At 36.9% G+C, this 57,671-nt stretch carries 49 protein-coding genes and 1 riboswitch (1 of these 50 only partly in view); of the genes, 44 read left to right on the plus strand and 5 right to left on the minus strand.

Going from position 1 to position 57,671, the window contains the following annotated elements; translation table 11 throughout:
• Positions 1-87: 87 nt before the first annotated feature.
• Positions 88-1,863 (minus strand): IS1634 family transposase, encoded by a 1,776-nt coding sequence (locus EHW90_RS05320; protein ID WP_124951406.1) that lies wholly within the window; start codon positions 1,861-1,863, stop codon positions 88-90.
• A 346-nt stretch (positions 1,864-2,209) separates the two neighbouring features.
• Positions 2,210-2,309: riboswitch (TPP riboswitch) on the plus strand.
• A gap of 30 nt (positions 2,310-2,339) precedes the next feature.
• Here EHW90_RS05320 and EHW90_RS05325 point away from each other — a divergent pair.
• The 13 genes from EHW90_RS05325 (at position 2,340) to EHW90_RS05385 (ending at position 15,980) form a co-directional block, all read left to right on the plus strand.
• Positions 2,340-2,645, plus strand: a complete 306-nt coding sequence (locus EHW90_RS05325; protein ID WP_060931226.1) for a thiamine-binding protein — start codon at positions 2,340-2,342, stop codon at positions 2,643-2,645.
• On the plus strand, positions 2,635-3,384 hold the full coding sequence (locus EHW90_RS05330; RefSeq protein ID WP_124951806.1) for an ABC transporter permease: 750 nt from the start codon (positions 2,635-2,637) through the stop codon (positions 3,382-3,384). The genes EHW90_RS05325 and EHW90_RS05330 overlap by 11 nt, the downstream gene beginning before the upstream one ends.
• On the plus strand, positions 3,381-4,385 hold the full coding sequence (locus EHW90_RS05335; RefSeq protein WP_124951808.1) for an ABC transporter substrate-binding protein: 1,005 nt from the start codon (positions 3,381-3,383) through the stop codon (positions 4,383-4,385). The genes EHW90_RS05330 and EHW90_RS05335 overlap by 4 nt, the downstream gene beginning before the upstream one ends.
• A complete protein-coding gene (locus EHW90_RS05340; RefSeq protein WP_124951810.1) occupies positions 4,366-5,121 on the plus strand; it encodes an ABC transporter ATP-binding protein in 756 nt (251 codons plus the stop codon). The genes EHW90_RS05335 and EHW90_RS05340 overlap by 20 nt, the downstream gene beginning before the upstream one ends.
• A gap of 137 nt (positions 5,122-5,258) precedes the next feature.
• Positions 5,259-5,936, plus strand: coding sequence for a uracil-DNA glycosylase (ung, locus tag EHW90_RS05345; RefSeq protein ID WP_124951812.1), 678 nt, complete (start codon positions 5,259-5,261; stop codon positions 5,934-5,936).
• A 17-nt stretch (positions 5,937-5,953) separates the two neighbouring features.
• Complete coding sequence (locus EHW90_RS05350) at positions 5,954-6,787, plus strand: undecaprenyl-diphosphate phosphatase (RefSeq protein WP_124951814.1); 834 nt, start codon at positions 5,954-5,956, stop codon at positions 6,785-6,787.
• A 116-nt stretch (positions 6,788-6,903) separates the two neighbouring features.
• Entirely contained in the window at positions 6,904-8,619 is a 1,716-nt protein-coding gene (locus EHW90_RS05355; protein WP_124951816.1) for an ABC transporter ATP-binding protein, read from the plus strand.
• 11 nt (positions 8,620-8,630) lie between these two features.
• Positions 8,631-10,361: an ABC transporter ATP-binding protein gene (locus EHW90_RS05360; protein ID WP_124951818.1), complete on the plus strand. Its 1,731-nt coding sequence runs from the start codon at positions 8,631-8,633 to the stop codon at positions 10,359-10,361.
• Positions 10,362-10,375: 14 nt separating this feature from the next.
• Positions 10,376-12,241 (plus strand): TIGR03960 family B12-binding radical SAM protein, encoded by a 1,866-nt coding sequence (locus EHW90_RS05365; protein WP_124951820.1) that lies wholly within the window; start codon positions 10,376-10,378, stop codon positions 12,239-12,241.
• On the plus strand, positions 12,231-12,950 hold the full coding sequence (locus EHW90_RS05370) for a TIGR03936 family radical SAM-associated protein (RefSeq protein ID WP_243113972.1): 720 nt from the start codon (positions 12,231-12,233) through the stop codon (positions 12,948-12,950). The genes EHW90_RS05365 and EHW90_RS05370 overlap by 11 nt, the downstream gene beginning before the upstream one ends.
• Positions 12,925-13,953, plus strand: coding sequence for a ribonuclease E/G (locus EHW90_RS05375; protein ID WP_124951822.1), 1,029 nt, complete (start codon positions 12,925-12,927; stop codon positions 13,951-13,953). The genes EHW90_RS05370 and EHW90_RS05375 overlap by 26 nt, the downstream gene beginning before the upstream one ends.
• Positions 13,954-14,040: 87 nt before the next feature.
• Positions 14,041-15,102: an FAD:protein FMN transferase gene (locus EHW90_RS05380; protein WP_124951824.1), complete on the plus strand. Its 1,062-nt coding sequence runs from the start codon at positions 14,041-14,043 to the stop codon at positions 15,100-15,102.
• An 83-nt stretch (positions 15,103-15,185) separates the two neighbouring features.
• Entirely contained in the window at positions 15,186-15,980 is a 795-nt protein-coding gene (locus tag EHW90_RS05385; RefSeq protein WP_009445221.1) for an SseB family protein, read from the plus strand.
• 67 nt (positions 15,981-16,047) lie between these two features.
• Here the strand turns inward: EHW90_RS05385 and EHW90_RS05390 are convergent, their stop codons facing one another.
• Positions 16,048-17,409, minus strand: a complete 1,362-nt coding sequence (locus tag EHW90_RS05390; protein WP_124951826.1) for a citrate/2-methylcitrate synthase — start codon at positions 17,407-17,409, stop codon at positions 16,048-16,050.
• A 224-nt stretch (positions 17,410-17,633) separates the two neighbouring features.
• On the opposite strand from EHW90_RS05390, the gene EHW90_RS05395 reads away from it, so the two are divergent.
• From EHW90_RS05395 to EHW90_RS05405, 3 genes are all read left to right on the plus strand, one after another.
• Complete coding sequence (locus EHW90_RS05395) at positions 17,634-18,743, plus strand: substrate-binding domain-containing protein (RefSeq protein ID WP_124951828.1); 1,110 nt, start codon at positions 17,634-17,636, stop codon at positions 18,741-18,743.
• Positions 18,744-18,810: 67 nt separating this feature from the next.
• Positions 18,811-20,319, plus strand: coding sequence for a sugar ABC transporter ATP-binding protein (locus EHW90_RS05400; protein ID WP_124951830.1), 1,509 nt, complete (start codon positions 18,811-18,813; stop codon positions 20,317-20,319).
• An 11-nt stretch (positions 20,320-20,330) separates the two neighbouring features.
• Positions 20,331-21,317 (plus strand): galactose/methyl galactoside ABC transporter permease MglC, encoded by a 987-nt coding sequence (locus EHW90_RS05405; RefSeq protein ID WP_124951832.1) that lies wholly within the window; start codon positions 20,331-20,333, stop codon positions 21,315-21,317.
• Between the two features lie 84 nt (positions 21,318-21,401).
• Here the strand turns inward: EHW90_RS05405 and EHW90_RS05410 are convergent, their stop codons facing one another.
• The gene (locus EHW90_RS05410; protein ID WP_124951834.1) at positions 21,402-22,349 is read right to left on the minus strand and encodes an AraC family transcriptional regulator; all 948 of its coding nucleotides are present in this window, start codon (positions 22,347-22,349) and stop codon (positions 21,402-21,404) included.
• A 247-nt stretch (positions 22,350-22,596) separates the two neighbouring features.
• Between EHW90_RS05410 and xylA the strand changes: the two genes are divergently transcribed.
• The 15 genes from xylA (at position 22,597) to EHW90_RS05485 (ending at position 39,839) form a co-directional block, all read left to right on the plus strand.
• Positions 22,597-23,916 (plus strand): xylose isomerase, encoded by a 1,320-nt coding sequence (gene xylA / locus EHW90_RS05415; protein ID WP_124951836.1) that lies wholly within the window; start codon positions 22,597-22,599, stop codon positions 23,914-23,916.
• Between the two features lie 45 nt (positions 23,917-23,961).
• Positions 23,962-25,161, plus strand: a complete 1,200-nt coding sequence (locus tag EHW90_RS05420; protein ID WP_124951838.1) for a substrate-binding domain-containing protein — start codon at positions 23,962-23,964, stop codon at positions 25,159-25,161.
• Between the two features lie 120 nt (positions 25,162-25,281).
• Positions 25,282-26,814 carry a sugar ABC transporter ATP-binding protein gene (locus EHW90_RS05425; RefSeq protein WP_330507742.1) on the plus strand — a complete coding sequence of 511 codons (1,533 nt, stop codon included), beginning with the start codon at positions 25,282-25,284 and terminating at the stop codon, positions 26,812-26,814.
• A gap of 10 nt (positions 26,815-26,824) precedes the next feature.
• Positions 26,825-27,982, plus strand: a complete 1,158-nt coding sequence (locus EHW90_RS05430; protein ID WP_124951842.1) for a sugar ABC transporter permease — start codon at positions 26,825-26,827, stop codon at positions 27,980-27,982.
• A gap of 28 nt (positions 27,983-28,010) precedes the next feature.
• Positions 28,011-29,180 carry a MalY/PatB family protein gene (locus EHW90_RS05435; RefSeq protein ID WP_124951844.1) on the plus strand — a complete coding sequence of 390 codons (1,170 nt, stop codon included), beginning with the start codon at positions 28,011-28,013 and terminating at the stop codon, positions 29,178-29,180.
• The gene (nhaC, locus tag EHW90_RS05440; protein WP_124951846.1) at positions 29,173-30,579 is read left to right on the plus strand and encodes a Na+/H+ antiporter NhaC; all 1,407 of its coding nucleotides are present in this window, start codon (positions 29,173-29,175) and stop codon (positions 30,577-30,579) included. Before EHW90_RS05435 ends, nhaC begins: the two co-directional genes overlap by 8 nt.
• Before the next feature lie 144 nt (positions 30,580-30,723).
• Positions 30,724-31,560 carry a Card1-like endonuclease domain-containing protein gene (locus tag EHW90_RS05445; RefSeq protein ID WP_124951848.1) on the plus strand — a complete coding sequence of 279 codons (837 nt, stop codon included), beginning with the start codon at positions 30,724-30,726 and terminating at the stop codon, positions 31,558-31,560.
• A 16-nt stretch (positions 31,561-31,576) separates the two neighbouring features.
• On the plus strand, positions 31,577-32,566 hold the full coding sequence (locus EHW90_RS05450) for a hypothetical protein (RefSeq protein ID WP_124951850.1): 990 nt from the start codon (positions 31,577-31,579) through the stop codon (positions 32,564-32,566).
• 96 nt (positions 32,567-32,662) lie between these two features.
• Positions 32,663-33,058 (plus strand): Asp23/Gls24 family envelope stress response protein, encoded by a 396-nt coding sequence (locus EHW90_RS05455; protein ID WP_009445207.1) that lies wholly within the window; start codon positions 32,663-32,665, stop codon positions 33,056-33,058.
• Positions 33,058-33,567 carry a Gx transporter family protein gene (locus EHW90_RS05460; RefSeq protein WP_060931245.1) on the plus strand — a complete coding sequence of 170 codons (510 nt, stop codon included), beginning with the start codon at positions 33,058-33,060 and terminating at the stop codon, positions 33,565-33,567. Before EHW90_RS05455 ends, EHW90_RS05460 begins: the two co-directional genes overlap by 1 nt.
• Before the next feature lie 80 nt (positions 33,568-33,647).
• Entirely contained in the window at positions 33,648-34,754 is a 1,107-nt protein-coding gene (locus EHW90_RS05465; RefSeq protein ID WP_124951852.1) for a GTP-binding protein, read from the plus strand.
• Between the two features lie 21 nt (positions 34,755-34,775).
• Positions 34,776-35,717, plus strand: a complete 942-nt coding sequence (locus tag EHW90_RS05470; RefSeq protein ID WP_124951854.1) for a TIGR03943 family putative permease subunit — start codon at positions 34,776-34,778, stop codon at positions 35,715-35,717.
• Between the two features lie 7 nt (positions 35,718-35,724).
• Complete coding sequence (cdd, locus tag EHW90_RS05475) at positions 35,725-36,138, plus strand: cytidine deaminase (RefSeq protein WP_060931248.1); 414 nt, start codon at positions 35,725-35,727, stop codon at positions 36,136-36,138.
• A 20-nt stretch (positions 36,139-36,158) separates the two neighbouring features.
• A complete protein-coding gene (locus tag EHW90_RS05480) occupies positions 36,159-37,928 on the plus strand; it encodes an SH3 domain-containing protein (RefSeq protein WP_243113919.1) in 1,770 nt (589 codons plus the stop codon).
• A gap of 48 nt (positions 37,929-37,976) precedes the next feature.
• Positions 37,977-39,839 carry a cadherin-like beta sandwich domain-containing protein gene (locus EHW90_RS05485; protein ID WP_243113920.1) on the plus strand — a complete coding sequence of 621 codons (1,863 nt, stop codon included), beginning with the start codon at positions 37,977-37,979 and terminating at the stop codon, positions 39,837-39,839.
• Positions 39,840-39,882: 43 nt separating this feature from the next.
• Here EHW90_RS05485 and EHW90_RS05490 read toward each other — a convergent pair whose 3' ends face one another.
• Positions 39,883-41,352 carry a DUF1846 domain-containing protein gene (locus EHW90_RS05490; protein ID WP_124951858.1) on the minus strand — a complete coding sequence of 490 codons (1,470 nt, stop codon included), beginning with the start codon at positions 41,350-41,352 and terminating at the stop codon, positions 39,883-39,885.
• Between the two features lie 211 nt (positions 41,353-41,563).
• Between EHW90_RS05490 and EHW90_RS05495 the strand changes: the two genes are divergently transcribed.
• Together EHW90_RS05495 and EHW90_RS05500 are read left to right on the plus strand one after the other, a co-directional pair.
• On the plus strand, positions 41,564-42,520 hold the full coding sequence (locus EHW90_RS05495; RefSeq protein ID WP_124951860.1) for a DUF4300 family protein: 957 nt from the start codon (positions 41,564-41,566) through the stop codon (positions 42,518-42,520).
• A 131-nt stretch (positions 42,521-42,651) separates the two neighbouring features.
• Positions 42,652-43,371 carry a DUF6882 domain-containing protein gene (locus tag EHW90_RS05500; protein WP_124951862.1) on the plus strand — a complete coding sequence of 240 codons (720 nt, stop codon included), beginning with the start codon at positions 42,652-42,654 and terminating at the stop codon, positions 43,369-43,371.
• 31 nt (positions 43,372-43,402) lie between these two features.
• On the opposite strand, the gene EHW90_RS05505 is transcribed toward EHW90_RS05500, so the two are convergent.
• Positions 43,403-44,422 carry a LacI family DNA-binding transcriptional regulator gene (locus EHW90_RS05505; RefSeq protein WP_124951864.1) on the minus strand — a complete coding sequence of 340 codons (1,020 nt, stop codon included), beginning with the start codon at positions 44,420-44,422 and terminating at the stop codon, positions 43,403-43,405.
• 208 nt (positions 44,423-44,630) lie between these two features.
• Here EHW90_RS05505 and EHW90_RS05510 point away from each other — a divergent pair, with 208 nt between their 5' ends.
• From EHW90_RS05510 to uvrC, 11 genes are all read left to right on the plus strand, one after another.
• The gene (locus tag EHW90_RS05510) at positions 44,631-46,097 is read left to right on the plus strand and encodes a glycoside hydrolase family 32 protein (protein WP_124951866.1); all 1,467 of its coding nucleotides are present in this window, start codon (positions 44,631-44,633) and stop codon (positions 46,095-46,097) included.
• A complete protein-coding gene (locus tag EHW90_RS05515; RefSeq protein ID WP_124951868.1) occupies positions 46,090-47,391 on the plus strand; it encodes an ABC transporter substrate-binding protein in 1,302 nt (433 codons plus the stop codon). Before EHW90_RS05510 ends, EHW90_RS05515 begins: the two co-directional genes overlap by 8 nt.
• A gap of 58 nt (positions 47,392-47,449) precedes the next feature.
• Positions 47,450-48,319, plus strand: coding sequence for a carbohydrate ABC transporter permease (locus EHW90_RS05520; protein WP_124951870.1), 870 nt, complete (start codon positions 47,450-47,452; stop codon positions 48,317-48,319).
• An 8-nt stretch (positions 48,320-48,327) separates the two neighbouring features.
• Positions 48,328-49,155: a carbohydrate ABC transporter permease gene (locus tag EHW90_RS05525; protein ID WP_124951872.1), complete on the plus strand. Its 828-nt coding sequence runs from the start codon at positions 48,328-48,330 to the stop codon at positions 49,153-49,155.
• Positions 49,152-50,564, plus strand: a complete 1,413-nt coding sequence (locus EHW90_RS05530; protein WP_124951874.1) for a glycoside hydrolase family 32 protein — start codon at positions 49,152-49,154, stop codon at positions 50,562-50,564. The genes EHW90_RS05525 and EHW90_RS05530 overlap by 4 nt, the downstream gene beginning before the upstream one ends.
• Before the next feature lie 467 nt (positions 50,565-51,031).
• Positions 51,032-52,654 carry a sigma-70 family RNA polymerase sigma factor gene (locus EHW90_RS05535; protein WP_124951876.1) on the plus strand — a complete coding sequence of 541 codons (1,623 nt, stop codon included), beginning with the start codon at positions 51,032-51,034 and terminating at the stop codon, positions 52,652-52,654.
• Between the two features lie 62 nt (positions 52,655-52,716).
• Entirely contained in the window at positions 52,717-53,421 is a 705-nt protein-coding gene (locus EHW90_RS05540) for an NPCBM/NEW2 domain-containing protein (RefSeq protein WP_124951878.1), read from the plus strand.
• 179 nt (positions 53,422-53,600) lie between these two features.
• Positions 53,601-54,563, plus strand: a complete 963-nt coding sequence (locus tag EHW90_RS05545) for an RpnC/YadD family protein (RefSeq protein ID WP_124951880.1) — start codon at positions 53,601-53,603, stop codon at positions 54,561-54,563.
• A gap of 183 nt (positions 54,564-54,746) precedes the next feature.
• Positions 54,747-55,352, plus strand: coding sequence for an SMI1/KNR4 family protein (locus EHW90_RS05550; RefSeq protein WP_124951882.1), 606 nt, complete (start codon positions 54,747-54,749; stop codon positions 55,350-55,352).
• 25 nt (positions 55,353-55,377) lie between these two features.
• On the plus strand, positions 55,378-55,953 hold the full coding sequence (locus EHW90_RS05555) for a DUF1653 domain-containing protein (protein WP_124951884.1): 576 nt from the start codon (positions 55,378-55,380) through the stop codon (positions 55,951-55,953).
• Positions 55,954-57,671 carry the 5' portion of an excinuclease ABC subunit UvrC gene (gene uvrC / locus EHW90_RS05560; RefSeq protein ID WP_124951886.1) on the plus strand. The gene runs 127 nt beyond the window's last position, so only the first 1,718 of its 1,845 coding nucleotides appear in the window; the start codon lies at positions 55,954-55,956; its stop codon lies off the right edge, out of view.

Here is a 57,671-nt window from a genome sequence, read left to right on the forward strand (position 1 = left end):
AATCCTGTCTTTGACAGCTAAAAGGCCTGAAGCCCGTATATATCAAGGGTTTCAGACCTTTTTTAATTCGTAAAAGTGTAGCTAGAACTACCTACTTTTTTTGCTGTCTCGAAAGACTTTTTTCATACTCAAATCGGTTAAAATTTCATAATCGGTACGAAATCCGAATGCTTCATGAAGTGCATCTGTTATGGCCGTTCTTGTGTAAGCGGGCAGATATCCTAGCTTTTCTCCCGGACGATACATCATCATAGAGCGTAGTACGTTAATGATTTCATCGCATGTATATTGTTCTCCAAGTTTTTTCTCAAGTATCCTAAAGACTACTAATGAGGCAAAACAAGTTATGAAATGTGCCTTTATACGGTCCTCTCTTTGAAGATAAATAGGGCGTGCACTGAACTCGGTTTTCATGATTCTGAAGCATTCTTCGATTTCCCATCTCTTCTTGTTTATACGAACTATTTCTTCGGCACTTGTTGTCTCCAGATTAGTACAAACGGCGTAGAGACCGTCATATTTTTCTTCTTCAGCTATGAGGTTCGAATCTATATAAGGGATTTCTCTGTCACATACTTCTCCTGAAGATGTCATTGTTTCGGTAGCAATAAAACGGCGTGGATCATTTTGATTTTTTTGATTTCTTTTATATTCCCCTTTCTCAATAAGCTTATTGGCACGGTCAATCTGGCTTTGCCTGATTTTCTGATGATATTTTTTGTACTTTAAGGAGAATGATACGATAAGATGTTGCTCTAACGCTTTATCACCTTCTTTGACCTTTTTATCGGATAAGTCTTCTTTAATCCATCGTTCTTTATAAAAGACTTTATTATAGTCTGTCTGTTCATCAAGGTTATTTAGATTAAATAATCCTGTTTCACCTTGTAGTGACCAGCCTTCAGGGTCTAGGGCAAACTCCTTTAAGTATTTCGGTAGTTGTTTTATAGATTGTGTTGTTATAAAACTTCTTATTCTTTCGCCAAATAAAGTTTTGTCGTTAAACTTTCTATTGGCATTTGAAGAAAGACCTGCATCTGTACAGATAATAATACTATCAATACCATAATCATCGATTACCTTTTGTTCCAGAGGCTTTAGTGTCGGTTGCTCATTCTTATTTCCCGGGAAAATATCAAAAGCAAGAGGAATACCGTCATGATCCATAAACATTCCCATTCCTACGATAGGTAGTGGTTGATGTTGTTTTGATTTTCCATATTTTCTAAGTTCATCTTCCTGCTCGATTTCAAAGTAATAGTTTGTGCAATCATAGTAAAGAATGTCGTTCCTTCGTGGAAGTATTATTTGGCTATTTTTATAAAGTTCAGATTGAATGAAGTCGCTTTCTTTAGCTAAAACAGAAAGCGAACGATATATATCATGTAAATTAAAGGTAGGCTGCTCAATAAACATTTTTGAAGAACGGTTTGAGGCCAACTTAGAAGATGGATAAAGTATACGAGTAAAAATTAGTCGAGATAAAATATCGTTCAAGTCATATTCAAAGCTATATTTCTTTGAAATTTTAGAACAGATTTTATCCAGATTCAGTGAATAGTAAATACTCTGAAGAAATAGATATCCACAGTTAAACAAATGTTTTTCATCAGGTTTTAGGAGTTTTGAAGGAGAACATTTTATTAAAATCTCTTTTTGTTCCTCATATTCCTTACGATTAAGTTCGTCTACATATTCCTGAGCCCAAATATAAGGGTCTTTTCCATTAGCTCTAGTTTTAACCATATCAAGATTTCCAAGTTTTTCAATAGTAACTGTAGTAACAGAACCATTGGATTTACGTATAGATTTCTGAACATAGAATGTAGCAGAGTTTTTTGATTTACTTACAGTAAGCTTCATAGTATTCCACCTCCATGTTCATATTATACCATAAATAGCTACAAATAGCTACATAAAATAGATAATAAATTGACAAAAAAATAAGACTGAAATCCAGTCTTTATAAGGGTTTGAGGTTTATAAAGGGAATCGGTAGCTGTCAAACTCCCGGCTCGAACCCCCATTTACGGTTTTGGAGACCGTTGCTCTACCATTGAACTATTCCCCTCTGCAAGGTACTTTGATACTATATCAGTAAAGCTTTAATATGTCAACAATTATTTTTGATTTTTTCAAAAAAATTATTTTTGATTTTTTCAAAAAAAGTTTTTGTTGAAAAAAATTATATTAGTATTATAATCTAAGTAATATATCAAAGGGGTGCTTATACGGCTGAGAGAGGTTTTACCTTAACCCATAACCTGATCTAGGTAATGCTAGCGTAGGGAAGTAAAACAGACTGCCGTATAGCAGTCTGTTTTTTTGGAGGGATACATATGAATGCAAGCGTAGCGATACAGACACTACCGGAGGTTTATGACAATGATGAGATAGTCAGGATAGTGGACGAGGTAATAGCTTATATAAAGAGTACAGGATATAAGTATTATGTTGGTCCGTTTGAGACGACTATTGAGGGCGATTATGACGAGCTTATGGACATAGTAAAAGAATGTCAGCATATAGCGATAAGGGCAGGGGCACCTGCGGTAATGGCATATATCAAGGTAAGCTTCAAACCGGACGGAGATTTACTTACAATAGACAGAAAGGTAACAAAACACCATTTAGATGAAAAATAAAAAAGACAGTATATATCCGATTGCTTTCGGCATTGTATTTTTGGCGGTTTGGCAGATACTTTGTACATTGAAGGTGATACCGGCGTTTTTGATGCCGTCACCCATTCAGATAATAAAGGCATTGGTGGAAGATTTTCCGCTGCTGATGTACCATCTGGCCGTCACATTGGCGGAAAGCCTGATCGGACTTATAGCGGGCGTCTTGCTTGGGCTTATATTTGCACTTTTGATGGACAGATTTATAAAGGTATATAAGACCTTTTATCCTTTTGTTATCATTTCTCAGACTATACCGACAATAGCCATAGCACCGCTTTTGGTACTTTGGTTCGGATACGATTTGTTGCCGAAGGTTATACTTATAATACTTGTTACATTCTTTCCTATAACGATAGGGCTTTTGGAAAGCTTTAAGAGTGCAGATAAGGATGAGATAAATCTGCTTAAGTCGATGGGTGCAAGTGAGTTTGATATATATAAGTTTATCAAGTTGCCGTCTTCTATGGGGAAGTTTTTTGCGGCACTGAAGATTTCAGCTTCATACTCTGTGGTAGGAGGAGTGATATCTGAGTGGCTTGGCGGGTTTAGAGGACTCGGAGTGTATATGACCAGAGTCAGAAAGGCATATGCCTTTGACAAGATGTTTGCAGTAATTATTATTATTTCAATACTCAGTTTATTATTATTAAAGGCGGTGGATTTGTTACAAAAATTATCCATGCCGTGGGAGGAAAAATGAAAAAGACAGTTAAGAATTTATGTGTGGGTTTAAGTTTGTTTGCAATAGCTGTGGCAAGTATGGCTTGCACTGCTCAAAAGCAGTCGGATTCGGGAGAGAAAAAATTAAAATTGGTGCTTGACTGGACACCTAATACCAATCATACAGGCCTGTATGTGGCAATGGATAAGGGATATTATAAGGATGCAGGTATTGAGCTTGAGATAGTACAGCCGCCTGAAGACGGTGCGGAGGTTTTGGTTGCAAGCGGTAAAGCCGATTTCGGTATATCGTTTCAGGACACTTTGGCAGGTGCACTGTCAAAGGCCGAACCGCTTCCTATAAAGGCCGTTGCCGCAATAGCACAGCACAACACCTCGGGAATAATGTCAAGAAAGGGAGACGGCATCACCACACCTAAAGGACTTGAGGGTAAAAAGTATGCTACATGGGATCTTCCGATAGAAAAAGCAATTATAAAAAATGTGGTGGAAAAAGACGGAGGCGACTTTTCAAAGGTTGAGCTTGTGCCTTCTACAGTCACGGATGAGGTATCGGCACTTAGTACAAAGCAGATAGATGCTGTGTGGGTATACTACGGTTGGGCAGGTATTGCAGCCAATGTAAAGAATTTTGAATTTGACTATTTTGCATTTAAAGATATCAATCCGACATTTGACTATTACACTCCGGTAATAATTACAAATGACAATATGATAAAGAATGACAAAGATACCGTCAAGAAGTTTTTGGATGCGACTAAAAAGGGATATGAGTTTGCGGCAGGCAATCCTAAGGATGCGGCTGAAATCTTACTTAAATATGCACCGGAGATTGATAAAAAGCTTGCAAACGCATCACAGGAGTACTTATCCGCCTGCTATATTGATAAGGATGTTCCTTGGGGATATATCGACAGTGACAGATGGAAAAACTTCTATAGATGGCTGAATGAGAATAATCTGTTGGAAAGTCAGATAGATGAGGGAGCAGGACTTGATAATGAATTTATCACAAAATAGTGAGCCTATTTTAGAGGCTAAGGATATAGGCTTTGCATATGACAAAAGAAAGATAATTACGGGTGTAAATTTAAAATTGCATAAAAATGAGCTTGTATCATTGCTTGGAGTAAGCGGAAGCGGTAAAAGTACTCTTTTTAATATAATTGCAGGTCTTTTAAAACCCGATACAGGAAAAATAGTATATGAGGGAGCGGATATAACCGGAAAATCGGGTATTATAAGTTACTCGTTTCAAAAAGATCTTTTGCTTCCGTATTTAAAAATTGAGGAGAATGTGGCATTACCTCTTCTGATAAAAAAAGAAAAAAAGAGTACAGCCATAAAAAAAGCACAAGAGATGTTAAAAGAGTTTAGGCTTGATGCATATGCAAGTAATTATCCGAGGGAACTCTCAGGAGGTATGAGACAGAGGATTGCACTGCTTAGAACTTATCTTTTTTCAAAAGATTTGTCCTTACTTGACGAGCCTTTTTCAGCACTTGACGCCATTACAAAGGATGAGATGCATGAGTGGTATATGAATATGAGGAGAAGATACAATACTTCCACCATATTTATTACTCATGATGTGGATGAGGCTATACTTTTATCGGACAGGATTTATATATTAGGTAATACACCGTCAACTATAAAAGCTGAACTTAAAATAGAGGTAAATAACAGAAATAATGATTTCAAACTTAGTGAAAGTTTTTTGGAGTATAAAAAAGAGGTTTTAAGAAATCTCGAATAGACTTTCTTTCGATTTATTTACTACCTTGTATACCTTTATCGGCTATGCTAAAATAGACCATGTACTTTAGTATGTGGTCTGTTTTTTATGTGACAGTGCACATATTTTATATGATTTTACATGAACTGAGGATTCATATGAGTGAGTTGAGCGGAGAGTGGAAGGCTGTGCTTGAGCCTGAGTTTAAAAAGCCGTACTATAGAGATTTATACAATTTTGTAAAACAGGAGTATGCTACACATATCATATATCCGCCTGCAGATAAGCTGTTTGAGGCGTTGCATCTTACACCTCTGTCAGAAATCAAGGTGGTTATATTGGGACAGGACCCTTACCATAATGAAAATCAGGCTCATGGTCTGTCATTTTCGGTTCCCACCTCACAAAGAAAGATTCCTCCTTCACTTGTGAATATCTATAAAGAACTTCATGATGATGTGGGTACATATATACCCAACAACGGAAATCTTATAAAATGGGCAAAGCAAGGGGTTCTTATGTTGAATACAATACTTACAGTCAGAGCTCATGCGGCATTTTCACATCAGGGTAAGGGATGGGAGCAGTTTACAGATGCTATAATAAAGACAATAAATGAAACCGACAGGCCGATAGTCTTCATGCTGTGGGGCAGTGCCGCAATAGCAAAGAAAAAGATGCTTAATAATCCCAAGCACTTGATTTTGACTACGGTACATCCGAGTCCGCTCTCGGCATACAGAGGATTTTTCGGATGTAAGCACTTTTCAAAGGCAAATAAATTTTTGACGGATAATAATATCTCGCCGATTGACTGGCAGATAGAGAATATATAATCATAGAAAGGGATAGTATGAATATACTGGAGATACTGAAGGTTATAATTATTGGTATTGTAGAGGGTATTACGGAGTGGCTGCCTATAAGCTCCACAGGACATATGATTTTGGTGGACGAGCTGATAAAGCTGAATGCAAGTGAAGAGTTCAAATCAATGTTTATGGTTGTTATACAGCTGGGTGCCATTTTGGCGGTGGTAGTACTGTATTTTAGAAAGTTGAATCCTTTCAGCAGGGGTAAGAGTTTAAAGATGAGGTATCTTACCATTGAACTTTGGAAGAAGATAATAGTTGCCTGTTTACCTGCCGCAATGCTCGGCGTATTGATAGACGACTGGTTGGATGCGCATCTTTACAACGGATTTATAGTGGCGATGGCACTTATTGTATACGGTGTGCTGTTTATTCTTATAGAGAACTCAAATAAAAAGAGGGTGGACAGTATTACCAAGGTATATTCTATAGACTATCAGACGGCACTTTTTATCGGAGCGTTTCAGGTTCTTGCACTTATACCCGGAACTTCAAGATCGGGAGCGACTATTATAGGCGGTATGATTTTAGGTGCGTCAAGGTCTGTGGCGGCCGAGTTTTCATTCTTTTTGAGTATTCCTATAATGTTCGGTGCAAGCCTTTTAAAGCTTGTAAAGTTCGGGTTCCACTACAGTATGGCGGAGATTGTCTATCTGCTTTTAGGAATGATTGTCGCGTTCCTTGTATCTATTTTCTCCATAAGCTTTTTGCTAAGTTGGATAAAGAAAAACGATTTCAAGTTCTTCGGATACTACAGAATAGTACTCGGACTTATAGTACTCGTGTGGTATTTTGTATCTTCTTTGATGAAATAATTAAGGGCATATATTTATATATGAAGTTTTTCATTGTAAATATATGCCTTTTTTCTTTACAATAATGTAAAAAAGCATTATCATAAAGAAATTGTATGCAGTTTGATAGGAGGAATATGCTTAGATTAGCTCGTTATTTGAAGGAATATAAATTGGAGTCCGCTCTTGCGCCTTTGTTTAAGCTTTTGGAAGCGGCGTTTGAACTTTTGGTGCCGATAGTTATAGCAAGAATAATTGATGTAGGTATTGCAAATAAGGATTCGAACTACATTATAAAGATGGGTATATTGCTTGTAACCTTGGCGGTAATAGGACTTACCTCTGCGATTGTAGCGCAGTATTTCAGCGCAAAGGCTGCGACAGGATTCGGAACAAAGCTGAGAGATGATTTGTTTGCTCATATTTTGAGCTTTTCGCATGCAGAGATAGATGTGCTTGGAAGAGATACATTGGTAACCAGAGTTACAAATGATAGCGACCAGGTACAAAACGGTGTGAACAGATTTTTCAGACTTGTGCTCAGGTCGCCTTTTATAGTGGCAGGCGCATTTATAATGTCTTTTCATATAGACCCGAAGATGTCAATGATTGCACTTACCGTAATAATAATACTTGCAATAATAGTTGCGCTTATAATGTCAAAAAGCATAGGGCTTTACAGAAATGTGCAAAGAAAGCTTGACAGAGTACTTGGAAAAACAGGAGAGAACCTTACAGGTATCAGAGTTATTCGTGCTTTTTCAAAGGAAAACAGAGAGGTAGACGAGTACGATAAGGCAACAAAGGATCTGTATAACGATCAGGTTTCGGTAGGTAATATATCTGCACTTTTAAACCCGCTCACATATGTAGTGGTAAACTTAGGTATTGTGGCAATACTTAAGGCAGGTGCGGTGCAGGTAAATATCGGAAACCTTACCACAGGTCAGGTGGTGGCTTTAATCAACTATATGTCACAAATCTTGGTTGAACTTGTAAAGTTTGCAAATCTGATTATTCTTTTGTCAAAAGCAAGTGCCTGTGCAAAGAGAATAAATGAGATTTTTGATATTAAGTCTTCTATAACAGGCGGAAACAGTGAACTTGATTTGACAGGATATGACGGAGATATAATTACATTTGAAAATGTAGGATTTGCATATCCGAAGGCCAAGGAAGAAGCACTTTCAGACATTTCGCTTTCTATAAAAAAGGGTGAGACTGTAGGAATTATAGGCGGTACCGGTTCAGGTAAAAGTTCACTTATAAATCTTATACCCAGATTTTATGATATAAGCAGAGGCAGTATAAAACTTGCCGGTAAAGATATAAAAGAGTACAGCTTGGATTCTGTAAGAAAAAATGTTGCTTTGGTGGAACAAAAATCCAGGCTTTTTAGAGGAGATATCAGAGATAACCTGCTTTGGGGAGATGAAAATGCAAGCGATAGTGAACTTTTTGAAGCTGCCGATATCGCTCAGGCAACCGATGTTATAAATTCAAAAGAAAAAAGACTTGATTCCGAGGTCGCAATGTACGGCAATAATTTCTCAGGAGGTCAAAAACAAAGACTTTCTATTGCAAGAAGCTTAGTTAAAAAGGCAGGTATATTGATACTTGACGACTCGTCATCGGCACTTGATTACGCTACAGACTCAAGACTTAGAAAAGCGATAAGGCAGATAAAAGATATTACCACGATTATTGTAAGTCAGAGAATAGTTTCTATAAAGAATGCCGACAGAATAGTGGTACTTGATGACGGAAAAATAGTAGGAATAGGAACTCATGATGAGCTTTTGGAGAGCAGTCCTATATATAAAGAAATATATAGTTCACAGGTTATGTCTTAAGGAGGATTCAAATGAAGAATAATAAAAATACATTAAAAAGAATTTTGAATCTTTTAAGCCCGTACAAACTGAGAATGGTAGTCAGTCTTTTATTGGCGGTTGTTATTGTACTTACTACACTTTATTTGCCGATACTTACAGGTAGAGCCGTGGATACCATAGTTTCAAAGGGAAATGTTGATTTCATAAAACTTTCAAAAATAGTAATATTGATGATTATAATGATGGCTGTTACGGCAGTTTCACAGTGGTGTATGACCGCTATAAACAATGGTGTTGCCTATCATATGGTCAGAGATATAAGAAATCAGGCTTTTAAAAAGCTTATGAAGCTGCCTATATCATATGTTGATTCAAACAGCCATGGAGAGATCATAAATAAGATAATCAATGATGTGGATCAGTTTTCAGAAGGACTACTGATGGGATTTGCACAATTTTTTACCGGTGCGTTGACTATAGTACTTACTATTATAATACTGTTTACAATAAATGTGTATGTAACTTTGGTTGTACTGCTTGTCACACCGCTTGCAGTACTTGTGGCAGGCTTTATTGCAAAGAATACTTATAAGCATTTCAAGTCACAGTCCGAAAGAAGGGCGAGGATGACGGGAATAGTGGATGAAATGATTGCAGGATTAAGTACTGTAAAGAACTTCACTATGGAGAGCAGGGTAGAAGATAATTTCAAGGAATCAGATGAGGCGCTTAGAGTGGCAAGTCAAAATGCCATTTTTATTTCAGCCATAGCTTTTCCTGCTACCAGATTTGTAAATGCGCTTGTATATGCAGGTGTGGCTATTGCAGGAGCGCTGCTTTCCATAACGGGAAAGATGAGTGTAGGACAGCTGGCTTCAGTACTCAGTTATGCTACACAGTATACAAAGCCTTTTAATGAGATATCAGGTGTGGTGACTGAGCTTCAAAATTCATTTGCCTGTGCAGCAAGAGTATTTGCGCTGATAGATGAAAAAGAGATATTGCCTGACAAGGATTCCAATAATTTCTTGAAGGATGTGGACGGCAATGTGGAGATTTCACATGTTTACTTCTCATATGACAAGTCAAAGAAGCTTATTGAGGATCTTAACTTGGATGTAAAGGCGGGACAAAGAATTGCCATAGTAGGACCGACGGGAAGCGGAAAGTCAACTATTATAAATCTTTTGATGCGCTTTTATGATGTGGATAGCGGCAGTATAAAGATAGAGGGCAAGAATATATATGATGTGACAAGAAAATCCATCAGAGAGAACTTCGGTATGGTTTTACAGGAGACATGGTTAAAGAATGCCACAATCAGAGAAAATATAGCTTTCGGAAAGCCTGATGCAAGCTTTGAAGAGGTGGAAAAGGCCGCCAAGGAAGCATATGCCGACAGCTTTATAAAGAGATTGCCTGACGGCTATGATACTGTAGTCAGTGAGGGTGGAGAGAACCTTTCGGCAGGTCAAAGACAGCTTTTATGTATTGCCAGAATAATGCTTGCAATACCTCCGATGTTGATACTTGATGAAGCCACATCAAGTATTGATACTATGACTGAAGCCAGAATCAGCAAGGCATTTGATAAGATGATGGTTGGAAGAACAAGCTTTGTAGTGGCACACAGACTTTCTACAATAAGAAATGCGGATATGATACTGGTGCTTAAAGACGGACATATAATAGAACAGGGTAACCATAAGGAGCTTATGGATATGAAGGGCTTCTATTATGAACTTAACAATGCGGTTTAAAGAAAGAGGAATATATGAGAAAATTGGCACTAAGCGATGATATACTGCTTAGCGTTGACAAGCCGGCAAGATATATAGGCGGCGAGTTGAATTCAAGAGATAAAAATTTAGATGATGTGGATATAAGATTTGTGATGTGCTTTCCCGATGTATACGAGATCGGAATGAGCCATATCGGAATGCAGATTATATACGATATGTTAAACAGGAGAGAAGATACATTCTGTGAGAGACTTTTTTCACCTTGGGTGGACCTTGATAAAATACTAAGGGAGAAGAATATACCGCTTTTTTCACTGGAGAGTCAGGAAAATGTAAAGGATGCTGATTTTCTCGGAATCACATTGCAGTATGAGATGTGCTATACCAATATATTGCAAGTACTTGAACTTTCACATATACCGATGTATGCAAAGGATAGGGGTGAAGAGTATCCGATAGTGATAGGTGGAGGTCCGTGTGCTTATAATCCTGAGCCTTTGGCACCTTTCTTTGATATATTCTATATAGGGGAGGGAGAAGTGGTATATGATAAACTGCTTGACCTTTACAAGGAATGTAAGAAAAACAAGTTGTCAAAGCATGAGTTTTTATTGAAGGCGGCACAGATGGAGGGAATGTATATCCCCGAGTTTTATGATGTGACATATAAGCCTGACGGCACAATAGATAAATTTACACCGAAGTATGAGAATGTCCAAAGTGTTGTGCACAGAGTTGTTGTTCAAAATATGGATACCGTTTCATACCTGTCAAAACCTGTAGTACCTTTTATCAAGGTCACTCAAGACAGAGTGGTACTTGAGATAATGAGGGGTTGTATCAGAGGGTGCAGATTCTGTCAGGCGGGAAATGTATACAGACCTCAGAGAGAACATTCACTTGACTACCTTATAAACTATGCAAAGACAATGCTTGATATCACGGGGGCGGAAGAAATATCACTCAGCTCACTGAGCTCAAGTGATTACAGCAACCTAGGAAAACTTTTAGACTTTTTGCTTGAATATACCAAGGAGAGAGGTATAAATATTTCATTGCCTTCACTCAGAATAGATGCATTTTCACTTGATGTGATGAGTAAGGTACAGGATGTAAAGAAGAGTTCACTTACATTTGCACCTGAAGCAGGCACACAGAGGCTGCGAGATGTTATAAATAAGGGTATTACTGAAGAAGATATATTAAACGGGTCTATGGAAGCGTTTAAGGGAGGTTGGAATAAGGTAAAGCTTTATTTTATGCTTGGACTTCCTACAGAAACGGATGAAGATATAAAGGGAATACCTGAGCTTTGTGAGAAAATAGCAGAGAATTACTATTCAATACCGAAAGATCAAAGAATAGGTAAGGTTTCAATTACTGCAAGTTCATCATTTTTTGTACCTAAGCCTTTTACACCTTTCCAGTGGGCAAAGATGGAGACAAGAGATGAATACCTAAGAAGAGCGCACTTGGTCAAGGATACAATGAGAGAACAGCTCAATCAAAAAAGTATGAAATATCAGTACCACGATGCTGAGGTTACGTTGCTTGAGGGACTTATGGCAAGAGGTGACAGAAAGATTGCCGATGTTATAGTAAGTGCATATAAAAACGGCGCAATGTATGACTCGTGGTCCGATCAGTTCAGTATGGAATACTGGGACAAGGCGTATGAAGAAACAGGAATCGACCCTGACTTTTATACACTCAGAGAAAGAAGTATTGATGAAGTATTCCCTTGGGATTTTATAGACTCGGGAGTTACAAAAAACTTCCTTATCAGAGAGTGGAAAACGGCACATGAGGATAAGATTTCACCGAACTGCAGACAGCAGTGTTTGGGATGCGGTGCAAGAAAGTATAACGGAGGTGTTTGTCTTGAAAGTGCGAATTAAGTTTGAAAAGACGGATCAGATGCGTTTTATCGGACATCTTGATCTGATGAGATATTTTCAAAAGGCTATGAGAAGAGCGGATATTCCTATAAAGTATAGTGAGGGTTTTTCACCTCATCAAATAATGTCATTCGGAGCTCCTCTAAGTATGGGAGTGTCGGGGCTTGGCGAATATATGGATATCGAACTGAAAGACGGAAGTTATATCTCTTCAAAAGAGGCACTGGAAAGATTGAATGCCGTGATGTGTACAGGTATGAAGGTTAAAAAGTTCCTACAAATACCTGATGACTCAAAGCCTGCTATGGCACTTATGGACACTGCCGATTTTAAGGCGGAGTTTAAAGAGAGTGTATCACAGGATGAGATAAAGAAAGCCATAGACAAGTTACTTTCAAGAGAATCAATTTTACTTACAAAAATCTCAAAGAAGAAAAAGAAAAATGAGTACGGTAAGTTTGTTGAGGTTGAGACTACAAGCGTAACGGATATAAAGCCGTATATATATAAGCTTGAAGCTTTAGAAAACGGAGTATTCATGCATTTATCTCAGGGAAGTACCAACAATATAAAGCCTGCATTTGTGATGGATTTTTTGGCGGAGGAAGGTCTTGAAAATGCGAAGAGGAATGAATACTATCTGTACAGGCTTGATATGTATACAGATGAAGGGAAGGCCTTAGATGAGTACGGCTGTGAAATTATCTAAGCTTCTTATCATAAGATATAAGAATAAACTTTTTGCAATATCCTATGACGGCAATATTGCCAATGAGATAGAATATATTGAAAATAATTCCTTACTGGGCAGCATACATATAGGAAGAGTAAAAAAGATATCAAAGAATATAAATGCAGCATTTGTGGAGATTGAATACAATAAAGAGCGTCAGACGGTGTATTTTGATATGCCGGATGTAAAATATATTATATTTGCCGATGAAAAAGAGCATACAGCATTACATGAGGGCGACGATATTGTAATAAAGATTTCAAAGCTTCCTATAAAGAATAAGCTTGCAGGTGCTACAGCCAATATTTCAGATGTAAGTACAGAAGTGCTTGATGATATAAAGGCGCGAAAAAATTATATCAAATCACCGAGTATGCTTTATGCAGGGGAGTGCGACTATATTGAGATAATAAAAGACAGATTGAAATATACTACATTTGATATAGTCACCGACATTGAGGAAGTTTATGAGAAAATACTGAGTTTTTTAAAAGAAAATCATAACGAGCTTGCAGACAGAGTCAGACTTTATGAAGATCCGATGATTTCAATGAATAAGCTCTACTCTATAGATACATTGTTTGAGAGCGCACTTGATAAAAGAGTCTGGTTAAAGGACGGTGGGTATCTTTTTATAGAGCCCACCGAGGCACTGACAGTTATTGATGTAAACACCGGAAAGAATGTGCAAAAAAAGGATGCGGCGGCTGTCAAGTTGAAGACAAATCTTGAGGCTATAAAAGAGAGTGCAAGGCAGATGCGTCTAAGGAATATTTCAGGTATTATAGTCATTGACCTTATAAATACTTCAGATAAGTCTGAAGTGGACCTTTTGTACCACACTATGAAAGATTATTTAAAAGAGGACAGGCTCAATACCGTGGCAATAGATATAACGAAGCTTTGTCTTTTTGAGATAACCAGAAGAAAAAGAAAGCCGAGTCTGCTTGAGGTGATGAAAACAGAGTGGAGACTGTAGTTGACGAAATATACTTTCTGTAATATTATTTAAAAGTTGACGGTTATATTGACCTAACTAAATATATGAAAAGACCGGGAGATTATTTTGAAGAATTTTAATAAGAAGACTCTTGTAGCTGTACTTGCCATAGTGGTGATACTTGCAATTATAGCAATAGCGGGTAAAAACAGCAGTATGAAGTCTGTTGCCAATAACTTTGACTTATCACTTGATAAAAAAAGCGATGAACCTTTGACAGATACCACTTTTGCACTTGATACATTCATTACGGTGACTATATACCATGGCGGTGATGAAAATGTACTTAAAGATTCACTTGATTTTATAAGAAAGTATGAGATGGTTTTTTCAGCGGCCAATCCTGATGCGGAGCTTTATAAGCTCAATCACAGGGGTAAGGGTGTAATGAGTGTTAAAGCAAGTGAGGACCTTGCCTATCTAATAGATAAGGCATTATATTACAGTAAGGTATCAAACGGAGCTTTTGATATTACTACACAGCCGCTTAAAGAACTTTGGGATTTCAATACGGACGATCCGAAGCTTCCAAGCGATGAGAGCATAAAAGAAGCTTTGCCTAAGGTGGACTATACAAGAGTAAGTGTGGAGGGAGATACTATAAATTTTACCTCGGATGATACACAGATTGACCTTGGAGCTATTGCCAAGGGATATATTGCGGATAAGACCAAGGAATTTTTGAAGAGTAAGGGTGTGGACAGTGCCATAATAAATCTTGGCGGAAATGTACTTTGTATAGGTAAGAAACCTGACGGTCAAAACTTCACTATAGGACTTCAAAAGCCTTATGCCGACAGGAATGAGACTGTGGCGCTGCTTACAGTGGATGATGAATCTGTGGTATCTTCAGGAGTGTATGAGAGACATTTTGTGATAGACGGTAAAAACTATCACCATATCTTAAATCCTAAGACCGGATATCCTTATGACAACGGACTTGTAGAGGTAAGTATACTTACAAAGTCGTCTACAGATGCCGACGCACTTTCAACCACCTGTTTTTCACTGGGAGTGGAAGAAGGGGTAAAACTGTTAAATTCAATACCGGATACCTACGGATACTTTATTTTGTCGGACTACAGTATAGTGTATTCTGACGGAGCAAAGGAACAACTTGCCGAGTAGGTATTGTAAAGATATTGTAATTTGACTTTGATAAGCAAAAAGTATATATTAGTGTCAAGAAATATATTTTTTTGGAGATAAAAATGGACAGAAGAGAAGTACTTTCAAGTATACCTAAGGCAGTCAATCTTTATATGATTCATTCGGAGTTTACAAGATTGCCATATATTGAGTGTGACGATAAGACCTTTGATGATGTAGCATTCTTCTTTGATATAAAAGAAAATGCGGACAAGAAATCACAGGAGTTGCTTGAAAAAAAACAAAAGAATGTTGTGGTAGAGCTTACTCAGGAGGGAATACTCAGAGCGTTCACACATCTTGTTATAGCGGGAGTGAATGCAATCAAGTACAATTGTCAAGGTGAGGATTATATAATTCAGCTTGATGAGATTATAAAGATTTCAGATTTCAGTGAGCTTCCACCTGAGAAAAGACCTATAGAGAACAGAACATTGCAACTTACAATGCTTTATTTTGCTCAGGAAATCAGAGCAAATATTGACAATCCGAATACTCCTGTTATACATGATATGGAAGAGGAGATGATGGTCAATATCCTTAAGGCGAGATTTTTGGTTCCTGTAAGAGAGACTGAGGTTGACGGTAAGACTCAGATGCAGATGCTTATGATAAAGCTCGGTGAAGACGGCGGCAGTATGATACCTGTATTTACAGACAATATTGAGTTTGACAAGATGCCAAATGACGAAACTGTCAAAAAGACCATTATTGATGCAAAGAATCTTATAAACTTCCCGCTTACACCTGAGTGTGACGGATTCCTTATCAACCCTATGGGAGTGAGCCTGCCGCTTAATGCAGGTATAGTAAATAATTTAAAGAATATGGAAATAGCACCTGCAGATAAAGAATAATTCAGTTAAGGTGTTGTTTTAAGAAATTGCCCCATATAGCGATTTATATGCTATATGAGGCAATTTTTTATTTTCTGTCTTTCATCTCAACATATTCTTCATGCTCTTTTACAGCCATATATGCAGGTCTTATAATCTTGTCGGTATTTATAAGCTCTTCAATTCTGTGAGCGCTCCAACCCACTATCCTTGAGCAGGCAAATATAGGAGTATACAGTTCGGTAGGTAAGTCAAGCATACCGTAAACAAAGCCGCTGTAAAAATCAATATTTGCACTGACACCCTTGTAGATATGTCTTTCGGCTCCGATAACTTCAGGAGCAAGCCTCTCAACGGCACTGTAAAGTTTGAAATCATTGTCTCTGTGCTTTGCATGGGCAAGCTGTTTTACATACTGCTTGAAAATATTTGCACGAGGATCCGAGAGTGAGTATACGGCGTGACCCATACCGTAGATAAGTCCGGATTTGTCAAAGGCCTCTTTTCTAAGCAATTTTAAAAGATATGATTTTATTTCTTCTTCATCATTTATATCGCTGATATTCTTTTTCATATCCTTGAACATCTCCACAACCTTTATATTGGCTCCTCCGTGCTTAGGTCCCTTCAATGATCCAAGTGCGGCGGCGATAGCAGAGTAGGTGTCGGTACCTGATGAAGTTACTACATGAGTTGTGAAGGTGGAGTTGTTACCGCCTCCATGCTCCATATGCAAAACCATTGCCAGATCAAGTACTCTTGCCTCAAGATTTGTATACTTTCTGTCCTCTCTAAGCATCATAAGAATGTTTTCAGCGGTAGAAAGCTCATTTGAAGGTCGATGGATGTACATACTTTTATCTCTTATATAGTGATTGTATGCATGGTAGCCGTATACACACATCATAGGAAAAGTAGCTATAAGATTGATACACTGTCTGAGGACATTTGCAAGTGAAGTATCATCAGCCTTTGTATCGTAAGCATACAATGTAAGTACGGATCTTGAGAGAGTATTCATCATATCCTTGCTTGGGGCTTTCATTATTACATCCCTTGTAAAGTTCTTCGGCAATGTCCTTTGCTCGCCAAGTAGGGTCCTGAAAGCTTTTAACTGTGCTTCAGTTGGAAGACTTCCGAAAAGCATCAGATATGCCACTTCTTCGAATCCGAATCTTTCTTCTTTAAGAAAGCCGTCTGTAATCTCATGTATATCAATACCCTGATATCTAAGCTCGCCGTCACAAGGAATTTTTTCTCCGTTTACCTTTTTGAATGAAGTAATCTCGGAAATTCTTGTAAGGCCTGCTCTTACACCTTCTCCCTGCAGATTCCTAAGTCCTCTCTGTACATCGTATTCTTTGTACAAAGCTTGGTTGATGGACAGATTAGAGAGACATTTGGCTGTCAAGTCCTCTATTTCCTTTGTTATCTTTTGATTGTATACCATAGTTGCCTCCTTCTATATAAGTATACGATGATTTTTATTATCACCGTTTGTCTATAATTATACAACTTTTTTGCATATAATTAAATCCGAAATTATTAGGAATCATTTCTGAAATAGCAAAAAATTTAATAAAAACCGTAAAAAAAATCTATGTAAAATAATCGTAATCAATATTAAAATAAGCTTACAAATTAAACGAACCGAATATAAGGGAGGAAAAAACAATGAGATTGTTTAAAAAAGTATTAGCGGTATCAGTAGCATCTATGTGTGCTCTTTCATTAGCTGCATGTGGCGGAAGCAAGAGTGCCGAGACAACAGCGGCAGCAAGCAGTGAGTCAAAGGAAGAGACTAAAGCCGGCGAGAGCGTTTCAGAGGCTGTAGCTGCTACAGGTAAGGATGCAAAGGACATCAAAGTAGGCATTTCAATTTACAAGTTTGATGACAACTTTATGACACTTTATCGTAACGAGCTGGTTAGATATCTTACAGAAGACTGCGGTATTCCGAAAGATAATATAGTAGTTCAGGACGGTAAGAACGATCAGGCTGAGCAGACAAACCAGATCAACAACTTTATCGCAACAAAGGTTGACGTTATGATTCTTAACCTTGTACAGTCATCTTCAGCTCCTACAGTTACAGATCTTGCAAAAGAAGCAGGAATTCCTGTAGTTTATATCAACCGTGAGCCGGATGAGACAGAGGAGTCAAGATGGGCTTCAGACGGTATCAAGGCTACATATGTAGGTGCTGATGCTCGTCAGTCAGGAACATTCCAGGGTGAAGAAATCGCAGAACTTGACAACAAGGGTGACATCAACGGTGACGGAACAGTTAAGTACATCATGATCCAGGGTGACCCTGAGAACATTGACGCACAGTACAGAACAGAGTATTCAGTTAAGGCACTTACAGAGAAGAGCGGATTAAAGGCTGATGAGCTTCTTATCCAAAGAGGTGATTGGGATCAGGCTAAGGGACAGCAGATTGCACAGGACGCACTTACACAGTATGGAAAAGACATCGAAGTTATCTTCTGTAACAATGATGCAATGGCACTTGGTGCACTTCAGGCTATCAATGCGGCAGGCAGAAAAGTCGGCGAAGACATCTATATCGTAGGTGTTGATGCACTTGCAGAGGCTGTACAGAACGTATCTGAAGGCAAGATGACAGGTACAGTATTTAATGACTTTATCAGCCAGGCACAGGCGGCAGCAAAGGCGGCTATATCATTTACAAACGATGAGAAGGTTGACACAAAGATTCCTGTAGACTATGTAAAAGTTACAAAGGACAATGCGGCAGATATTTTAAAACTTGTAAAATAATAAATTAATTTATGTAAACATCTTTCGGGTGTGCGCCTGCACACCCGATTTTTGAAAGGAGCAAGGGATGTCAGAGTACAGATTGGAAATGAGAGGGGTCTCAAAAAGTTTCCCGGGTGTAAAAGCACTTGACAATATCCATCTTAATGTAAGACCGGGCAGCGTACATGCTCTTATGGGTGAAAACGGAGCAGGCAAATCCACACTTATGAAATGTCTGTTCGGAATATATACAATGGATACCGGAGAGGTCTATGTAGACGGCGAAAAAATGAATATACTAAATCCCGATGATGCACTTCATAAGGGACTTGCAATGGTTCATCAGGAGTTACAGCCTGTACCTGCAAGATCTATTGCTGAAAATATGTTTTTGGGAAGATATCCTACAATCAATTTCGGACCGCTTAAAGTAATAGACCATAAGAAGATGGAAAGTGAAGCCTCTAAATGGCTTAAAGAAGTAAAACTTAATGTAAATCCCAATGAATTACTTCAGACATTGTCTATTTCACAGATGCAGTCTGTAGAAATAGCAAAGGCTGTTTCAATGGGAGCAAAAATCATCATTTTGGATGAGCCGACATCATCACTTACAGAAAATGAGGTAAGTGGATTATTTAAGATAATAAGAGAATTAAGACAAAAAGGCGTATCTCTCATATATATTTCACATAAGATGGCGGAAATAAGAGAGATCGCAGATGATATAACTATCATGAGAGACGGTACCTATGTGGGAACATGGGAAGTAAAAGATATAAGTGACGGTGAAATCATAAAACAGATGGTAGGTAGAGAACTTTCAAATATCTATCCGCCGAAAAATGACGTAGAAAAAGGTGAAGTTATACTTAAGGTGGATAACCTTACAAGTATACATGAAAATATATTCAGAAACTGCTCATTTGAACTTAGAAGAGGTGAAATACTCGGATTCGGAGGGCTGGTAGGAGCAGGTAGAAGTGAACTTATGGAAGCCGTATTCGGACTCAGAAGTATTAAATCCGGAAAAGTATATATGAAGGGAAAGGAGCAGACCATTGCAAGGCCGAAAGATGCTATAAAGGACGGACTTGGAATGATTACAGAGGACAGAAGAGGTACCGGAATACTCGGTTGCCTTTCAATAGCCGATAATGTAGCTATTTCCTCACTCAATAACTATCTTATAGCAGGTATTGCTTTGGATGACGGTAAGATAAAGAAGGTAGTTGATGAGAATGTAAGCAAGCTCAGTATAAAGACTCCAAGCAATAAGACTCTTATACAGTCATTATCGGGAGGTAATCAGCAAAAGGTAATTATTGCAAGATGGCTTGCGAACAATCCGGATGTGCTTATAATGGATGAGCCTACAAGAGGTATTGATGTAGGTGCAAAATATGAAATATATCAGATAATGATAAATTTGGCAAAACAGGGAAAGGGCATCATAATGATTTCTTCCGAGATGCCTGAACTTATCGGAATGTCAGATAGAATAATTGTTATGTGCAATGGCGAAATCACAGGTGAGGTTTCAGAATCTGAAGCAACACAGGAAAATATCATGTCACTTGCAACAAAGTTTTAGGAGGAGTACTGATGAATACAAAATCTTTAGATATAAAGAAATTGTTGCTTGATAACGGTATAATAATAGTTCTGCTTTTACTTGTACTTTTCACGGGTATTATGAAGGACAATTTCTTTTCAGCAAATAACTTAAGAAATGTTTTGGTAAATGTGGCACCGAGAGTTATAATCGCATTTGGTGTATCTGCCTGTCTTATAACAAAGGGTACTGACCTTTCAGCAGGTCGTCTAGTAGGACTTTCAGCATGTATCGCAGGTACTCTTTTGCAGAACAAGGACTATGCAAACAAGATGTTCCCGAACCTTGGCGACATGAATATCTTTTTGGTACTTTTGATTTCAGTTGCAATATGTGCGGTATTCGGATTTATCAACGGTGTAGTTGTAGCACATCTTAATGTCCCTGCATTTATCGGAACTTTGGGAATGCAGCTTATAGTATACGGTGTATGCCTTGTTTATACAAAGGCCGAGCCTATCGGAGGATACAGAACAGCTTATACTACAGTTGCTACAGGTAATTTCCTTAAAATACCTTATCTTTTCATCTATGCACTTATAATAGGATTTATTATGTGGTTTGTATTTAACAAGACCAGACATGGTAAGTATATGTATGCAATCGGTGGAAACGAAGCTGCAGCGGAGGTTTCAGGCGTTAATGTTAAGAAGACAAAGATTATCATCTACACATCTGCAGCGGTACTCTATGCAGTGGCAGGCTTTTTACTTGGTGCAAAATCAGGCGGTTCATCTGTAAACATGGGTGCTTCATACGAACTTGAGGCAATCGCGGCTTGTACTATCGGCGGTGTATCCGTAAACGGCGGTATCGGTAGAATATCAGGTTGTGTAATCGGTGTTTTGGTGTTCGAGCTTTTGAAATCATCAATGCAATTCCTCGGCATCAAGCCTGACTTCCAGTTCATAGTACAGGGTATTATCATAGTTGTGGCTATCGCACTTGATATCAGAAAATATATACAGAAGAAGTAATTGATTAAATATAAAAGTCCACCGATGACATAAAGCATTGGTGGGCTTTTTGTATACAGGAACGTATTTAACTTAATAATAATATCATTCTTTCAAATTCTCTTCATAATATTTTTCAAGCTCCGACATAAACTTACTCTGTGGTACATGTGTCTGCACAGTCATATACGGCTGGTCTGTAAGCGGAAGTTCAATCCTATCCATATTTTTTCTGTATTCCTGTAAATCTACTCCCATTTTTTCTTTAAATATTCTATTTAAATATCTGCTGTCGGAAAAACCTGTTTCACAACAAATATCATTTATTCTAAGATTGGTCTTGGTAATCAATGAGAATGCATGATCAAATCTGATGCTGTTTAAGTATGCGGTAAATGTCATTCCGGTCATTTTCTTTATAAAATGTGATACATAATAAGTAGATAGGGACACTAAATCAGCTATATCTGTCAGGGATATATTTTCGGCATGGTGTTCAAAAATAAAGTCTGTAATTTTTTGAAGATGCTTTGCCTTTGATTTACTTTGCTTTGTACTTTGTTCATCAATAAATGGATTGGCTACTTTAGTAAGTTGATATATGAGATCCAGTACCTTTGCAGAAGCACCGATTTCAGTAAAATCAGTGTCACTTGCATAGCACATGGCACACTCAAAAACAGTTTTATACAGTGAATTATACTTTTCATCATATTTTATATGGTTTGTCTTATAAATGATATCAGGAGCGATATTTTTATATAAAGCGTGATTTATCAAAAATATAACTATTTTATTGTGGTTTTTATGACTGTAGAATGAATGCGGCTGATATCTGTTGACTATGTAGATATCATTTTTCTTTAGTGAAAATACTTCATTATCAATTACGAGATCGATGCTGCCGTCAAGAAGCATACCGATTTCCAAATCGGAGTGACAGTGTACACATCTTGAAAGTATCTCAATCATTAACATAGCAAGTGAATTTGTTTTTGTATGTCTGATAATCTCATATTCTGTTTTTATACTTTTGTTGAAGTCAAAATCCATAAAAAATCCTTATATTATAAAATCCGGCATTTTAAAAACCAAGTAAAAATTTTTTGTTTCTTTGATGCCAATTCAAGTATATTTCAAACTATATATTATAGCAATATAAAATAGCAATATTAACGTCAATACATAACAAGATTACCAACATTTACATATAAAAAGCGGTTATTATAGTTATACATGGAAAGAAGAGTGTGGAATAAAGAACAACATTATATTTATTATTTTTAAAGGAGAGATATTTATGAAAGAATTTTTTCCAAGTATACCAACTATAAAGTTTGAAGGTAAAGACAGTAAAAATCCGCTAAGCTTCAAATATTATGATGCTAAAAGGGTGATAATGGGTAAGACAATGGAAGAGCATTTATCATTTGCTATGGCATGGTGGCATAATCTTTGTGCATGCGGTGTAGACATGTTCGGACAGGGTACTATAGATAAATCATTCGGAGCGCTACCGGGCACAATGGAGCATGCAAAGGCGAAAGTGGATGCAGGAATCGAATTTATGCAAAAACTTGGAATAAAGTATTATTGTTTCCACGATACGGATATCGTACCTGAGGATCAGGAAGACATCAATGTTACAAATGCAAGATTAGATGAGATTACAGATTATATTTTGGAAAAGACTAAGGGCACAGATATTAAATGTCTTTGGACAACTTGCAATATGTTCAGTAATCCGAGATTTATGAACGGTGCCGGAAGCTCAAACAGTGCGGATGTATTCTGCTTTGCAGCCGCACAGGCTAAAAAAGGCCTTGAAAATGCGGTAAAGCTTGGAGCAAAGGGGTTTGTATTCTGGGGCGGCAGAGAAGGTTATGAGACACTTCTGAATACAGATATGAAACTTGAAGAAGAGAATATAGCGACACTCTTTACAATGTGCAGAGATTATGGCAGAAGTATCGGATTTATGGGGGATTTCTATATTGAACCGAAACCGAAGGAGCCTATGAAGCATCAGTACGACTTTGATGCGGCAACCGCAATAGGTTTTTTAAGAAAATATGGTCTTGATAAGGACTTTAAAATGAACATTGAAGCAAATCACGCTACACTGGCAGGACATACCTTCCAGCATGAGCTTAGAGTATGTGCGGTAAACGGTATGATAGGCTCTGTGGATGCAAATCAGGGAGATACATTGCTTGGATGGGATACCGACCAATTCCCTACAAATGTCTATGACACTACCTTGGCTATGTATGAAATACTGAAGGCGGGCGGACTTCGCGGAGGATTAAACTTTGACTCAAAGAACCGCAGACCAAGCAATACAGCTGATGATATGTTCTACGGATTTATAGCAGGTATGGATGCCTTTGCACTTGGACTTATTAAAGCGGCGGAAATTATAGAAGACGGAAGAATAGATGAGTTCGTGAAGGAAAGATATGCAAGCTATAATTCCGGAATAGGCGAAAAGATAAGAAAAAGAGCCGTTACACTGGTAGAGTGTGCGGAGTATGCGGCTAAGTTAAAGAAGCCTGAGCTTCCTGATTCAGGCAAGCAGGAATATCTTGAGAGCGTGGTAAATAATATATTGTTCGGATAATAATAAAAATGATTAATATAATTTTGAAATGTTAAGGAGGAAGTTATGAAATTGAAGAAATTATGTGCTTTTGTATTGGCCGGTATGATGGCTGTGTCATTGGCAGCATGTACAGACGGAAACGGACCTGAGCCGTCAAAGGATGCACAGTCACAGACTGAGAGTTCAAATGCGGAGAGCGGTTCACAAAAGACGGATGCAAAGGGAAATAAGATAGGTATTTCAATGCCTACAAAGTCACTTGAGAGATGGAACAGAGACGGTTCATACTTAGAGAAAGAGTTTGAGAAAGCCGGATATAATGTATCTTTGACATATTCCGACAATAAGATTGACCAGCAGGTAAAGGATATAGAGGGACTTATTGCGGACAAGGTTGACCTTTTGGTAGTTGCGGCAATTGACGGAGAGTCATTAGCACAGGTATTATCTGAAGCAAAGAATCAGAATATTCCTGTTATTGCTTACGACAGACTTATTATGAATACAGATGCTATATCATATTATGTATCGTTTGATAATTATACTGTAGGAAAACTCCAGGGAGAGTTTGTAGCAGATAAGCTCGGACTTGCAAATGCAGGAGATAAAAAGTTTAATGTAGAATTTACCGGTGGTGATCCGGCTGACAATAATGCAAAGTTTTTCTTCAACGGTGCAATGGACGTTATAAAGCCTTATATAGATAAGGGAACAGTAGTGGTACCGTCAGGTCAGACTACATTTGAACAGGTCGGTACGGCGCAGTGGGATACTTCAAAGGCTTTGTCAAGATTCCAAAATATCTTAGGCTCTTATTATTCAAACGGAACAAGGCTTGATGCTGCAATATGTTCAAATGACTCAACAGCACTTGGAGTTACTCAAGCCATTCAATCGGATTATGCAGGAAACAATGAAATCATTATCACAGGACAGGACGGTGATGAGGCAAATCTGGCAAATATTATAGACGGAAAGCAGACAATGACAGTATATAAGGCGGTTGCAAATGAAGCGGTTGCTACACTTAATTTGGGAGAAGCTATACTAAAGGGTGAAAAACCGGATGCATCATTGATTGAGAAGTCAGGCTGGAGCTTTGATTGTACATATGATACATCATCATATAATAACGGTTCTGCCGTAATACCTTCATATCTTTTAGTTCCTGTAACGGTTACCAAAGACAATATTCAAAAGGAATTGATTGATACAGGCTATTATACAATGGGAAGTGACGGATACCCACATCCTGTACAATAAATATTTATACTCTAGGTTTTCTTAGTAGTACATTATTGGAGGCAAAGCATTTGCCTCCAAAATCATAACATTGGCATATTTGTCGGAAAGGCGGATATATTGAAAGATTATATTTTGGAAATGAAAAATATTACAAAGGAATATCCCGGAGTGAAGGCTTTAGATAATGTCAATCTAAAAATTGAAAGAGCCTGTATACATGCGTTGGTAGGAGAGAACGGTGCCGGAAAGTCAACACTTATGAATATTCTTTCAGGTACAATACCGTATAGTGAGTACTCTGGTCAGATTCTTTATAATAATAAAGAGTGTAAATTTCAAAAGATACATGACAGCGAAAACCTAGGTATTGTAATAATACATCAAGAGCTTGCATTGATTCCTGAGCTTACAATAGCTGAAAATATGTTCCTTGGCAATGAAAGAAAAAACAAATTCGGTATTATAGACTGGAATGAAACATTTCATCAGGCTGCTGTTGCGATGAAGGCGGTAGGATTGGAAGAGAGTACACAATCTTTGATAAAGGATATCGGAACAGGAAAACAGCAGCTTGTAGAGATAGCAAAGGCAATATCAAAGAATGTAAAGCTTTTGATATTGGATGAACCTACTTCATCACTGAATGATGAGGATTCCAAGATGTTACTTGATATGCTTATTCGTTTTAAAAAGGAAAAGGGAATAACTTCAATAATAATCACTCATAAATTGCAGGAAGTTGCATATGTCGCCGATGAGATAACGGTAATAAGAGACGGTATGACTATAGAGACTATAGACAATTCCAATCATGCTATAAATGAAGAACGAATAATAAAAGGTATGGTAGGACGTGAATTGGAGGACAGATATCCGAAGAGAGACCATATAATAAGTGATGAGATAATGTTTGAAGCCAAAGATTGGACCGTATATCATCCGATATATACAGAAAAGTGTGTTGTAGATAATATAAGTTTTCATGTTAAGAAAGGCGAAGTTGTAGGATTTTCAGGGCTGCAGGGCGCAGGAAGAACAGAGCTTGCAAAGTCACTTTTCGGTAAAAGCTATGGAAGCCGTATTTCAGGAAAAGAATTTATTGCAAATAAAGAGGTGTTTCTTAACAGCGCCAGAGATGCTATTGTAAACGGTTTGGCATATGTTACAGAGGATAGAAAAACTGACGGACTTATACTTTCAGAATCAATTGCAAAGAATACTACACTTGCCCGAATGGAGAAGATAGCTGATAAAAAAGGTATTGTTGATATATCAAAGGAAAATAATGTTGCAAAAGAATATGTGAAAGCAATGAAAACCAAGACGCCGTCGATACATCAAAAGGTAGGAAATTTGTCAGGTGGAAATCAACAAAAAGTATTACTGGCAAAATGGATGTTTGCAGGCCCGGAGGTTTTATTCCTTGATGAACCTACAAGAGGAATAGATGTTGGAGCAAAATATGAGATTTACTCAATTATAAATGATATGGTAAAGGAAGGTAAATCGGTTGTGATGATTTCTTCAGATCTTACAGAGCTTTTAGGTATGTGTGACAGGATATATGTTATGAATGCCGGAAAGATAACAGGTGAATTCAGTGCCGAGGAAGCAACACAGGAAAAAATAATGAGTACAATACTAAAGTCTGATTGTGCTGTGGTTAAATAGGAGGTTAAAGATGAATGCAAATAAATTTGTAAAAAAATACACTATGGTGCTTGCACTTTTAGTTGTATTTGTATTCTTTACATATCTGACAGGTGGAAGACTTCTTCTTGCACAGAATATATCAAATTTACTTTTACAAAATGCATATGTTCTTATAATGGCTTGTGGAATGCTTCTATGTATACTTACAGGCGGTAATGTAGATTTATCTGTAGGATCGACGCTTTGTTTATCTGCGGCGCTTTCGGCAAAATTATTAAGTGTCGGAACAAATCCTTTTATTGCTATATTATTGTCACTTGCAGTTGCATGTGTTATAGGTATATGGCAAGGCTGGCTTATAGGATATGTACATATTCCACCGTTTATATGTACATTGGCAGGAATGTTTCTTTTTAGAGGAGTAGCAAGAGTAATACTTGATTCCAAGACTGTTGCCATTATGGATAAGAAGTTTCTTAGCCTGTTTACATCATATATACAAATACCGGGACTTGATGTAAACCAGAGAGTTATTTCATCAATGGCAGTAGGAATAGTAGTTGCTATAATAATCACAGCTTATACTTTTATTTCCGAACATAATAAAATAAAGAAAGGCTATGACAGTGCAAGCATTACATCAACAGCGATAAGAGTAGCTATATTTGATTTGGTAATATTATTTTATGCATATAAACTTATGAGCTATAAAGGTATTCCGATTATGCTCATATGGATACTTGTTGTAGTGGCTATATTTGCATTTGTTACAAGTTCAACAGTATTTGGAAGATATTTCTACGCTGTAGGTGGAAATGAAAAGGCAACAAGGTTGTCGGGAATAGACCCAAGAAAAGTCTATTTTTGGGCATACTTTTTAATAAGCCTTTTGGCAGGATTGTCAGGACTTTTAGTAGGAGCGCGTATCGGTTCCGTTGACGGAAATATGGGTAATTCATATGAGATGGATGCAATTGCTTCATGCTTTATAGGCGGAGCATCAGCGTATGGCGGCTCAGGAACGGTACAGGGTATAATGATTGGAGCTATACTTTTAGGTGTAATCAATCAGGGAATGTCAATACTCGGATTACCGGACCAGTTCCAGTACATTGTAAAGGGAGCCGTACTTTTAGGAGCGGTAGTTTTTGATGTGGTATCAAATCATAAAACGGGAAAATCATAAATAATAGAATTACAGACAGGGGGAACAATTGTTTGATAATATAGTTTCAAGAAGATATACAAATTGTGCAAAATGGGATGAAATAATTGACGAATACGGAATTGAGGATCTAATACCGTTAACAGTAGCGGATATGGATTATAGAGTAGCACCTGAGATTATAAATGCAGTTATAGACGCTGCAAATCACGGAATTTATGGCTACACTAATGTCAGTGAAAAGTATATAGAACTGTCAAAGATATGGGCAAAAAATAATTATGGTTTTTGTCCTGAAAATGAATGGATAGTATATTGTCCAAGAATTATTCAGGCTATATCCTTAATAATACAAAATAATACAAATATAAATGACAAGATTCTTGTATTGACACCACTATATGATCCTATACAAAATGCAGTAAGAATAAACGGTAGAGAGCTTGTGGAATGTCCTCTGTTGTTGAATAAAGGGCATTATGAGATAGACTTTGAGGATTTTGAGAAAAAAATAAAGGGTGGAGCAAAAATATTTATTTCAGTATCACCACATAATCCGGTTGGAAGAGTATGGAGTGAAGAAGAAATAAGAAAGACAGTAGAGATTTGCAAACAATATAATGTTCTTATAATATCAGATGAAACACATGCAGATTTTATTTGGAAAAACAGATTTATAAGTTATGCTTCATTTTATGACTATTATGATAATATAATAATAGGACTTTCAACATCTAAAAACTTTAATATTGCTGGTTTAGAAGCCAGTAATATAGTTATTAAGAACAAAGATCTGAGGGATTCCTTTAAATACTTACTAAGGCAGGCAGGAATACATAATCCGAGTTATTTTTGTATACCGGCAGTTATAGCGGCTTATGAATATGGAAGTGAGTGGCTTAAAATTGCAAAAGAAAAGATAAAAGATAATATAGACTTTGCAAAGAAATTCTTTGAGACACAAATGATAGGATTTAAAGTGGCAGATATCGAGGGAACATATTTATTATGGGTTGATTATAGAGATACTGGAATTTCTGAGGAAATGTTAAAGGATTTGATGCTATATAAAGCACATATTTCATTCTCATTAGGCAGTGGATTTGGGGAAAATGGAAGAGGATTTTTTAGAGTAAATGTTGCACTACCAAAAGAAAAGTTAGAAGAAGCTTTATTAAGATTTAAAAATAATATAAATTGGGGAGAAATTTATGAGTGATACAAAAAGGAAACCGACAATATTTCAAGCAATGTTTCCAATACTGGTGATGCTTGTAATTTTAGGTATTGGAATTGGTTTTTTAAGCTTACCGGCGGAGCCGTTGATTGTCTTAGCAGCAGTAATATCAGGTATTCAGGCAAGGATATTAGGATATTCGTATGATGAGATAATGAAAGAAATAGCAACAAAAATAGCTAAAGTATGGGGAGCATTGTTAATTTTAGTTATAGTTGGATTTATGATAGGATCATGGATGCTTGGTGGTACAATACCTATGCTTATATATTTTGGATTAAAGCTAATAAGTCCTAAATATCTTGCACTTACAGCATTTTTACTTACAGCTATAGTATCTGTACTAACTGGAACATCGTGGGGCTCAGCAGGAACTATCGGCGTAGCTTTTATGGGTGTGGCAATAGGAATGGATGTAAATCTTGCATTAGTTGCAGGTGCTGTTGTTTCCGGTGCATATTTTGGTGATAAGCTTTCACCGCTGTCAGATACTACAAATTTATCTTCAGCCGTATGTGGAGTTGATCTATATGAACATGTATATAATCAATTATGGACAACCGGCAGCTCTGCGGTTCTTGCTTCAATATTTTATTTTATAATGGGTCAAATCAGTGCTAAAAACAATATTGTAGTACCTGAAACTATAAATATACTTACAGGTACACTTGATAATATGTTTAAATGGAACGTCATATTATTGATTCCACTTGCAATAGTATTGATAGGATCTATAACTAAAAAGCCTACAATACCTGTTATGCTGTTAGCATCATTAGTGGCACTTATAAATGCAGCTGTATTCCAAGGAGCAGATTTAAAGAATATTGTAGATGTTACTTTAAACGGATTTAATGTCGGTATGGTAGGAATGAGTGAAGAAAGTGTAGCACCTGAACTTATAAGATTGCTACATAGAGGTGGTATGATGTCTATGATGAATACACTTCTTATTGCTGTTTGTGCTATTTCATTTGCAGGAACAATGACAGTGACAGGATCTCTAGGTGTCGTAATTTCAAAGATGTTAGAGAAGGTAAATTCCACATTCAAACTTGTCGCATCAACAATAGTTACATGTCTTATAATAACGGGAGTTACAAGTAATGGACAGGTTTCTATATTGATGCCTGGTGAGGCGTTTAGAGAAGCATATCTTAAGATGGGATTGCATCCAAAGGTATTATCAAGGACATTGGAAGATTCTGTGACATGTACAGAGTGTCTTATTCCATGGACTGCAGCCGGCGCGTATATGGCAAGCACTTTAGGTGTAGCAACGTTACATTACTTACCGTATGCAATTTTAAATTATTCCGGAATGATTTTTGCCTTAGTATGGGCTTTTACAGGAATTGGAATAACAAAGTTAAAGAAATAATAAATTTTGACTTCGTAAATATACACAAAGGAATAAAACATAATATTCAGACCTCTTAAATGTATGATATAATACTACAGATAAGAGGTTATTTTATTTTGTTATAAATAATTCTTGTTACAGTTTGAAAAAAGGAGTCTGTATATGCTAAAACTGGCGTCAATATATAAAGTGGAAGAGGACGAAGATAAACCTTTGGAAGCGGTACCGCTTACGGAAGATAAAACTAAAAAATATGAGATTCAGGTATCTGACAGAGTCGGTACTATAAACCTGCTTGAACGTATGGAAAATGTAATCATGTATTCTACCGGAATTCAGGATTATGTTCCGCCTAAAGTACGTAAATTGGCAGTTGAGATAATGAAAAATCATGATTTGATAAAGGACATACTTGGAGAAATCCGACAAAAGTATCAAAGGCAGGATAAAGATTTTGAGATTTCACTGGATGATGTGGAGGAATACAAAAAATATCAGATTCTTGAGCTGTTCAGGAAAATGTCGGGAATAATAAGCGGAGTAAGGTATAACAGAGAAAATAATACAATTAAATGTTCTTTGACGATGACACAAAAAGCACAAAGATTTATTACAGGACAGTATTTGGAGATTGCGGTGGAAGGCGTTGTGAACGACATATTAAGCGAATGGGCAGGGAGCAAAGGCATACCTTATAAAGTTTATCGCAATGTAAAGATTGAAAGTCTGAACGGTACTGTAAAAAATGAATTTGATATCGTAATCGTTATAAGAAATAAATTTTACATAGTTGAGTGTAAATCGGGAAAAAATTTTGATGATTGGAACAGATTATCAGAGATTGCAGTTGACTACGGTATTTTGCCGCAGAGAATGTGTCTGGTATATTCATATGCTACTGAAGAAGATATTCAAAGTATTGAATATTTTTGTGAATACTATATTTGTGATACATCAAGTTTGCGCAATAAAATAATCCAAATGATTTCATTTGGCTGATAGGATTGGAAGTATTATGGAAATATATAATGATGCGAAAAATTACAACAACAGGATGTTTGATTTCGGATTTAACGCTGAAACAGCTCCGACTAAGAATGTTTTGGGCGTAATTGAGAATGAAAAGGTAACAATGGTGGAATACCCTTTTAACGGTATCGGAGTAAGAAAAATTATGAAGGGCTTTGATGCTGTAGATTTTGCTATAGTGGAAGAGCTCGGAAGAAGTAAATATTTGAGTTCAATACAGATTTACCAATATATCAGGCTTAGAGGACTGTATGTTTCAAGAGACGGCATAAGAAACAGAATAAACAAATTTTTAAAGTACAGACTTATCAGGGAGTATGTCCTGAAAAATGATGAACTCACAAACGGTTTAAGGTTTTATGACTTGGATGTTAAGGCGATACCGATAGCTAATGAATGTAAAGTGATATTCAACAGAGGGAACAGGATAATAAGTGAATATAAGAAACAAACAGAAAATCTTTATGACACGGCTGAAGGCATAAAAAGAGTAGTTGTAGGTAATATGATTATTCTCGGATTGCTTATGAACGGTGTAAAAATGAAGAGATTCGGTATCCTTGAGACAATGCGTATCAAAGGCAGTACTGATGCTAAAAATGTTATCATTCGTACGGCGTCCAATGTTCATATAGATGACGAATCACATATACTGTATGAGGTTGTCAGAAATACACCTGATGCCTTAGATAATCTTGCCGATAAGGTAAGTCGTTATTACAAAATTGTTAATGATAAAGATTACAAAGAAAATAACTATTACGGATATAAAACTGTTCCGCAGCTTGTAATATGCGGAGAAACCTATGAGCATAATCTCAGAATAGACAAGTACCTAAGAGAAGTGGGGTTGTACAGTGAAAAAGATACAATAATGTATACTGATGATTTACTGTATGTTCAAGCTACATTAAAAAATTTATATGTGCTTGATGAGACCGGTAACAGAACATGGTATGCACTACCGACACAGTAGGCAGGTTATAAGGTCGGACAATCCTGTTTTCTTCTCTCTTTTAATTTTATACAATATTTGATATAATTGATAATCATAGAATACAAGGAGGCTTTTATGGCTGATACAGTGGATATAAATAAAGAAGATAATATTGAGGCTACTGAGGATAATAAGCTCGGTGAAGTAAAGATAGCTGACGAAGTAGTGGCTGTCATTGCAGGTATTGCCGCAACTGAGGTCGAGGGAGTTGACTCAATGGCGGGAAATATAACAAGAGATTTTATGGGTAAGCTCTCAGGAAGTAAGATAGCAAAGAGTATGAAAGGCGTAAATGTAGAAGTAAATGATGATAAAGTCTGTGTAGATTTATCTGTCAATGTAAGCTACAATTACAATATTCCTGAAGTAAGTGAGAAAGTTCAGGAAAGAGTAAAAAACGCTATTGAGAATATGACAGGACTTACAGTACTTGAGGTGAACATAAAAATAGCTACTGTTGTAGCAAAGTAATGAGGTCAGGTAAATATATAAGGCAAATAACTACTATGGGTATGCTTGTAGCACTTGCAATGGTTTTAGGATTTGTAGAAACGCTGATACCTATAAACTTAGGCATACCGGGCATGAAGCTCGGACTTGCAAATATTGTGGTGGTTATTGCATTATTTTTGTTTGACGTAAAGACCGCCGTTGTGGTGTCGATACTTAGAATTATACTTATAGCGATGACATTTGGAAATATGTCCATGATGTTTTATTCTATAGCAGGTGCGAGCCTCAGCTTACTGAGTATGATTGCGATATCAAAGATTAAAAGTTTTTCGCTTATAAGCGTAAGCATTGTCGGAGGCATCATGCACAATGTGGGACAGATTATATGTGCGGCATTTGTGGTAAGGACTAACGGCGTGTTCACATATTTACCTGTACTTATGATAGCAGGTTTGGTAAGCGGAGCACTGATAGGTATAGTTGCCGGACTTATTTCAGTAAGGCTGACAAATGTTAAAATCGGCTGAAAGTTATCGGTAGTAGGATGTATTTAATATACAAGCTTGATGTTAATCAGGCTTGTTTTTTAGAGAGTAAAGGAGAAAATATGGCAAATACAAAGATTGATGTTATTTCAGGCTTTCTCGGTGCCGGAAAGACAACATTTATAAAAAGACTTGTAGAAGGTAATAAGGACAAAGGTAAAACAATAATAATAGAGAATGAGTTCGGAGAGATAGGTATTGACGGAGGCTTCTTGAAGAATTCAGGTATTGAAATCAAAGAAATGAACTCAGGCTGTATATGCTGTTCTTTGGCAGGAGATTTTGAAGCTTCTCTAAGAGAACTGCTTGAAAAATATTCACCGAACAGAGTCATAATAGAGCCTAGTGGTGTAGGTAAACTTTCAGATGTTTTAAAGGCTGTATCCGATGTGGAAAAAGATTTACCGGTTGAGTCAAATTCCGCCGTTACCGTAGTAGATGTAAAGAAATGCAAAATGTATATGAAGAACTTCGGTGAGTTCTTTAATAATCAGATTCAGTTTGCAAATACAATAATACTTTCAAGAACAGACCTTGCAGATGATAAAAAGATTGAAGAGGCGGTTGCACTTATAAAGGGTGTAAACCCTGAGGCGACTATTGTTACAACTCCGCTTGATAAGTTGAGTGATGAAAAGATAGAGGAGATGTTGTCAAAACCTATAGATTTAAAGAGTGAGCTGTTGGAGGAGTTGGCAAAGGAACACGAGCACCATCACCATCATCACGACCATGACGAACACTGTGAACATGAACACCATCACGATCATGATGAACACTGCGAACATGAACACCACCACGACCATGATGAACACTGTGAGCATGAGCATCACCACGACCATCACGACCACTGCGGATGCGGACATGACCACCATGACCATCATCATGCAGACGATGTATTTGACAGTTGGGGTATGGAACAGGTACCTGCAATCAGTGAAGACAAGTTAAAGAGTATCTTAGACGGATTTGCCGATGAAGAAAAGTATGGTGTTGTACTTAGAGCAAAAGGTATGATAAAGGATGCAAACAGTGACGACTGGTTCTACTTCGATTTGGTTCCGGGAGAGAACGATATAAGAAGAGGAGATGCCGAATACACAGGTAAGGTATGTGTTATCGGTGCCGGATTAAAGAGTGAAGAGCTGAAGAAGTGTTTTAGAGCATAGTGCTTGTTGAATGGAGATATTATGGAACAATTACCTGTTTTTGTCATCAACGGCTTTTTGGAGGCGGGAAAGACACAATTTATGAAATTCACAATGCAACAGGAGTATTTCAGAACTGACGGAAATACTCTTTTGATTGTTTGTGAAGAGGGCGAGGAAGAGTATGATGAAGGGTTGCTTGAATCCACTCATACCACTGCAAAATATATAGATGATATAAACGACTTAACTTTGCAAAAGATGGAGGAGCTTACAAAAGAAGTAAATCCTGAGAGAATACTTATAGAGTGGAACGGGCTTTGGGAGCAGGATAAGCTTGAAATACCGAATATCTGGTTTATCAATCAGATGATTACCATATTTGACACATCCACACTTGATCTTTATATCAAGAACAAGGACTTGAAAGCATATATGGGTAAAATGTTAAGAAATTCGGAACTTGTCATCTGCAACAGGGCTGATGATATTGATGAGGATACACTGAGTGCATACCATCTTCAGATAAAGGCTATGGCTCCTAATGCCGAGATTATATTTGAAGGTGAAGAGGGTGAGATAACCGGAGATTTCAGCATAAACTTACCGTATGACCTTGATGATGCAAAACTTGTCATAAAGCCTGAAGATTACGGTGTTTTCTATGTTGATACTATGGACAGACCGGAAAAGTATGACAGCAAAGAAGTGGAGTTTACGGCACAGGTTGTCAGACCGAACGGAATAGGTGATGATATACTTATAACCGGAAGAAGAGCGATGACTTGCTGTGAAGCGGATATCCAGTTTTTAGGTTTTGTATGCAAATATAAAGGCGCAAAGAACTTTAAAAATAAGGACTGGGTTAAGGTAAAGGGTAAAATCAAGTTCGAGATGAATAAACAGTATCGTGCAAAAGGACCTGTAATATATGCAACTGAGGTATTGCTTACAGGACCGATAGACGGTTTGGTTCAATTTTAGGAGGATTATGTCGGATTTAGAATTGCTGAATGAGGCAAAGAAGGCCGGAAAGATGGCATATGTTCCTTATTCAAAGTTTAAAGTAGGGGCCGCACTTTTGACAAAGTCGGGGAAAGTAATACATGGCTGCAACATTGAAAACGCCGCCTATACACCTTGCAATTGTGCGGAAAGGACCGCTTTTTTTAAGGCAATATCGGAAGGAATATATGATTTTTGTAAGATAGCCGTTGTCGGAGGATTTGAAGAAACAGATTTCGACAATATGTGTACTCCATGTGGAGTATGCAGACAGGTGATGCAGGAGTTTTGCAATCCGAAAGAGTTTGAGATTATAATGGCTGACGGTGCAAATATAAGAAGTATGAAATTGGAAGAACTGTTGCCGTTTGGATTTGGACCTGATAATCTGAATAAATAAAAATGATATAGGATGGTTTAATGAAAAAAACATTTTTAAATAAATTTATATTGGTTACTACATTGGGTGCAATACTTGTTACAGGTGCCGGAAGAAACTTGTTTATAAAAGAAATCAATGCCTTTACAACTAAAAAGGGATATGTAGATGTAAGTAACTTAAATGTCAGATCAAAAGCCGGCACCGGAAACAATACGGTTGCAACATTGCAAAGAAACACATCAGTCACTGTACTTGATGAGGTAAACAGTGACGGAATGTATTGGTACAAGATTTCATTTAATATAGGCTCGGGAGATAAGGAAGGATATGTAGCAAAGAGCTATATAAGAACCGAGGCTACAACAAGTTATAAAACAGATGCAAATTTCGAGTCTTCAATTGCAGGTTTCCCTGAGAGCTATAAGAACAGACTCAGGGCATTACATGCCGAATACCCAAACTGGAAGTTTGTTGTACAGAATGTAGATATCCCGTGGGATGAAGTAATAAAAAATGAATCAAAAGTCGGTTTGAACCTGGTGTCAAAAGAAGCAAAGCCGTCTTGGAAATCAATGGAAAAAGGTGCATATAATTCGCAAAGCGGAACCTGGATAGGATATGATTCGGATAAGTGGGTATCTGCAAGTGAAGGGATTATAAGATACTACATGGACCCCAGAAATTTCCTTGATTCCACAAATATATTTCAGTTTTTAAATCACGGTTATTCTACAGGTGAGCAGACTGAAGAGGGTATTGAAAAGATGCTTAAAGGCACCTTTATGGAAAGTAAGTCAAGTAAAAAGACTGTCACTCAAACAAGTGCGGCTGCAACAAAGGCCACAGAAAAAAGTACTACAGAGGCTACGACAGCTGATAAAAGCGGTGAGACTTCCGCCGCAAAATCGGTTAAAGAGAGCAAAGGCGGTGTTGACTATTCAAGTGCAAAGGCACCGGATGAGAGCACAAGTGCCGGGGAATATGTGAAGGTGGACGGTCCGATTGCAAACCCTAATGAAAGTGCACAGCTTGTGGGACCCATGGAAGAGCATGAATCAAGTGTGGATTCTCCTGCTAAAGAAAGCGGCTCTATCGGTGAAAGTGATAAAGGTCCGGGATATACGGAGCCTGCGACTACAACGGCTTATGTTCCGACAACAGAGTTTTCAGATCCCGAGCACGGGCCGGGTGTGGTGAACGGTGATGCTATAAAAGAGAGTATCAGTTCATCGGACAGTATTTATGCATCAAGTGCGGCGACTGCAGAGACTGAAGATCTGAATGCGCTCTCAAACGGAACAACTTATGTAGATATGATTATGGATGCCGCAAAGACATCGGGTGTTAATCCGTATGTGCTTTCAGCTATGCTTATACAGGAACAGGGTTATAAAGGAACTTCAGGGCTCATAAGCGGAGCCGGGGGTATATATAATTTCTTCAATATAGAAGCGTATCAGTCGGGAAATCAGTCGGCTACGGAGAGGGGACTTGCTTGGGCAGGAAGCGGAGATACATACCTCAGACCGTGGAATACAAAGGCTAAAGCTATAATAGGAGGTGCTTTGTACTACGGTACCAATTATGCAAAGGCGGGACAGAACTCATTCTACCTTAAGAAGTTCAATGTACTTGGAGATAACAGGTACAAACATCAGTATATGACCAATATAGAGGGTGCAAAGAATGAGGGTGCTATGCTGGCGAGAGCATACTCTGAAGAAGATAAGAACGGAGTATTTACATTCTACATACCTGTGTACAGGGATATGCCGGATATACCGGCTGCGATGCCTGACGGTAACTAAATATAAAGAGAGGAAAGTAATACTGTATTTACATAGTTTTATGCAGTAATGTCAGAGAATAAGATGAAGTATTTAAAAAATTCTAATGTAAATGTCATCATACCTTCTTTTTTACTTGCCCTAATATTTTCAATAGTATTGACTTTTAATGCTTTTGCGATGGGTATCAGTATAAGCTTTGCAGATGTTAATGCATCAGTGGGTGATGAAGTAAATTTGGTGATGACACTTTCGTCAAGTGACGGAAATATAGACAGTGCAACTGTGATGTTAAGCTATGATGACAGTGTACTTGATTTTGTAGGAGGAACCAATGCACAGGGAGGTGCCGGAAGCATAAAGGTAACATCAAATACCGGAACCAATTCAAGCAGTCAAAACTATTCTTTAAAGTTTAAGGCTAAAGCTGCCAAAGATACTACAGTAGTGGTAAGTTCATGGGAAGTATATGATACCAACGCAAAGATGGCTACAATGCAGTCACAGGGCAGCGGTAAGATAAAAATAAAGGAGGCTGAGGCCGCTCCGAGTACAACTGTCGAGAGTACGGCGGAAAAGAGCAAGGAAGAGTCTACTACTGCGGCGGCAGATAAAAAAGACGCTTCACTTTCATCTTTGAAGGTCAGCCCGGGAAAACTTAATCCTGATTTTAAGAGTAATGTGAAAAATTACGACATGAATGTTGCCGGAAATATTTCAAATATTGCGGTAAGTGCAAAGCCTAGGCAGGACGGTTCAAAGGTTGTTATTACCGGAAATGATAATCTCGTGGTAGGTGTCAATGCGGTAGCCGTAAAGGTAACATCACCTGACGGGTCTGTAGTGGAAAGTTACATAATAAATGTAAAGAAAAGTGAGATGAAAAAGACTCAGGAAGAGTCTACTACTGCCGGAGAGAGTGTTGTTGCCGAGAGTGAAGGCGAAAGTGAAGAGTCGATGGATATTGTTTCTACAGCCAACGGTCTCACAATCGGAGGAATAGATTATCAGGTATCCGACTCATTTGATAAGAATATTTTGCCTGAAGGTTTTGAGGAATCTACATTTACATATAAGGGCAGAGAAGTCAAAGCCGGTAAGATGAAGAATCAGGATGTATACATCTTATATCTTGTAGGTAATGACGGTTCGGGAGATTTTTATATCTATGACGATGCTTCAGATAAATGGTCTGTATACACTCAGATAGATACCAATGCAAAGAGCATCACGGTAATGCCTCTTGATAAGGGTGTGGAAGTACCTAAGGGATTTATTGAGAGTATATTGGTAATAAACGGTAAGAAAATTCGCGGTTGGATATGGGGCAGTGACAATGAAAAGAGATACTGTGTAGTATATGCTATGAATTCCGACGGTAGAAAAGATTTCTACAGATATGATATGGAAGAAGGTACCATACAAAGATATTTTGTAGATCCTAATGCGGATACCGGAGTGTCAAAGGCTGAATATGATGTACTTGAAAAGAAGTACGAGAGAAGCAATGAATGGCTCAGAAATGTAGTAGCTTTGGCAATTATATTGGCTGTATTTGTAATAATACTGCTTATTTCAAAAGCTTCAAATAAAAAGAAAGCCAAGAAGGTAAGTAAGAAGGTTACAAAAAAGAAGAATAAGAGTAATATAACAAAGAATGTAGATCTTATTTCCGACAAAGACCAGGATGATGAGGCTCCTCTTGAATATATGCCTCTGGGACAGAAAAAGGAAGAGGTAAAAGAGGCGAAGGAGAGTCAACCGGATACAGATGACGGATTTGCTGAAGTGGATATATCTGACGGAACGGATGAATCACCTGATACAAAGGATGAACAAAAAGAAGAAATAAAATTTGAACAAAATGATAAAGAGTCAAATGAAGAACAAAAGAAAAAAGATTCGGACGACTTTGAAGATGTAGATGTTTAAAAACACGGCTGTTGCTTTTTGCAACAGCCAATTTTTGTATCTTTTATTTTTTGTTTCCGTATTTTGCTTCTGTGGTAAGACCTATACCAAGCTTACTTATAGTTTTCATATCAATATCGGAAAGCATTACACTTGAATGCATCTGAAGTCCTTTTAACTTTGGAATGGCATGCAGAGCTTTTCTTGCATTTTCATCAGTTGCGGCGGATATTGACAGAGCAATAAGAGCTTCGTCTATATGAAGTCTTGGGTTGGAGCCGCCAAGATAAGTGGTTTTCAACTCTTGAACAGGTGCTATAACAGTCGGTGAAATAAGCTTGATTTCATCGTCAACTCCGCTGAGAGCTTTAAGTACATTAAGGATAAGAGCGGCGCTTGCACCGAGAAGCTCGGATGTCTTACCTGTGATAAGTTCGCCGCTTTCAAGTTCCATTGCGGCTGCGGGAAGTTGTGTTGTCTCAGCTTTCAAAAGTGCAGCGGATACGACCCTTCTGTCGTCAATGCTTGTCTTTGCCTGCTGCATGATAAGTTCAAGCTTATAAACTTCACCGGCTTTACATTCACCCTTGGCAAATCTGCAAAGTGAATTATAATATCTTCTGATGATTTCCTGCTTACTTGCTTCTCTGCATACCTCGTCGTCTATAATACAGTTTCCAGCCATATTTACGCCCATATCTGTAGGTGATTTGTATGGGCACTCACCGAATATTCCCTCAAAGATAGCCATAAGTACAGGATAGATTTCAATATCTCTGTTATAATTTACTGTGGTTTTTCCGTATGCTTCAAGATGGAACGGGTCAATCATGTTCACATCATTTAAGTCGGCGGTTGCAGCCTCATATGCAAGGTTTACAGGATGCTTTAGCGGAAGATTCCATATCGGGAAGGTCTCAAATTTTGCATATCCCGCTTTAACTCCTCTTTTATTTTCATGGTAAAGCTGTGAAAGACAGGTTGCCATTTTCCCTGAACCGGGACCAGGAGCTGTAACTATTACAAGCGGTCTGGATGTAATTATGTAGTCATTTTTACCGTAGCCTTCTTCACTGACTATATGTGATACATTGCTTGGATATCCGTCTATCAAATAAAGTCTGTAAACTTTTATACCGAGGTTTTCAAGTCTTTCTTTAAATGTATCCGCACTCTTTTGTCCTGAGTATTGTGTAATGCAAACACTTCCTACGAAGAGTCCTTTACCGCGGAATGCGTCTATAAGTCTTAAAACGTCCGCGTCATAGGTGATACCGTGGTCCTCACGAATCTTGTTCTTTTCTATATCAATTGCAGATATTGAAATGATAATTTCAGCCTGGTCCTTCAGCTGAAGAAGCATTCTAAGTTTTGAATCAGGCTCAAAACCCGGAAGTACTCTGGATGCGTGGTAATCATCAAAAAGCTTTCCTCCAAACTCCAGGTAGAGTTTGTCACCGAAACTTGCAATTCTTTCCTTGATATGCTCTGACTGTGTCTTCAAATACATTTGATTGTCAAAACCAACCTTCATAATATGCCTTCCTTTGTAAAACTGAATTATAAAAATCAAAGACACATTATAGCACTTTTCAATATAAGATAAAAGGGAGAAAATAGATTTTCTTATATAGTAAGTAATAAATTTTTATCTAAATTTTAAAGAATAAATCTAAAAACATATATATTTTTAATACGGCGAAAGTGATATACTAAGGCGACTAAGAAAGAAAGCAGGTTAGCATATGAAAAAGCAACTTTTAGTAACTGCAATCGGATTGGCGATTGTTTTGGGAGCATGTTCAAATAAGGCAAATAATGCAGGTACGGTAGGAGAAAGCACTACGGTGGCTACAGAGAATACGACTGTAGATAATACCGATACTACAGAAACAAGTATGGCTCTAAGTAAGGCAAAGATTCATCTTAATTATTCAAATTTGGCAGATAATGAAACAAGAGACAGAGTAAAAAAGGCGCTGGCAAATGCAGGTTTGAGTGAGGATAAGATAAATAAGTTTTTTGAGGCTGTAGACGAGTACAATAATGCCGTAGGAAGTAAAAATCTTGTACAGGAGATGACAAGTATTGAGGCTGCATTCCCTACATTTGATCAAGATAAACTAATAGATGCATGGCTTAATAATAATCAAGGCTTTGTAGGCAGAAACTGTAGGATAACATCATATTCTTTGATGGGAGATTTTATTAAGGTAGGAAATAAAACTCCGGGTGATACCACTATGTTATTCAATGATTTTGCCGCAATAGATGCAAAAAAGATATTTGAGGGTGAGGACAAAGAAAAGTTTGATACGATATTCTCATATATAGATGTAAACAATACACATGATACAAATGAACTTGCCGATGAGATAGTGAAGTCATGGAATGATAAGCAGATTTCATTTGACAATGACAAGATGCATATGATTTCAGTATTTATGACTATGGATGACGGCAAGAATGCGGTTCAGGAATTTATAGGACATACAGGCGTTTTGGTAAATGACGGAGATAAATATCTGTTTATTGAAAAACTTGCATTTGAATTACCGTATCAGGTAGATGAGTTTGACAATCTGCAGGATGTTAATGACTATTTGATGGGATATTATGACAACGATGCAGAGGGGCTTACCGCAAAGCCTATTATATTTGAAGACAATCATGTAATGAAAGAGTACAGAGTGTTAAAATAATGCTTGCATTTATTAAACTATTTTGGTTAAATAATAGCATGGTCAGAAGTTGATTATCGGTATTTACTATGGATTGGAACAATATCGGTGTTCTTATGTTTTGACCGAAATATTATTATTATAGAGGTGTTATGGCTGAGAGAATAAATATATTAAAAACAGACTATGAAATGGATCGCACCGACTGGACACAGGTCGTATCTGCAGTCTTTGGAGGTATGCTTCGTGTACAGGATATGATCGAGATGTATGTAGCAAAGGGACAGGGCTGGAATGTTGATTTTGCCACACATAAAATAAAAATCGGTAACAGCACATATCCGATTCAATTCATAGGAAGTGAGTCTATACAGTCAAATGATTGGCTATGGGGCTGGAAGAATATAAACGGTTTTGATGACAGTCTGCTTGAGCTTGTGGATGAGGCAAGGGCTTTTGGAGAGAAAGTGGGATTTGAGGCTTTAACAACTCCGAATCTGCCGCTTACACAGAGTGTTACAGGATATATTCTTTCTATGATTGCCTGCGGTATAAGTGATGAGAACTACGGATACTATCCATGTAAACATTCAGGCGGAGTTGCCTTTGTAGCACTGTATGATTTGCCTGAAAAGTTCTTTGCACCTGTATCCTCTACAGGATTTATCAGTAATATAATGAAGGCGATAAGTCTGTATGAGCTTGATCATAAGATATTGGTTGAGGGATTTTTGGCATGGAACGGCTGTGACTACCACTGGGAAGACAACAATATCTATGCGACTTTCGAGAACAAAGAACAGTTACTTATAAGATTTGAGAATATAGGTGACAAAAAGAGAATAAAGAATATCGACGGAATAACAGGATAAAAATGGGACCTCTTAAAAAGAGGTCCTGTTTTTATAGATGTTTTACGCTTTGTCTTCGAAGGAGTTGATAAGGCAGTTTGAATGCATTTTCGGTAAATGAAGGAGAAGCGAAATATTCAAGCAATATTTGAGCAGCTTTTATACCCGTATCAAATGTTGCATGTCTTATAGTAGTAAGGGACGGTCTTATTGCTGTTGCAAGATTGCTGTCGTCAACACCTGTTACGGATATATGTTCAGGTACCTGTATATTATTATCATACATAAAGTCTATAGCACCGACGGCTATATTGTCACAGGCACAGAGTACAGCTGTAGGAAGTATAGATGATTTTTCGTATATTTGATGCATACCTTCATATCCGTCAGCAATTGTAAAAGATTCCTGAAAGCTGATTAAATCTTGTGATGTATTCAGTGAGCACTCCCTGAGGCCTTTCATATAGCCTTGATATCGTTTCTTTCCGGCGGATAGGTCATGTAACGGTCCACCTATAAAAGCTATATTTCTATGTCCCATATTATAAAGAAAATGGACCATATCACAAATCGCCTGTTGATTGTCCATGTTTACAGAACTTATAGGTATCTTTAAGCTAAAATCAGGAATATCTTGACAAACATATACTATAGGCTTGTTATTTCTATGTATCCAGAGCAGATGTTCTTCAGGTATATGAACATTAGCCATTATTATCCCCTCAACCTGTTTGTTCTTTAATACATCTAAAAAATGGATTTCTTTATCCAACTCACCGTTTGTTTCACATATTACGGTGTTGTAGCCAAGAGGAGTCAGTACACTGTTTATACCTTGTAAAATTCTTCCAAATACATTATTTGATATATCCGGAAATAAAACTCCTATCAGTTTATTTGATTTTTTTCTATCTTTTTTCTCAGAAGCGGTTGGTGAATATCCCAATTCAGCTATTACCTTCATTACTTTATTCCTGGTGGCAGGTGATACCGAACTACTCTGATTTATCACTCTGGAGATAGTTGAGATAGAAACACCGGCCGCCTTCGCAACATCATTTATATTGACCATATTTCCCCCTTATGAAAATAAAAATGAAAATCAAATCATAATAATGAAAAACTATGAAAACAATAGCATATTTGCATAGAAAATGCAAGAAAACACACACTTGCATAATCATTTATAAAAACTTTGGGGCATTTGCTAATATCATATTCTTTTTAAATAGTATAGTATATGAGCATAAATAAAGAAAAAATATGGAATGAGGTTGAAGATGGGGCAGATTTTCTACAGACCGAAGGACGGTTGGGTAGGTGACACTATACCTTTTGCATATGACGGTAAATTTTACATATTTTATCTTCATGATGAGCGAAAAGGAAAAACACAGGATGAGTATGGTTACCGAACAAGTTGGAACCTTTTGATTACAGAGGATGGAGTAAATATAAAAGATTGCGGCATTGTACTGCCGGTAGGTGAATATGAAGATGCCGACTATGCTTGTTATACAGGCTCTGTAATAGAAGGAAATGACGGTAAATTTCATATGTTTTATACGGCACAAAATAATTATAATCCTAAATATCATAGAGACGGTAGACCTTTACAATATGTTGCTCATGCTGTCAGTGAAGATCTTATGCATTGGGAGAAGCTTCCGGAGCTTACTTTCGGTGCGGATGAGTCTATATATGAGCCGTTTGATTGGCGTGATCCGTATGTTTTTTTCAATGAAGAAGAAAAATGTTTTGATATGTTATTGGCAGCAAGGTTAAAAGGAGCAAGTGAAAAGAACGGAGGATGTGTCGGACTGTGTAGATCTTATGATTTGGTTAATTGGAAAGCAATGAGTCCGTTTTATAATCCTAAGTCTTATATGACACATGAATGTCCTGATTTATTTAAGATGGGGAATAAGTGGTATTTAATATATTCCACATTTTCAGAAAAATTTGTAACTCACTACAGAATGGCGGACAGTTTGAAAGGTCCATGGGTCGCACCGATAGAAGATACATTTGACGGAAGAGCTTTCTATGCTGCAAAGACTGCAAAGGCAGGAGAAAAAAGGGTAGCTTTTGCATGGGTTCCGACCAAACGTGGTGACAGTGATTTTGGACAATATGAGTGGGGCGGTGATTTTATTGCGCATGAAATAAATCAAAAAGAAAACGGAAATTTATGTGTAAAGCCTGTATCAGGAATATTTAATGTATTTGGTAATGAAATGAAATCGGCAGATATAAGTCCGATAGAAATACAAAATAATGAAGGAGAATCGTTTTATGTAATTGGTGAGATGAATAGTACTTGTATGATAGAGGCTAAGATAGAGTATGGCAGTAATACAAGGTCATTTGGTATAGGGTTAAGGCAGGATAACAGTTTTTCAAATGGTTACTATTTAAGATTTGAGCCGTTCTATAATAGGGTTGTTGCCGATATGTGGCCAAGGTGTATACAAGGAGTGAATCAGTGGTATGTTGACGGCGATAAGCCGTTTATGGTTGAACTTGAAAGACCTTTTGATTATAGAAGTTTGGAGAATAATAAGGTAGACATAAGAGTTATAGCGGATGATACAATACTTTGTCTTTATGTAAATGACATTATGGCTTTGACGATGAGAGCCTACAATAATGAAAGGCCTTTTTGGGGATTTTTTGTAAATGACGGAAGTATAAAAGTATCGGATATTTGTATGTATTATATTTGTAAAGGGGAAAATTATGTATAGGAAAATAGGAGTAATAGGGCTTATAGTCAGCATGGTATTGATTGGTTGTGGAACAAAGTCACAAAGTACACAAAGTTCATCGCAAGCGGAAGGTAAAGACGGTGGGGCAAGAGAAATCCACTATTTTTCATCAAGATCTGCGTCAGATGATACAATAGTGACATTACAGGAAATTACCGATAAATATAATGAGCAAGGCGGAAATATTAAGCTTGTCATTGACAGTAATGCAGACAGAACATCATATGACCAAAAGCTTCGTACTATGATTGCCGGAGGACAGATGCCTGATATGTTTGACTTGGATGCAACACCATATGCCGCTGAGCTGGGAGAAAAGGGTATGCTGACAGATATGGATGCATTTTTAGATGAGATAGGTGAAAAGGACAGTTATATTCCTTTGGCACTTAATTACGGAAGGACTGCTGACGGTAAATTATATACTTTACCGCTTGAGCTTTCTACAGAGATGATTTGGTACAATGTCGATATGTTTAAAGATGCGGGAATTGAGGCTCCAAAGACATTGGATGAACTTTTGGAGGATTGTAAGGCATTAAATGATAAAGGATATACAGCTTTCGGAATAGGTGGAGGAGACGGTTGGCCTTTACTTCGTCTTCTTGCAACATATCCGTTCAGAATGACAGGTAATGATTTCTTAAATGACCTTTCCACAGGGAAGGCAAAGATGTCTGATGAACCCGGAATGAAAGCGGCCGAGTTTATGTCTAATATCGGAAAATATTTTCAACCCGGATTTTCCACTACAGATGTAGCTACAGGCTTGAATTTATTTCTAAGCGGAAAAAGTGCTATGTATCCTACAGGAACATGGGAATTAAATTATTTTACAGATAAGAACAGACCTGAAGGACTGAACGTGGATTATTTTTATATGCCGACAATAAAAGATGCAAAAACAAGTACTAATGATTATTGGGCATTCGGCGGAATAGGATTATCTGTAAATCCTAAAGTTTTTGATGAACAATATAAAGATTATTTGACATTTATAGTAAAAAATTATAGTCCTGCATACTTTGCACACGAACATCTGGCACCGCAAAAAGTGGAGATGAGTGACAACAGTAAATTTGATCCGCTTTTCTTAAAAATAATGGAGGATACAAACAATATAGGTACTACAGCTGCAAGACCTTGGGATGTTGTATTGAATGAGGACGTTATAGCAACGATTAATGATAATCTCCCGGGATTATGTATGGATGAGGAAACACCTGATGAATTTGTAAAGGCTGTGGATGAGGCATTGGATGCAAATAAATAAAAGTATTTTATTGGGGCAAGTCTTTGCCCCATATATTAAATTATTGGAGAATTGATTTATGAAAATTTTAAGAGATAAAAAGGCAATTGCTATTTTTCTATTGCCGGCTTTCATTGTGTATTCTCTTATCGTTATGGTCCCTATAATAGTTTCAATTTATTATAGTTTACTCGATTGGAACGGAATTGGAAAAAAGACTTTTATAGGACTTAATAATTACATAAAACTGATTGGTGACAATGTTTTTAAACAGGCATTTGTTAATAATATACTTTATATTATTATTGTTATGGTATTGCAGTTGGGATTTGGGTTTACAATTGCAGTATTGTTAACATATTTAAAAAAGGGAAGAGGATTTATACAGACGGTATACTATATTCCTTCAGTAATAACGGTTATTGCTATATCACAATTATTTACCGGATTTTATTCATATGAGCCGATGGGGCTGTTTAATATATTTAGAAAGTTATTAGGATTAAAACCTATAGCATTTCTCAGTGAGTACAAAACTGTATTATGGGCTGTAGCATCTGTAGAAGGATGGCAGTATATCGGAATTTATATGATTATTTTTTATTCAGCTCTTGTATCTGTTTCACCTGATATACTTGAGGCGGCAAGAATAGATGGAGCAAGTGAATTGCAAATTTTATTTAATATAAGAATACCGGCAATTTCAAATGTAATTATGCTGTCTTGTATACTTAGTTTGGTAGGGGCACTTAGGGGATTTGCAGCTCCAATGAATATGACAAAGGGTGGACCGAATCATAGATCTGAAATACTTGCAACATATATGTATAAAAAAGCTTTTACAAGTAGAGACTATGGATATGGAAGTGCAATAGCGGTTGTTATTGTCATACTTAGTATTATCGGTGTATTGCTGATAAGTAAATATATGGATAATGAAAGCGAGTAGGTGAACAGATGAAGAAAAATGTGAAGAAGACAGTATATTGGGCTGTTATGATTTTATTTTTAATAATCCAAGGTTATCCTATTGTTTGGTTGATCTTGGCAGGGTTTAGACCGAATATAGAATTGCTTACAGATCCGTTTGGTATCCCGAAGAGTCTTACATTAGAAAATTTTATTAAAATATTTACACAGAGTAATGTTGTGACATATATAAAGAACAGTGCGATAATATCTGTAATATCTCTAATATTTATAGTTGTAATAAGTTCTATGGCATCATTTGCTATAGCAAAAATGAAGTTTGCAGGAAGAAAAAAGATATATAGATATTTTCTTATAGGTTTAACAATTCCATATGCAGTTACGCTGATTCCGCTTTTTACTATGTTTGCAAAGGTTGGACTTATAAATACAAGGATAAGCGTTATATTGCCGCTGCTTGCTTTTCAATTACCTGTGTCGATAATGTTATTTGTAAACTTTTATTCATTTATTCCTAATGAAATTATAGAGGCGGCAGTTATTGACGGAGCAAGTATATATGGTATATACGCTAAGGTAATTATACCGTTGTCAATGAATACGATTATGACCGTGCTTGCAATGAATTTTATAACTGTATGGAATGATTATACATTCAGCCTTGTATTTATAAACAGTACTGAGTTGAAAACAATATCTATAGGATTAGCGGACTTTATAGGTCCAAGAGGTTTAAAAGACTGGGGAGCTACATATGCGGCAATTGCAACATCAATATTCCCTACTTTAGTTATATATTTCGGATTAAATAAAAAGATGACGGCAGGCATGACATTGGGGGCAGTAAAATCATGAGTGATTGTGAATTTATTTTTCGACCGAAATATCATTTTTCATTAAATAAAGGCTGGATAAATGATCCGAACGGATTGGTTTGGTTTTGTGGCAAGTATCATCTTTATTTTCAATGTAATCCGTACAGTAATAATTGGGATAAGATGCATTGGGGTCATGCTGTAAGCGATGATTTGATACATTGGGAAGAGTGCAAGCCTGTTTTGGTTCCTGACAGAATATATGAAGATTATTCTAAAGGCGGATGTTTTTCAGGTTCTGTAGTAGTGTATGAAGATAAGATATATGCATTTTATACGGCTGTAACATTGGTGAATGGTGAGATTACTCAGAGGCAATGTATGGCATATTCTTTTGACGGCTATAATTTTATAAAATACGATAAAAATCCTATTATAGAATCCATAGGTATTGATTTTAGGGACCCTAAAGTTATATATCATGACGGTGAGTGGCAAATGGTTGTTGGTGGTTCTGACGGAAGTGCTTTGGACCGTGACAGCCATGGAAGAATATATTTATTTCATTCTGATGACTTGTATAACTGGACATACGGTGGAATATTGTATGAAGCTAAAGATGGAGAAGGGACAATGTTTGAATGCCCTGATATATTTGAATTAAATGGAAAATGGGTTATCACCGCTTCGCCTATGAATCGCACAGATTTTTTACCTACAATATATATGGTGGGAGATATAAATTTTAAAAACTGTATATTTTGTCATGAATATACCGATACATTGGATTTTGGACCTCATTATTATGCATCACAAGTATACAAGGACAAATATAATCGGTATATTTCTATAGCTTGGATTGGAGGATGGGAATGGATGCCTTGGATAAAGGATCATGGACCGTCTACTGAAGATGGTTATAGAGGAATTATGTCATATCCAAGGCTTGTATACATTGAGGATGGAAGACTGAAGTTATTGCCATATAATAGCGGTAATGATACAAGGGATAAATCGGATTATCCTAATAAACTAAGGGTATCGGATAGATTGAAATCCAATTTATTTAACGAGTTAAAAGAGCATGTTTATATAAACGGAATCGTGTCCAGAAGCAGGAGCAGTACAGATTTAAGTATTTCAATATTTGATATGGAAGGACATAGAATTCTGATTACATTGGATTTTTTATTTGGAAATATTATTACAGATTATACCGAAGCAGATAAATATATAAATAACGGTCCAAGAATTTACAAGGCTGATATACAAGATAAATCGGATATAGAATTTACTGTGTTAAAGGACGGAAATGTTCTGGAGCTATACCTTTTGGACGGTAAATATGATTTTACGTCAATGATATACCCGAAACAGAATAAAATTGGTATTTCTGTTAAGGTAAAAGATGCAGTTGTACGATATAGAGAGATAAATATTGAAGAATAATATGGCGTCAAGATTACTAAAACTATAAAAAGAAACAAACTAAGACAGCATATCAAAATATGCTTAGAGTTTGTTCCTTTTTATTTTAAATTATATTACACTATTGGTAAAATATGTTGACAATTTTTCGGGGGGGGGTGGTAGTATTGTGGAAAATAAATAAGAAGGAAATCTATAGTACTTTATAAAAATACTTATAATTTTAAAATCTCCTGCAACCGACTCTGTATATCATTCGTTATATAAGTGAAGGGCAAAGGAGATTAAAAATATTTTTATTATATGCAACCGACTCCGCTTGTCATTCGTTATATAAGTGAAGGACAAAAGAAAGGAGTAATATATGTATGAAGACATAATCAGACGTATTGTAAAATTGTTAGTGGAATCGTTTATTATTGATAATAAACAAAAGAAAGACATATGGTTGTATATTAAAAGATTTATGTGATTGGGAGACGGCAAATATGTATTGTGGTCATTGCGGTAAGAAGATTTCTGAAGATTCAAACTTTTGTGTTTTTTGTGGTAAACCTACAGAATTACAAAAACCTCAAAATGAATTAGCGGAGTTTGTAAGAAAAGCAAGAGCCGGAGACAAAGATGCTTTTGGAGTTTTATATAATAATACTTACAATCAAGCATTTTATACTGTAAAGTCTATGATTAAAGACGATGATGCGGTGAATGATATATTGCAAGATTCATATGTTAAAGCATTCCTGCATATGGATTCATTCAAAGGTGATGATAAGTTTTTACCATGGATAAAACAAATTGCGGCAAATACAGCAAGAGATTGGCTAAAGAAAAAGAAGCCCATGCTTTTTACAGATTTAAATGATGATGATGACATGGTATTCGAGGAGCAAATCGAGGATGAAAGAGAAGAGAATATACCTGAAAAACTTATAGAGCACAAAGAAACTATAAGACTTATCGGGGAAATTGTCGACAGTTTGCCGGATGATCAAAGAGCGGTTATAGGTATGTACTATTATGAGAATAAGTCGGTAAATGATATCGCAAGTGCTATGGGTGCATCTCAAAGTGCTATAAAGAGCAGACTTAAATATGGTAGAGATAAGATCAAAGCAAAGGTTGAGGAACTTAAAAGCAAGGGTACAAATCTATATGGTCTTGCACCGTTTACATTCTGGTTATTGCTCATACGCAATATGAAAGGTTTTACAACTGAACTTATACCGGATGCAAATATATTACATAATGTAATAGAGAGTATTGACGGTATTTCTCATAATCCGACAAAGACCGGACATATAAAGGATACAGGTAAGGGAAATATAAAAGCACCCGGTGTGGGAGCAGCTGCAGCTACAGGCGGTATGGGCGCTGCAAAAATCATATTGATTGCCTTGATAAGTACTACTGTTATAGGCGGATGTATCTTTGGAATATCAAAGGTAATTGGCGGAAGCAGTGCAGGTAAGGAGGTCGTAGAAGATACTATAGATAAAAACAGTTTATCGGATAAGGTGGAATCTACAATGGAAGAGACCGAGGCAAAAGAAAGTACCGAAGCTATATCGAGTACCGAAGCCGCAGAGAGTATTTCTCCTAATGATGAGGCGCTGGAGCAATACAAAATAGTTGTAGAACAAGCTTCCACATATAAATTCGATGATGATTACGATTTTTCTCCAACAGGTAATTATCAGTATGCTTTAGTAAAGATGAAATCAGATGATCCGGTTCAAACTTTGCTTTTAGCTCAGGAGGTAAGCAATGGAGACAGTTATGTCAGACTTTTTAAATATGATACTGATACGAAAGTTATGCATCAACCATATAAGCCTTATATAGTAGTTAACTTTTCAGGTGGCAGAAATTCTGTCGTTGAAAATTTCAATAAGATGGCTAACGGAGACGGCCTTCGTATATTTGGTGTCAGTAGAGGGAGAGGAGACGTATTGATTCAAAAGGTCACACTTGAGGGGGATAATCTAGATATAGAGGATGTATACACAGGTAAGCTCGGTGATGATATACCTGCTGAATTAGACGGGTTAGAGATCGAATGGCATAACAGCAGTGATTTAAGTGTCTTTGGTACGCAATCAAATAATTAAACAATATACAATATTAGTTTTGGTAACATTTAAAATTTTATATACACATTAGGAGGTATTATATGAAGAAATTTATCGGTTTAGTAGCAGTGGCAGCTTTCAGCAGCATTATGGCATCAAGTGCTTGGGCAGGTACATGGAAGCAGAACAATGTAGGCTGGTGGTTTGACAATGGTAACGGCACTTATCCTGCAAGTACATGGCAGTGGATAGACGGCAACAATGACGGTATAGCAGAGTGCTATTATTTCGACCGTGCAGGATATATGTTGGCAAATACAAGTACACCTGACGGATATCAGGTAAATGCATCAGGTGCATGGGTTCAAAACGGTGCGGTTCAGACAAAGAATCTGAGGGCAAGCAGTCAGACAACAAGTAGCAGACCGAAGCTGGTTTTGTTTGATTTGGAGCCGACATATAGAATTTTTGCTCATAAGGAAAAAAATATAACTGTTACAGATGGTGAGACATGGACAGACACATTAAATATATATCCGGGTGGAATATTTGAATTTTCAAATGAAAAGGGGTACACCAGACTTAGAGCCAAAGTCGCACCTCAGTATAGTTCAGAACAAAATAGTTGTATACTAATAGTATATGGAGATAATGGTAGTGTACTATATAGAAGCGATGAAATGGTACAAGGAGAAACAGAACCTTTTGATATAGATATAGATATATCAGGACAGAGTAAAATTCAGTTTACATGTTCCAGCAAGGCAGGTGCTAATTTAGTTATAAAATCTGCAAGATTTGAATAATATAATATTTTACCAAGTTCAGGTGGGCTATTTTTAGCCCACCTTTAGTTTTGTCTTGTAAACATATTCATAAATTGATATAATTAACTCAAGCAAACCAAGTCAATGTTTTATAGTACGTGGTTTTATTCTTTATTTTATTCTAATCAGTTTCTTTAACAATTTTTTCAGGAGGAAGTATGGCGGAGAAAGACATAACACAAAAGGTGCTTGAGCAGTACAATGATGTTTTTATGGACATAGTGAATGTACTGCTGTTTAACGGTGAGATGGTGGTAAGAGAGGATGATTTGATTGATTTGCCTACAAGCAGTTCAAAAAAGATAGGCAGAAAAATCAACTATCAAGACAGAGATGTAGCAAAGTATTGGCAGGGAAATAAGATAAATATTGCTATGTTAGGGCTTGAAAATCAGACAGACCCTGACAAGCTGATGCCGCTAAGAGTTATAAGCTACGACGGTGCGGAGTATGGGTGGCAATCAAGCAGAAAAAACAGAGACAAGCCGAAATATCCGGTTATCACATTGGTATTGTACATGGGACATAAAGGCAGATGGAATTATCCGAAAAATATAATGGGTGTAGTGGATGTGGATGAGAGATTAAAGCCATATGTAAATGACTATAAAATAAATCTTTTTGAGTTGGCTTATCTGCCTGAGGAAAAGAGAAAGCTGTTTAAAAGTGATTTCAGGGTGGTGGTTGACTATCTGTATCAGGTTCGAAAAAATAATAAATATGAACCTGAGATGTATAAGATAGAACATATAGACGAAGTATTGAATCTGATGTCTGCAATGACAAGTGACAACAGATTTGAAGAAGTGATAGAAGAGGTACATGAAAAGGAGGCAAAGTATATGTGTGAAGTTATTGATATTATGCTGAATAACGGATGGCAGGAAGCTATAGACAGCGGAATGCAACAGGGAATGCAACAGGGAATGCAAAAAGGACTTGAAGAGGGAATGCAAAAAGGACTTGAAGAAGGAATGCAAAAAGGACTTGAAGAAGGAATACAAAAAGGAGCCGAGATTGAAAAGAAAACTATAGCAGAGACCATGAAGAAAAAGGGCCTTGATATAGGTTTAATTATGGAAATTACAGGATTATCAAAGGATAAGATTTTGGCATTGTAATCATCATAAAAATTATATTTTAAATATAGCTGTATCTAATATCTTTTATATATGAGTTACAGCTATATTTTTGCATATAAATAAGGAAGCGAAAATGATAAGATGTAAAGTCACTTAAATGTGCTATAATATACCTATATAGCATTTTTTAAGTATATGTATCAGTATAAAAGTAGGTAAAAGATGGAGAAAGCGATAAAAGAAAAACTAAAAGATATAGAGAAGTATATCTGTGAGAATTTTGATGGGCTGGATATGGATGATCCGGTGGAAGAAGGGTACTTTGACGAGTATGAGAAGATAAGAGGAGCAAATGATAATGAGTTTTACAATTTTGAAAAAGAGTTTGATATAAAGCTTCCGGATGATTTTAAAGAACTGTACAGTTACAAAAACGGAAGCGGATATTTTGAACTTATTCAGTCGGATGTTGACGGCAGAGATATGTCGTTTACATTGATGAGCCTTGAAGAGATGAAAAGGATCAAAGGCTTTTTTCAAAATGTAGATGATTTACTTAGTAATTATTTTGACGGTAATGAGCTTGAATCAAAGAAAGACTCAAGAATAAAGCCGTATATTTTCAATAAATTGTGGTTTCCGTTTGCATCATACTGTGAATGTTGTTATCTGATGCTTGACTTTAATCCTGATAAGGACGGTAAGTCGGGACAGGTGATTTGCTATATACATGATCCGGACGAAGTGGTGTATGCGGCGGAAAGTGTGAAAAAACTTATAGATGATGAACTGACTCTGCTTAAGGATATGTTTGATAAGCAGGATTAAACATGGGATATAAAAGAGGAGTAATATGAGAGAAGAACCGAAGCCCGGAGAGTTTTACAGGCATTTTAAGAATAAATTGTATCAGATAGTTGCAGTGGCCACACATTCCGAAACAAGGGAAAAGCTGGTAATATATCAGGCACTTTACGGTGAGTATGGGGTGTATGCCAGACCGATGGATATGTTTATGAGTGAGGTGGATAAAGAAAAGTATTCGGATGTGAAACAGAAATATCGCTTTGAGAGAATAGAAGATATAGCTAAAGAATCAAAGTCGGATAAAGCATCGGACTCTAAGGTAATTGAACAGGATAAGAAACTTAAAGAAGACAGCGTATCAAATGACAATACTTTAAAGACGGATAAGGATGCCGACTTCGGAAAAGGATATTTTATAGAGTTTCTGGAGGCGGACGATTTAAGTACGAAAAAGGAAATACTTATAGCAAACAGAGAACTTATAAGCGAGAGAGAGCTGGATACAATTTATGAGATATACGGGCTTAAGCGCAGAAAAATAGACAGAGATTTGGATATAGCCGATCTTATAGGTTATTTTGATATGCAACAGCAATACGAGGGGAAAAGACTAAGAAAGTAAATGGCATTTGTAATAGAAGATGAGTTGAAGAAATTGCCGCGTCAGCCGGGTGTATATATTATGCATGATAAAAAAGACGATATTATATATGTAGGTAAGGCGATTTCGTTAAGAAACAGAGTCAGACAGTACTTTCAATCAAGTAAGGACAAGAGTGCAAAGATAAAGCAAATGGTCTCAAAGATTGAAAGATTTGAATATATAGTTACGGACTCTGAATTGGAAGCATTGGTACTTGAAAATAATCTTATAAAAGAGAACAGACCCAGATATAATACAATGCTTAGGGATGATAAGACCTATCCATATATCAAACTTACCGTTAAAGAAGATTATCCGAGGCTTTTGATGGTAAGGCAGATAAAAAAAGACAAAAACAAATATTTCGGCCCTTTTTCAAGCGGTAATGCGGTAAGGGATACTATAAATCTTTTGAATAAAGTATATAAGTTGCGAACCTGCAACAGAAATCTGCCAAAGGATATAGGTGCACAGCGTCCATGCCTTGACTATTTTATACATCAATGTGATGCACCTTGCCAAAACTATATATCAAAAGAGGAGTACAATAAAAATGTCTCCGAGGCACTGCATTTTCTAAGCGGAGATTTTGAACCTATTGTAAATAAGATAAGAAGTGAGATGGAAATGCTTTCATCGGAACTTAAGTTTGAGGAGGCTGCAAAACAAAGAGATTTGTTGAATTCCGTGCTTCATGTCACACAGAAGCAAAAAATAACCTCTGACGATGCCAAGGACAGAGACATTATCGCTATGGCAAAGGATGACAGGGATGCGGTAGTGCAGGTTTTCTTTATCCGTGAAGGTAAGATGGTCGGCAGAGAACATCACTATGTACAGGTGGCAATGGATGATGAGAAAGCGGATATATTGGAGAGTTTTATAAAACAATTCTATGCCGGAACACCTTTTGTACCAAGTCAGATAGTGTCACAGTATGAGTTAAAAGATTCAGAGCTTATCTGCGAATGGCTTTCTACAAAAAGGGGTTCAAAGGTTAATATCATTGTGCCTAAGAAGGGCTCAAAAGAAAAGCTTGTAGAACTTGCAGTAAAAAATGCAGAGATTGTACTGACTAAAGACAGAGAAAAGCTTCAAAGACAGGAAGCAAGAAGTACAGGAGCGGTAAAAGAAATTGAAGAGCTTTTATCATTAAAAAATTTAAACAGAATGGAAGCGTATGATATTTCAAATATTTCAGGTGTTCAATCTGTAGGTTCTATGGTAGTATATGAGAACGGAATGCCGAAAAAAAGCGATTACAGAAAGTTTAAAATAAAGACGGTGATAGGCCCTAATGACTACGCTTCAATGAAAGAGGTTTTGACCAGAAGATTTGAGCATGGAACCGATGAATCAAGTACAGGTTTTAATAAATTGCCTGATATTATTTTGATGGACGGAGGCAGAGGTCAGGTAAATATCTGTCTTCAGGTTTTAGAGGAGTTTAAACTTAATATCCCGGTTTGCGGAATGGTAAAAGATGACAACCACAGAACAAGAGGATTATATTATAATAATGTAGAAATACCTATAGATACACACTCACAGGGTTTTTTACTTATAACAAGAATACAGGATGAAGCACACAGATTTGCAATAGAATACCACAGGAGTTTAAGGTCAAAGACACAGGTAAAGTCTATACTTGATGATATAGAGGGAATAGGCAGTGTGCGAAGAAGAGCTCTTATGAA

It is taken from the genome of Lachnoanaerobaculum orale, assembly GCF_003862485.1.
Classification (GTDB): domain Bacteria; phylum Bacillota; class Clostridia; order Lachnospirales; family Lachnospiraceae; genus Lachnoanaerobaculum; species Lachnoanaerobaculum orale.

Bases quoted from the DNA above. Each gene is read 5' to 3' on its own strand.
- EHW90_RS05320 (WP_124951406.1), bottom strand. From the start codon at position 1,863: ATGAAGCTTACTGTAAGTAAATCAAAAAACTCTGCTACATTCTATGTT.
- EHW90_RS05325 (WP_060931226.1), top strand. From the start codon at position 2,340: ATGAATGCAAGCGTAGCGATACAGACACTACCGGAGGTTTATGACAAT.
- EHW90_RS05330 (WP_124951806.1), top strand. From the start codon at position 2,635: ATGAAAAATAAAAAAGACAGTATATATCCGATTGCTTTCGGCATTGTA.
- EHW90_RS05335 (WP_124951808.1), top strand. From the start codon at position 3,381: ATGAAAAAGACAGTTAAGAATTTATGTGTGGGTTTAAGTTTGTTTGCA.
- EHW90_RS05340 (WP_124951810.1), top strand. From the start codon at position 4,366: ATGAATTTATCACAAAATAGTGAGCCTATTTTAGAGGCTAAGGATATA.
- ung (WP_124951812.1), top strand. From the start codon at position 5,259: ATGAGTGAGTTGAGCGGAGAGTGGAAGGCTGTGCTTGAGCCTGAGTTT.
- EHW90_RS05350 (WP_124951814.1), top strand. From the start codon at position 5,954: ATGAATATACTGGAGATACTGAAGGTTATAATTATTGGTATTGTAGAG.
- EHW90_RS05355 (WP_124951816.1), top strand. From the start codon at position 6,904: ATGCTTAGATTAGCTCGTTATTTGAAGGAATATAAATTGGAGTCCGCT.
- EHW90_RS05360 (WP_124951818.1), top strand. From the start codon at position 8,631: ATGAAGAATAATAAAAATACATTAAAAAGAATTTTGAATCTTTTAAGC.
- EHW90_RS05365 (WP_124951820.1), top strand. From the start codon at position 10,376: ATGAGAAAATTGGCACTAAGCGATGATATACTGCTTAGCGTTGACAAG.
- EHW90_RS05375 (WP_124951822.1), top strand. From the start codon at position 12,925: ATGAGTACGGCTGTGAAATTATCTAAGCTTCTTATCATAAGATATAAG.
- EHW90_RS05385 (WP_009445221.1), top strand. From the start codon at position 15,186: ATGGACAGAAGAGAAGTACTTTCAAGTATACCTAAGGCAGTCAATCTT.
- EHW90_RS05390 (WP_124951826.1), bottom strand. From the start codon at position 17,409: ATGGTATACAATCAAAAGATAACAAAGGAAATAGAGGACTTGACAGCC.
- EHW90_RS05395 (WP_124951828.1), top strand. From the start codon at position 17,634: ATGAGATTGTTTAAAAAAGTATTAGCGGTATCAGTAGCATCTATGTGT.
- EHW90_RS05400 (WP_124951830.1), top strand. From the start codon at position 18,811: ATGTCAGAGTACAGATTGGAAATGAGAGGGGTCTCAAAAAGTTTCCCG.
- EHW90_RS05405 (WP_124951832.1), top strand. From the start codon at position 20,331: ATGAATACAAAATCTTTAGATATAAAGAAATTGTTGCTTGATAACGGT.
- EHW90_RS05410 (WP_124951834.1), bottom strand. From the start codon at position 22,349: ATGGATTTTGACTTCAACAAAAGTATAAAAACAGAATATGAGATTATC.
- xylA (WP_124951836.1), top strand. From the start codon at position 22,597: ATGAAAGAATTTTTTCCAAGTATACCAACTATAAAGTTTGAAGGTAAA.
- EHW90_RS05420 (WP_124951838.1), top strand. From the start codon at position 23,962: ATGAAATTGAAGAAATTATGTGCTTTTGTATTGGCCGGTATGATGGCT.
- EHW90_RS05425 (WP_330507742.1), top strand. From the start codon at position 25,282: ATGAAAAATATTACAAAGGAATATCCCGGAGTGAAGGCTTTAGATAAT.
- EHW90_RS05430 (WP_124951842.1), top strand. From the start codon at position 26,825: ATGAATGCAAATAAATTTGTAAAAAAATACACTATGGTGCTTGCACTT.
- nhaC (WP_124951846.1), top strand. From the start codon at position 29,173: ATGAGTGATACAAAAAGGAAACCGACAATATTTCAAGCAATGTTTCCA.
- EHW90_RS05445 (WP_124951848.1), top strand. From the start codon at position 30,724: ATGCTAAAACTGGCGTCAATATATAAAGTGGAAGAGGACGAAGATAAA.
- EHW90_RS05450 (WP_124951850.1), top strand. From the start codon at position 31,577: ATGGAAATATATAATGATGCGAAAAATTACAACAACAGGATGTTTGAT.
- EHW90_RS05455 (WP_009445207.1), top strand. From the start codon at position 32,663: ATGGCTGATACAGTGGATATAAATAAAGAAGATAATATTGAGGCTACT.
- EHW90_RS05460 (WP_060931245.1), top strand. From the start codon at position 33,058: ATGAGGTCAGGTAAATATATAAGGCAAATAACTACTATGGGTATGCTT.
- EHW90_RS05465 (WP_124951852.1), top strand. From the start codon at position 33,648: ATGGCAAATACAAAGATTGATGTTATTTCAGGCTTTCTCGGTGCCGGA.
- EHW90_RS05470 (WP_124951854.1), top strand. From the start codon at position 34,776: ATGGAACAATTACCTGTTTTTGTCATCAACGGCTTTTTGGAGGCGGGA.
- cdd (WP_060931248.1), top strand. From the start codon at position 35,725: ATGTCGGATTTAGAATTGCTGAATGAGGCAAAGAAGGCCGGAAAGATG.
- EHW90_RS05480 (WP_243113919.1), top strand. From the start codon at position 36,159: ATGAAAAAAACATTTTTAAATAAATTTATATTGGTTACTACATTGGGT.
- EHW90_RS05485 (WP_243113920.1), top strand. From the start codon at position 37,977: ATGTCAGAGAATAAGATGAAGTATTTAAAAAATTCTAATGTAAATGTC.
- EHW90_RS05490 (WP_124951858.1), bottom strand. From the start codon at position 41,352: ATGAAGGTTGGTTTTGACAATCAAATGTATTTGAAGACACAGTCAGAG.
- EHW90_RS05495 (WP_124951860.1), top strand. From the start codon at position 41,564: ATGAAAAAGCAACTTTTAGTAACTGCAATCGGATTGGCGATTGTTTTG.
- EHW90_RS05500 (WP_124951862.1), top strand. From the start codon at position 42,652: ATGGCTGAGAGAATAAATATATTAAAAACAGACTATGAAATGGATCGC.
- EHW90_RS05505 (WP_124951864.1), bottom strand. From the start codon at position 44,422: ATGGTCAATATAAATGATGTTGCGAAGGCGGCCGGTGTTTCTATCTCA.
- EHW90_RS05510 (WP_124951866.1), top strand. From the start codon at position 44,631: ATGGGGCAGATTTTCTACAGACCGAAGGACGGTTGGGTAGGTGACACT.
- EHW90_RS05515 (WP_124951868.1), top strand. From the start codon at position 46,090: ATGTATAGGAAAATAGGAGTAATAGGGCTTATAGTCAGCATGGTATTG.
- EHW90_RS05520 (WP_124951870.1), top strand. From the start codon at position 47,450: ATGAAAATTTTAAGAGATAAAAAGGCAATTGCTATTTTTCTATTGCCG.
- EHW90_RS05525 (WP_124951872.1), top strand. From the start codon at position 48,328: ATGAAGAAAAATGTGAAGAAGACAGTATATTGGGCTGTTATGATTTTA.
- EHW90_RS05530 (WP_124951874.1), top strand. From the start codon at position 49,152: ATGAGTGATTGTGAATTTATTTTTCGACCGAAATATCATTTTTCATTA.
- EHW90_RS05535 (WP_124951876.1), top strand. From the start codon at position 51,032: ATGTATTGTGGTCATTGCGGTAAGAAGATTTCTGAAGATTCAAACTTT.
- EHW90_RS05540 (WP_124951878.1), top strand. From the start codon at position 52,717: ATGAAGAAATTTATCGGTTTAGTAGCAGTGGCAGCTTTCAGCAGCATT.
- EHW90_RS05545 (WP_124951880.1), top strand. From the start codon at position 53,601: ATGGCGGAGAAAGACATAACACAAAAGGTGCTTGAGCAGTACAATGAT.
- EHW90_RS05550 (WP_124951882.1), top strand. From the start codon at position 54,747: ATGGAGAAAGCGATAAAAGAAAAACTAAAAGATATAGAGAAGTATATC.
- EHW90_RS05555 (WP_124951884.1), top strand. From the start codon at position 55,378: ATGAGAGAAGAACCGAAGCCCGGAGAGTTTTACAGGCATTTTAAGAAT.